Source organism: Cryobacterium breve (assembly GCF_027594785.1).
GTDB lineage: Bacteria > Actinomycetota > Actinomycetes > Actinomycetales > Microbacteriaceae > Cryobacterium > Cryobacterium breve_A.
This window is the reverse complement of the sequence record NZ_CP075584.1, coordinates 1,093,571-1,151,241: the sequence shown is the minus strand read 5'-3', so window position 1 is coordinate 1,151,241 and position 57,671 is coordinate 1,093,571. Positions and strand designations below refer to the sequence as shown.

General features: G+C 68.4%; 47 protein-coding genes, 1 tRNA gene and 11 pseudogenes (2 of these 59 running past the window's edge). 36 read left to right on the top strand and 23 right to left on the bottom strand.

Going from position 1 to position 57,671, the window contains the following annotated elements; all coding sequences use genetic code 11:
* Window positions 1-102: the final stretch of a hypothetical protein gene (locus KIV56_RS05670; RefSeq protein WP_281535473.1), read on the top strand. It extends 630 nt beyond the left edge of the window; only the last 102 of its 732 coding nucleotides appear in the window; its start codon lies off the left edge, out of view; it ends in the stop codon at window positions 100-102.
* Between the two features lie 4 nt (window positions 103-106).
* Here KIV56_RS05670 and KIV56_RS05665 read toward each other — a convergent pair whose 3' ends face one another.
* Both KIV56_RS05665 and KIV56_RS05660 read right to left on the bottom strand, forming a co-directional pair.
* A complete protein-coding gene (locus KIV56_RS05665; RefSeq protein ID WP_281535472.1) occupies window positions 107-1,849 on the bottom strand; it encodes an NAD-dependent epimerase/dehydratase family protein in 1,743 nt (580 codons plus the stop codon).
* Window positions 1,850-1,941: 92 nt separating this feature from the next.
* The gene (locus tag KIV56_RS05660; RefSeq protein WP_281535471.1) at window positions 1,942-2,883 is read right to left on the bottom strand and encodes a serine/threonine-protein kinase; all 942 of its coding nucleotides are present in this window, start codon (window positions 2,881-2,883) and stop codon (window positions 1,942-1,944) included.
* Between the two features lie 61 nt (window positions 2,884-2,944).
* Between KIV56_RS05660 and KIV56_RS05655 the strand changes: the two are divergent.
* From KIV56_RS05655 to KIV56_RS05600, 12 genes and pseudogenes are all read left to right on the top strand, one after another.
* A pseudogene (locus KIV56_RS05655) lies at window positions 2,945-4,355 on the top strand (M50 family metallopeptidase).
* 152 nt (window positions 4,356-4,507) lie between these two features.
* The gene (locus KIV56_RS05650; RefSeq protein ID WP_281535470.1) at window positions 4,508-4,759 is read left to right on the top strand and encodes a hypothetical protein; all 252 of its coding nucleotides are present in this window, start codon (window positions 4,508-4,510) and stop codon (window positions 4,757-4,759) included.
* Between the two features lie 53 nt (window positions 4,760-4,812).
* Window positions 4,813-5,781, top strand: coding sequence for a sensor histidine kinase (locus KIV56_RS05645; RefSeq protein WP_281535469.1), 969 nt, complete (start codon window positions 4,813-4,815; stop codon window positions 5,779-5,781).
* Window positions 5,778-6,437 carry a response regulator gene (locus KIV56_RS05640; RefSeq protein ID WP_281535468.1) on the top strand — a complete coding sequence of 220 codons (660 nt, stop codon included), beginning with the start codon at window positions 5,778-5,780 and terminating at the stop codon, window positions 6,435-6,437. The genes KIV56_RS05645 and KIV56_RS05640 overlap by 4 nt, the downstream gene beginning before the upstream one ends.
* A gap of 131 nt (window positions 6,438-6,568) precedes the next feature.
* Window positions 6,569-6,937 (top strand): SHOCT domain-containing protein, encoded by a 369-nt coding sequence (locus KIV56_RS05635; protein WP_281535467.1) that lies wholly within the window; start codon window positions 6,569-6,571, stop codon window positions 6,935-6,937.
* 167 nt (window positions 6,938-7,104) lie between these two features.
* Window positions 7,105-8,262: a flavodoxin-dependent (E)-4-hydroxy-3-methylbut-2-enyl-diphosphate synthase gene (ispG, locus tag KIV56_RS05630; protein WP_281535466.1), complete on the top strand. Its 1,158-nt coding sequence runs from the start codon at window positions 7,105-7,107 to the stop codon at window positions 8,260-8,262.
* Between the two features lie 130 nt (window positions 8,263-8,392).
* Window positions 8,393-10,156 carry a proline--tRNA ligase gene (locus KIV56_RS05625; protein ID WP_281535465.1) on the top strand — a complete coding sequence of 588 codons (1,764 nt, stop codon included), beginning with the start codon at window positions 8,393-8,395 and terminating at the stop codon, window positions 10,154-10,156.
* A 135-nt stretch (window positions 10,157-10,291) separates the two neighbouring features.
* A complete protein-coding gene (gene nusA / locus KIV56_RS05620) occupies window positions 10,292-11,302 on the top strand; it encodes a transcription termination factor NusA (protein WP_281535464.1) in 1,011 nt (336 codons plus the stop codon).
* A gap of 8 nt (window positions 11,303-11,310) precedes the next feature.
* Window positions 11,311-11,568: a YlxR family protein gene (locus KIV56_RS05615; protein WP_281535463.1), complete on the top strand. Its 258-nt coding sequence runs from the start codon at window positions 11,311-11,313 to the stop codon at window positions 11,566-11,568.
* 98 nt (window positions 11,569-11,666) lie between these two features.
* A complete protein-coding gene (gene infB / locus KIV56_RS05610; protein WP_432432606.1) occupies window positions 11,667-14,519 on the top strand; it encodes a translation initiation factor IF-2 in 2,853 nt (950 codons plus the stop codon).
* 144 nt (window positions 14,520-14,663) lie between these two features.
* A complete protein-coding gene (rbfA, locus tag KIV56_RS05605) occupies window positions 14,664-15,161 on the top strand; it encodes a 30S ribosome-binding factor RbfA (RefSeq protein ID WP_281535462.1) in 498 nt (165 codons plus the stop codon).
* Between the two features lie 184 nt (window positions 15,162-15,345).
* On the top strand, window positions 15,346-15,552 hold the full coding sequence (locus tag KIV56_RS05600) for a hypothetical protein (RefSeq protein WP_134532743.1): 207 nt from the start codon (window positions 15,346-15,348) through the stop codon (window positions 15,550-15,552).
* A 14-nt stretch (window positions 15,553-15,566) separates the two neighbouring features.
* Here the strand turns inward: KIV56_RS05600 and KIV56_RS05595 are convergent, their stop codons facing one another.
* Both KIV56_RS05595 and KIV56_RS05590 read right to left on the bottom strand, forming a co-directional pair.
* Window positions 15,567-16,304 (bottom strand): DUF72 domain-containing protein, encoded by a 738-nt coding sequence (locus KIV56_RS05595; RefSeq protein ID WP_281535461.1) that lies wholly within the window; start codon window positions 16,302-16,304, stop codon window positions 15,567-15,569.
* Window positions 16,305-16,312: 8 nt separating this feature from the next.
* Window positions 16,313-17,150 (bottom strand): annotated as a pseudogene (locus KIV56_RS05590) (A/G-specific adenine glycosylase).
* 172 nt (window positions 17,151-17,322) lie between these two features.
* On the opposite strand from KIV56_RS05590, the gene KIV56_RS05585 reads away from it, so the two are divergent.
* Window positions 17,323-17,988 (top strand): hypothetical protein, encoded by a 666-nt coding sequence (locus KIV56_RS05585; protein ID WP_281535460.1) that lies wholly within the window; start codon window positions 17,323-17,325, stop codon window positions 17,986-17,988.
* A gap of 16 nt (window positions 17,989-18,004) precedes the next feature.
* Here KIV56_RS05585 and KIV56_RS05580 read toward each other — a convergent pair whose 3' ends face one another.
* From KIV56_RS05580 to KIV56_RS05565, 4 genes and pseudogenes are all read right to left on the bottom strand, one after another.
* Window positions 18,005-19,012, bottom strand: a complete 1,008-nt coding sequence (locus KIV56_RS05580) for a ketopantoate reductase family protein (protein WP_281535459.1) — start codon at window positions 19,010-19,012, stop codon at window positions 18,005-18,007.
* A 99-nt stretch (window positions 19,013-19,111) separates the two neighbouring features.
* On the bottom strand, window positions 19,112-19,960 hold the full coding sequence (locus KIV56_RS05575) for an MFS transporter (RefSeq protein ID WP_281535458.1): 849 nt from the start codon (window positions 19,958-19,960) through the stop codon (window positions 19,112-19,114).
* A gap of 82 nt (window positions 19,961-20,042) precedes the next feature.
* A pseudogene (locus KIV56_RS05570) lies at window positions 20,043-20,201 on the bottom strand (MFS transporter); the annotation flags it as partial.
* Window positions 20,201-20,557, bottom strand: a complete 357-nt coding sequence (locus KIV56_RS05565) for a hypothetical protein (RefSeq protein ID WP_281535457.1) — start codon at window positions 20,555-20,557, stop codon at window positions 20,201-20,203. The gene KIV56_RS05565 and the pseudogene KIV56_RS05570, both read right to left, overlap by 1 nt.
* 94 nt (window positions 20,558-20,651) lie before the next feature.
* Here KIV56_RS05565 and KIV56_RS05560 point away from each other — a divergent pair, with 94 nt between their 5' ends.
* The 3 genes and pseudogenes from KIV56_RS05560 to KIV56_RS05550 all read left to right on the top strand — a co-directional run bounded on the left by KIV56_RS05560 (window position 20,652) and on the right by KIV56_RS05550 (window position 22,681).
* Window positions 20,652-21,299: a TetR/AcrR family transcriptional regulator gene (locus tag KIV56_RS05560; protein ID WP_281535456.1), complete on the top strand. Its 648-nt coding sequence runs from the start codon at window positions 20,652-20,654 to the stop codon at window positions 21,297-21,299.
* A gap of 62 nt (window positions 21,300-21,361) precedes the next feature.
* Window positions 21,362-22,316: pseudogene (gene truB, locus KIV56_RS05555) on the top strand (tRNA pseudouridine(55) synthase TruB).
* Entirely contained in the window at window positions 22,313-22,681 is a 369-nt protein-coding gene (locus tag KIV56_RS05550) for a hypothetical protein (protein WP_281535455.1), read from the top strand. Before truB ends, KIV56_RS05550 begins: the two are co-directional and overlap by 4 nt.
* A gap of 30 nt (window positions 22,682-22,711) precedes the next feature.
* Here the strand turns inward: KIV56_RS05550 and KIV56_RS19480 are convergent, their stop codons facing one another.
* A complete protein-coding gene (locus KIV56_RS19480; protein WP_348648475.1) occupies window positions 22,712-22,984 on the bottom strand; it encodes a hypothetical protein in 273 nt (90 codons plus the stop codon).
* 20 nt (window positions 22,985-23,004) lie between these two features.
* On the opposite strand from KIV56_RS19480, the gene KIV56_RS19475 reads away from it, so the two are divergent.
* The 9 genes and pseudogenes from KIV56_RS19475 to KIV56_RS05510 all read left to right on the top strand — a co-directional run bounded on the left by KIV56_RS19475 (window position 23,005) and on the right by KIV56_RS05510 (window position 30,718).
* Window positions 23,005-23,172, top strand: coding sequence for a hypothetical protein (locus KIV56_RS19475; RefSeq protein WP_348648474.1), 168 nt, complete (start codon window positions 23,005-23,007; stop codon window positions 23,170-23,172).
* On the top strand, window positions 23,169-24,146 hold the full coding sequence (locus tag KIV56_RS05540) for a bifunctional riboflavin kinase/FAD synthetase (protein ID WP_432432605.1): 978 nt from the start codon (window positions 23,169-23,171) through the stop codon (window positions 24,144-24,146). The genes KIV56_RS19475 and KIV56_RS05540 overlap by 4 nt, the downstream gene beginning before the upstream one ends.
* 61 nt (window positions 24,147-24,207) lie before the next feature.
* Window positions 24,208-24,579 (top strand): hypothetical protein, encoded by a 372-nt coding sequence (locus tag KIV56_RS05535; protein ID WP_281535454.1) that lies wholly within the window; start codon window positions 24,208-24,210, stop codon window positions 24,577-24,579.
* A 284-nt stretch (window positions 24,580-24,863) separates the two neighbouring features.
* The gene (locus KIV56_RS19470) at window positions 24,864-25,280 is read left to right on the top strand and encodes a hypothetical protein (RefSeq protein ID WP_348648473.1); all 417 of its coding nucleotides are present in this window, start codon (window positions 24,864-24,866) and stop codon (window positions 25,278-25,280) included.
* Window positions 25,277-26,086 carry an MFS transporter gene (locus KIV56_RS05530; protein ID WP_348648472.1) on the top strand — a complete coding sequence of 270 codons (810 nt, stop codon included), beginning with the start codon at window positions 25,277-25,279 and terminating at the stop codon, window positions 26,084-26,086. The genes KIV56_RS19470 and KIV56_RS05530 overlap by 4 nt, the downstream gene beginning before the upstream one ends.
* Before the next feature lie 197 nt (window positions 26,087-26,283).
* Entirely contained in the window at window positions 26,284-27,234 is a 951-nt protein-coding gene (locus KIV56_RS05525; RefSeq protein ID WP_281535453.1) for a sugar-binding transcriptional regulator, read from the top strand.
* A 63-nt stretch (window positions 27,235-27,297) separates the two neighbouring features.
* A complete protein-coding gene (gene deoC, locus KIV56_RS05520) occupies window positions 27,298-28,317 on the top strand; it encodes a deoxyribose-phosphate aldolase (protein WP_281535452.1) in 1,020 nt (339 codons plus the stop codon).
* Window positions 28,318-28,327: 10 nt separating this feature from the next.
* A pseudogene (locus tag KIV56_RS05515) lies at window positions 28,328-29,858 on the top strand (aldehyde dehydrogenase family protein).
* Window positions 29,855-30,718, top strand: coding sequence for an aldehyde dehydrogenase family protein (locus KIV56_RS05510; protein WP_281535451.1), 864 nt, complete (start codon window positions 29,855-29,857; stop codon window positions 30,716-30,718). Before KIV56_RS05515 ends, KIV56_RS05510 begins: the two are co-directional and overlap by 4 nt.
* Before the next feature lie 7 nt (window positions 30,719-30,725).
* On the opposite strand, the pseudogene KIV56_RS05505 reads toward KIV56_RS05510, so the two are convergent.
* Window positions 30,726-32,044 (bottom strand): annotated as a pseudogene (locus KIV56_RS05505) (zinc-dependent metalloprotease).
* Between the two features lie 186 nt (window positions 32,045-32,230).
* Between KIV56_RS05505 and KIV56_RS05500 the strand changes: the two are divergent.
* From KIV56_RS05500 to KIV56_RS05475, 6 genes and pseudogenes are all read left to right on the top strand, one after another.
* Entirely contained in the window at window positions 32,231-32,452 is a 222-nt protein-coding gene (locus tag KIV56_RS05500) for a hypothetical protein (protein ID WP_281535450.1), read from the top strand.
* Entirely contained in the window at window positions 32,367-33,365 is a 999-nt protein-coding gene (locus KIV56_RS05495) for a YlbL family protein (protein WP_281535449.1), read from the top strand. Before KIV56_RS05500 ends, KIV56_RS05495 begins: the two co-directional genes overlap by 86 nt.
* 125 nt (window positions 33,366-33,490) lie before the next feature.
* Window positions 33,491-36,393, top strand: a pseudogene (locus KIV56_RS05490) (UPF0182 family membrane protein).
* Between the two features lie 165 nt (window positions 36,394-36,558).
* Window positions 36,559-36,632, top strand: a tRNA-Met gene (locus KIV56_RS05485).
* A gap of 120 nt (window positions 36,633-36,752) precedes the next feature.
* Window positions 36,753-37,226, top strand: coding sequence for a GNAT family N-acetyltransferase (locus tag KIV56_RS05480; protein ID WP_281535448.1), 474 nt, complete (start codon window positions 36,753-36,755; stop codon window positions 37,224-37,226).
* A 197-nt stretch (window positions 37,227-37,423) separates the two neighbouring features.
* Window positions 37,424-38,734 (top strand): LCP family protein, encoded by a 1,311-nt coding sequence (locus KIV56_RS05475; protein ID WP_281535447.1) that lies wholly within the window; start codon window positions 37,424-37,426, stop codon window positions 38,732-38,734.
* A 58-nt stretch (window positions 38,735-38,792) separates the two neighbouring features.
* On the opposite strand, the gene KIV56_RS05470 is transcribed toward KIV56_RS05475, so the two are convergent.
* Window positions 38,793-39,416: a LysE family transporter gene (locus KIV56_RS05470; RefSeq protein WP_281535446.1), complete on the bottom strand. Its 624-nt coding sequence runs from the start codon at window positions 39,414-39,416 to the stop codon at window positions 38,793-38,795.
* Window positions 39,417-39,504: 88 nt separating this feature from the next.
* Between KIV56_RS05470 and KIV56_RS05465 the strand changes: the two are divergent.
* Window positions 39,505-41,014, top strand: a pseudogene (locus KIV56_RS05465) (CoA-acylating methylmalonate-semialdehyde dehydrogenase).
* Window positions 41,015-41,125: 111 nt separating this feature from the next.
* Window positions 41,126-41,540, top strand: a pseudogene (locus KIV56_RS05460) (tautomerase family protein).
* A 117-nt stretch (window positions 41,541-41,657) separates the two neighbouring features.
* Here the strand turns inward: KIV56_RS05460 and adhE are convergent.
* From adhE to KIV56_RS05405, 10 genes and pseudogenes are all read right to left on the bottom strand, one after another.
* Window positions 41,658-44,387: a bifunctional acetaldehyde-CoA/alcohol dehydrogenase gene (gene adhE, locus KIV56_RS05455; RefSeq protein WP_281535445.1), complete on the bottom strand. Its 2,730-nt coding sequence runs from the start codon at window positions 44,385-44,387 to the stop codon at window positions 41,658-41,660.
* Between the two features lie 216 nt (window positions 44,388-44,603).
* Complete coding sequence (locus tag KIV56_RS05450) at window positions 44,604-45,749, bottom strand: cysteine desulfurase family protein (protein WP_281535444.1); 1,146 nt, start codon at window positions 45,747-45,749, stop codon at window positions 44,604-44,606.
* Window positions 45,750-45,784: 35 nt separating this feature from the next.
* Entirely contained in the window at window positions 45,785-46,669 is an 885-nt protein-coding gene (gene nadC / locus KIV56_RS05445) for a carboxylating nicotinate-nucleotide diphosphorylase (RefSeq protein ID WP_281535443.1), read from the bottom strand.
* The gene (nadB, locus tag KIV56_RS05440; protein ID WP_281535442.1) at window positions 46,663-48,372 is read right to left on the bottom strand and encodes an L-aspartate oxidase; all 1,710 of its coding nucleotides are present in this window, start codon (window positions 48,370-48,372) and stop codon (window positions 46,663-46,665) included. The genes nadC and nadB overlap by 7 nt, the downstream gene beginning before the upstream one ends.
* Window positions 48,369-49,694 (bottom strand): quinolinate synthase NadA, encoded by a 1,326-nt coding sequence (nadA, locus tag KIV56_RS05435; RefSeq protein WP_281535441.1) that lies wholly within the window; start codon window positions 49,692-49,694, stop codon window positions 48,369-48,371. Before nadA ends, nadB begins: the two co-directional genes overlap by 4 nt.
* A 44-nt stretch (window positions 49,695-49,738) precedes the next feature.
* A complete protein-coding gene (locus KIV56_RS05430) occupies window positions 49,739-50,455 on the bottom strand; it encodes an NUDIX hydrolase (RefSeq protein WP_281535440.1) in 717 nt (238 codons plus the stop codon).
* An 88-nt stretch (window positions 50,456-50,543) separates the two neighbouring features.
* Window positions 50,544-52,409, bottom strand: coding sequence for a glycosyltransferase (locus KIV56_RS19465; RefSeq protein ID WP_348648471.1), 1,866 nt, complete (start codon window positions 52,407-52,409; stop codon window positions 50,544-50,546).
* A 5-nt stretch (window positions 52,410-52,414) separates the two neighbouring features.
* The gene (locus KIV56_RS05420; RefSeq protein WP_281535439.1) at window positions 52,415-52,807 is read right to left on the bottom strand and encodes a glycosyltransferase family 39 protein; all 393 of its coding nucleotides are present in this window, start codon (window positions 52,805-52,807) and stop codon (window positions 52,415-52,417) included.
* 105 nt (window positions 52,808-52,912) lie between these two features.
* Window positions 52,913-53,832: pseudogene (locus tag KIV56_RS19460) on the bottom strand (sensor histidine kinase).
* A 476-nt stretch (window positions 53,833-54,308) separates the two neighbouring features.
* Window positions 54,309-54,986, bottom strand: a complete 678-nt coding sequence (locus tag KIV56_RS05405; protein WP_134445835.1) for a response regulator transcription factor — start codon at window positions 54,984-54,986, stop codon at window positions 54,309-54,311.
* A 287-nt stretch (window positions 54,987-55,273) separates the two neighbouring features.
* Between KIV56_RS05405 and KIV56_RS05400 the strand changes: the two genes are divergently transcribed.
* On the top strand, window positions 55,274-55,960 hold the full coding sequence (locus KIV56_RS05400) for a carbon-nitrogen hydrolase family protein (protein ID WP_348648470.1): 687 nt from the start codon (window positions 55,274-55,276) through the stop codon (window positions 55,958-55,960).
* A gap of 21 nt (window positions 55,961-55,981) precedes the next feature.
* On the opposite strand, the gene KIV56_RS05395 is transcribed toward KIV56_RS05400, so the two are convergent.
* Window positions 55,982-56,368, bottom strand: coding sequence for an ATP-dependent DNA ligase (locus KIV56_RS05395; RefSeq protein ID WP_281535437.1), 387 nt, complete (start codon window positions 56,366-56,368; stop codon window positions 55,982-55,984).
* 116 nt (window positions 56,369-56,484) lie between these two features.
* Complete coding sequence (locus KIV56_RS05390; RefSeq protein ID WP_281535436.1) at window positions 56,485-57,210, bottom strand: TetR/AcrR family transcriptional regulator; 726 nt, start codon at window positions 57,208-57,210, stop codon at window positions 56,485-56,487.
* Between the two features lie 154 nt (window positions 57,211-57,364).
* On the opposite strand from KIV56_RS05390, the pseudogene KIV56_RS05385 reads away from it, so the two are divergent.
* Window positions 57,365-57,671 (top strand): annotated as a pseudogene (locus tag KIV56_RS05385) (SDR family NAD(P)-dependent oxidoreductase) (its annotated part continues 215 nt past the right edge of the window); the annotation flags it as partial.

The following is a 57,671-nucleotide window of genomic DNA, read 5'->3' as shown; positions in this document are numbered from 1 at the left end:
GCGAGCGGCGAGGCGATGACGTATTCGGTGCGGCTGCGGGTGGGGAACGCCCCTGCCGTCGTCACGACGTTGGTCGCCCCCGCTCAGAACTGGGGCGGCTGAGCGGTCAGGACCGGTAGCTGTCCGCCGTCACCGTGAGCGCGTCGAGCCACGGGGTTGCGACGACGCCGAGCTCGCGTTCGGTCTCTGCCGAGTCGATCATGAACGGCGAGGTGAACTGGTAGCTCGAGGCGTAGATCTCGCGCATCAGCGGGTTGACCAGGCCGATGCCGCGCAACACCCACTGCGGGTAGCCGGCGACGGAGCCCGTGCAGTCGTAGCGTTCGTTCAGCTCGGCCGCGATCTCGACGCGGCTCGCCGACGCGCTCGGCACATGCCAGATCCGGCCCCAGTCCCCGGCGTAGTCCGCGGCGGCGATCAGGGTCGAAACGATGTCGGGCAGGTAACTCCAGCTGTGCGGCAACGCGGGATCCCCGACCACGCGCGCCGTCTTCGACGCCAGGATCGACCCGAAGAATTCTTCGCCCAGGTGCGCGGTGCCGGTCGCTCCCGGCCCGAAGTAGTCGCTCGCGCGCACTTCGACCGCCCGGATCTGACCGGCCTCATGCGCCGCACGCAGCCGGCGCCAGCCCTCCTTCCGGATCAGGCCCTTGCGCTCGGTCGTCGTCTCCGGCGTGTGCTCGGTCATCGCGCCACGCGGTCGGCCGTACGGATAGAGGTTTCCCATCACGACCAGCGCGGCGTCGCTCGCCGCGGCGGCGGAGATCGCCGCTCCGATGATCGGCGGCCACTGTTCGGCCCAGTCGGTATATGGCGGGTTGGTGCAGAGGAAGATCGTCGACGCGCCGGCGGCGGCGGCCGAGAACGCGTCCGGGTCGCTCGCGTCGAGCACGAGCGGGGTCGCACCCGCCGCCGCAGACCCCGAACGGGTCGCGATCGTGACGGTGTCCCCGCGAGCAGCGAGCCGTTCGGCGACGGGACGGCCGATCAGGCCGGCCCCGACAACAAGGTGATGAGTCATATGTCCTTCCGGCCCGCGACGGGGGTCACCCGTCGCAGTTCTCCTTCTTCGGATTGCACTTGTCTTTCTTACCGTTGCCCTTGTTATTGCCGCTGTCAACGGACGGGCCCGGAGCGAGGGGGCGACCGGCGTCGCCGTTGGCGTGTTCGCCGCGGCCGCGAGCGCTGCGAGGTCTGCGGTCACCCCGTCGATCGCCGCCTGGATTTCGGTCGCACGGGTGCCCGTGACCTGGCCGGTCGCGGCCGCCGTGAGCAGGTCGGCCTGCACGGCGTCGAGCGCGGCCGAAGCGCCGGGGTAGTCGCCGGCCGCTGCGGCCTGCGTCACCGAGAGCACGCCGGACTGCAACTGGGTCGCCGTCGACGGCTGAACGGGGGAGCTCTCCGATGCGCACCCCGTGAGTGCGGAGACGACGAGCAGTGCGCCGCCGAGAAGCGCCGCGAGACGGCCGCGAGTGCTGCGGGCGCGAATGCTGATGCTGCGAGTGCTGGTGCTGGTGCGGATGCTCACGGTGCCACACTTTCCTGGAGCCTGTCTCAGGTGGTCGCCGAGCGAGCCCGCAACGTCGGGGTACGCGATGGGAGAATTCGTCGCTGAGCCGGCCGGGGCATCCGCCTGCGCGGCGGGGCGCAGCGTGAAGCCGAGCACGACGATCGTGATCAGGGCCACTGCCGCTGCGACGAGCACGGCGAGACCTGTCCTGCCGGTGAGTACCCGGGGCCGGATCCAGCCGTGCGGCGGGCGAGGGGATGCCTCGGTCGCCCCGGCCGCCTGCGGTGCTGTCGCAGCACCGAGCGCCACGGTCTCGGCAGTGGAGTCGGCAGGCAGCACGCGCGTCGGGACATCGGCAACCGCGAAGACGCTCGTGGCCGCGAGCGCCTGGGTCGGATCGAGCGCCTGGGTCGCGTCGCCGGCATCCGGCGTCAGGGGGCATCCGCCGCACCGGCAACGGCCTCTGCCGCCGCCTCGGACTGCGCCAGCAGCCGCAGGCGCACCGCGGCATCAGCCGGGCTGAGCCGCTCGCCCGGTTCGCGGTGGGTCATGCCGCCGAGCACTGCTGCCCAGTCCGGACCGAACGCCGGCGGGATCTCCGGGTCGCGCTGCAGCCGCGCCATCGCGGATTCGATCGCCGTTCCCGGGTATGCCCGCTCGCCGGTGAGGCATTCGAGCAGCACCAGTCCGAGGGAGTAGACGTCGCTCGGCGCGCCGATCGTCGTGCCGAGCGCCTGTTCGGGGCTGAGATAGCCCGCCGTGCCGAGGAAGGATCCGGTCGCCGTGAGGCGGGTCGCGTCGACGAGTCGGGCGATGCCGAAGTCGGCGAGCTTGGCGTGCGCCGCGCGCCCGGGGAACCCGGAGGGGGCGAGAAGCACGTTCGCGGGTTTGATGTCGCGGTGGATGATCCCGCGTTCGTGCACGTAGTGCAGTGCCTCTGCGAGGTCGGCGCCGATCGTTGCGACCTCTGACCGAGGCGGCAGTCCGGCGGCGATCCGGGTGCGCAAGTCGGTCCCGTCGACGAGTTCCATCACGATGAAGGTGCGGGCGGTCCCGTCGACGATGGCGGTGCCCGCGTCGAAGAGAGTGACGAGTGCGAAATGGTTGAGGCCCGCGAGCACGGCGACCTCGCTGGTCTGCCGTTCGGGACCGGCATCGTCCGCCGTGTCGAGCCGGAAGAGCTTGACCGCGACCGTCCGGCCGAGGGCGAGATCGGTCGCCTCGTAGACGACGGCCATACCGCCGGTGCCGATCAGCCGGTCGATCCGGAAACGGTCGGCGAGGCTGACGCCGATGAGGCCGTCGAGTGGGCGGGGGGAGCCGGAGGAAGGCGCAGTCAGGGGAACTCCTTTGGGGTGCGGTACCCCAAGCAAACCACACCGCGCATAGCGAACCGCCAGCGGCCTGTCAGCTTGGAGTGAGTAATCTACGACTGTGGAAACCGTGCTGCTGTACATCTTGGGCGTCGTCATCGTCGTCGTCGGACTCGCCGTGTCCATCGGCCTGCACGAAATCGGCCACCTGGTGCCGGCGAAGGCATTCGGTGTCAAGGTCACCCAGTACATGATCGGCTTCGGCCCCACACTCTGGTCGCGCCGCAAGGGCGAAACGGAATACGGTGTCAAGGCCATTCCTCTCGGCGGCTATATCTCGATGATCGGGATGTTCCCGCCCGCGAAGCCCGGAGAGAAGCCGCACCCGAACAGCACGGGCTTCTTCAACCAGCTCGTGCAGGAGGGCGCTCCCGCCCGGGAACCGATAGCCCAGGACCCGAGCGCGAAGAGGCCGGGGGCCATGACGAGCCTCGTCGAGGATGCCCGCCAGTCGAGCGCCGACACGATCGGCGCCGGCGAAGAACACCGCGCCTTCTACCGCCTGGCCGTGTGGAAACGCATCATCATCATGCTCGGCGGCCCGACCATGAACCTGCTGATCGCGGTCGTGCTCTTCGCCGTGCTCCTGATGGGCTTCGGCACCGCGCAGGCGAGCACAACGGTCGGCAGCGTGTCCGCGTGTGTGCTCCCGGCCACGAGCACCCAGACCGCCTGCGCGGCGACAGACGAGAAGTCCCCGGGCGCCGCGGCGGGCCTGCAGCCCGGCGATCGCCTCGTGAGCATCGACGGCACCGCGATCACGAGCCTGGGAGCAGTCCACCGAGATCATCCGCAGCTCACCCGGAACCCCGCTCTCCGTCGTCGTCGACCGCGCCGGAACCGACGTGAACCTCACGATCACCCCCAAGCTCACCGAACGGTACGTCCTTGATGCGGCCGGGAAGGCCACCACGGATGCCGACGGCAAGGCCGTCACCCAGGAGGTCGGCTTCGTCGGCATCGGCCCGGCAGGCGAACTGGTCCAGCAGCCGGTCACGGCCGTGCTTCCCGCCGTCGGCGACAACGTCGGCGCCGTCGTGCACATGATCCTGAATCTCCCGCAGCGCATGGTCGACATCGTCAACGCCGCATTCGGTCCCGGCGAGCGCGACCCGAACGGTCCGATCAGCGTCGTCGGTGTCGGCCGCGTCGCCGGCGAGATCGCGAGCATCAACACCATCCCCGTCGCGAGCAAGGCCGCGAGCCTGATCGGCCTGCTCGCCTCGCTCAACGTGGCCCTGTTCGTCTTCAACCTGATCCCGCTGATGCCGCTCGACGGCGGCCATGTCGCTGGCGCACTCTGGGAGGGCCTGCGCCGCCGGGTCGTGAAGCTCTTCAAGCGGAAGGATCCCGGACCCGTCGACATGGCCAGGCTGATGCCGCTCACCTTCGCGGTCGTCATCCTGCTCGGTGGCATGAGCCTCCTGCTCATCTACGCGGACATCGTCAAGCCGATCAACCTCTTCGGCTGATCCCGGTACCTTTCCGGTCGAGAGTGCCCGTTCCGCGGGTCACTCTCGACCGGAAAGGTCGCACTCGTGAGATCGTTCCGGGCCGGAGCACGAACGGGCACGTACTCCCGGGGGCGGACGCCGCGGGTCGTTCCGGCACGTAGCATCGGAATATGCCACCACACTGGGATACCGACGCGCCGTGGTTCGACCACGACCGTGCGCTTCCCGTTGCCGGCTACGGCAACCGGATGCCGCGCACGGGCCGCGTGCTCTTCCCCGCGATCTTCTCCTTCCTCGTCCAGGTTCCCGCCACCGTGGTGCTCGCCCGGTACGGCCGCGACTTCGGCCATGCCGGTCACGATCTCGGCGGTGAGCTCGGCGCCCCCGGCCCGGCTGGTTCCTCGCGGTCGCCCTCGCCCTGATCGGCCCGATCGTTCTCCTCGGCGCCCGACGCTTCCCCGGCCCTGTCGCTGCCGTGTGCGCTGCGGCGGCCGGCGCGCTCATCCTGCTCCGCCCGGACATCGGCCTGCCCTACGTCGCCCTGGGTTTCGCGATCGTGCTCGGGATCGCGCGTGGCGCGCGGGTCTGGGTCTACGCATCCGTCGCCGTGGCCTGGACGGCGACGATCGCGCTCGCCGGAACTCTCGGAGTGCCGCTTCAGCCTGCCCGCATCGCGATCACGACCGTCGCCCTCGCCGCGCTCTGCGCGATCGGTGAGGGGTGCGCACCCGGCGCGAACAGATCCGCGAGCCTGCGCCGCCGAGCGGATGCCCGCCGCCAGTCCGCTGAACAGCGCGAGCGGGTGCGCATCGCGCGCGAACTGCACGACGTGCTCGCGCATTCGCTGTCCCAGATCAACGTGCAGGCCGGAGTCGGACTGCACCTCATCGACAGCCAGCCGGCGAAGGCGGCAGAGGCCCTCGCAAACATCAAGCTCACGAGCAAGAACGCCCTCGATGAGGTGCGCACGGTGCTCGGCATCCTGCGCTCGGACACCGACGGGGTGACCGGAGAGCGAGCAGGGGGAGCCGCGCCGCTCACCCCGGAGCCTGACCTGTCCCGGCTCCCCGCCCTGATCGACTCCTACAGCGCCCAGGGGCTGCACGTCGAACTCGTTGCCGAGCTGCAGCCCGCGATGGCGGCCACGGGCGCCGCGACCCAGCTCGCGCTCTACCGGATCTGCCAGGAGGCCCTCACCAACGTGCTGCGGCACTCGCAGACGCTCTCCGCGACCGTGCGGCTCGAGCTCGACGATGGTGACGCCGTGCTCACCGTGACCGATGAGGGCTCGACCGAGCCGCTCGACCCGGCCATCGTGCCCGGCGGGGGCCTCCTCGGCATGCGCGAGCGCGCGGAACTCCTCGGCGGGAGCCTGCGTGTCGAACGGCCCTCGCCGGGCGGGTTCCTCGTCGAGGCGCGCCTGCCGCTGCGGAGGGGACGATGATCCGCGTCGTCATCGCCGACGACCAGCAGCTGATCCGGGCAGGCTTCCGCTCGCTGCTCGAGTCCGAACCGGACCTCGAGGTCGTCGCGGACGCCGCGACGGGCGCGGAAGCCGTGGAGCAGGTCACCCGCCTCCGGCCAGACGTCGTGCTGATGGACATCCGGATGCCCGGGGGCGACGGCCTCTGGGCGACCGAGCAGATCGCGGGCAACCCCGAACTCGCCGGAACGCACATCGTGATCGTGACGACCTTCGAGCTCGACGAGTACGTCGTCCAGGCCATCAGGGCGGGCGCGAGTGGCTTCCTGGTCAAGGACACCGAACCGACCGAACTGATCCGGGCCGTGCGCGTCGCGGCGGCCGGTGACGCGCTGCTCTCGCCCGGGGTCACCCGGCGCCTGCTCACCCGGCTCGAGACGGGGCTGCGGCGCCCGAGCGATCCGGCAGCGCTCGCCGTGCTCACCGACCGGGAGCGTGAGGTGCTCGCGCTCGTCGGCCGTGGGCTCACCAACACCGAGATCGGGGTGCGCCTGTTCCTGAGCCCGCTCACGGCGAAGACGCACGTGTCGCGGATCATGTCGAAGCTCGCCGCGCGCGACCGCGTGCAGCTCGTCATCGTCGCCTACGAGACGGGCCTGGTCAGCGACGGCTGGTGACCTGCACCCGGGGGAGTAGTGCAGGTGCCTCCTCCGGGCCGATGCCCCGGCGAGCGGGGTCGGAAAGAATCGGATCATCGGTTCTTCCCCACCGAGGCCCCGCAGGGGTCCTCACACAGATTGGATTCACCATGCTTTCGACAGCGGTTCTCACCGGGTTCGCCACCCACATGGGCTACGGCCCCGGCTGGGGCGGCGGGCCGGTCTGGTTGTTCTTGCTGATCCCGTTCTTCGGCTTCCTGCTCGTGGTCACCCTCTTCGCCATCCTCGGCCGGCGCTGGCGTCGCCACGGCGGACCCGGCTTCTCCGGCCACCCGGGCTGGCAGGCGTGGCAGGCGGCCCAGGCCGGGCAGGCCGACGGCACCCGCAGCGCCGAGAAGACCCTCGCCGAGCGCTTCGCCCAGGGCGACATCGACGAGGTCGAGTATCGGGCCCGCCTCGAGGTGCTCCGCGCCAACCGCGCAGACCCCACCCCCGGCGCCCCGCTCCCGCCCCAGTAGCCGACCGCGCTCTCGGTTCCCGGCTCCTCCGCCCGAGCGCGCCACGTGCGCCGCTGCGCTGCAGGCACGCCTGTCGCGTAGCGGCGCACGTGGCGCGCAACGGCCGACCCGATGCGGAAATCGCCTGGGCCGGGCATCCGCCCAGTTCTGGCACCTAAGATATTCGCGTGGCTGCAATCAATTTGGGAATGCCCAAAGTACCTGAAATCCTCGCTCCCCGGCGCAAGAGCCGGCAGATCAAGGTCGGCAAAGTCCTCGTCGGCGGTGACGCCCGAGTGAGCGTCCAGTCGATGACGACGACCCCGACCACCAACATCAACGGCACCCTGCAGCAGATCGCCGAACTCACGGCGAGCGGATGCGACATCGTGCGTGTCGCCGTTCCGAGCCGTGACGACGCAGAGGCCCTGCCGATCATCGCGAAGAAGAGCCAGATCCCCGTGATCGCGGACATCCACTTCCAGCCGAGCTACGTCTTCGCGGCGATCGACGCCGGGTGCGCCGGCGTGCGGGTCAACCCCGGCAACATCCGCAAGTTCGACGACCAGGTCGGCAAGATCGCCGCGGCGGCCAAGGCGGCCGGCGTATCGATCCGGATCGGCGTCAACGCCGGCTCGCTCGAGCCGAGCATCATGCAGAAGTACGGCAAAGCCACCCCGGAGGCGCTCGTCGAGAGCGCCGTCTGGGAGGCGAGCCTCTTCGAGGAGCACGACTTCCACGACTTCAAGATCTCGGTCAAGCACAACGACCCCGTGATCATGGTCAAGGCATACCGGCTCCTCGCCGAACGCGGCGACTGGCCGCTGCACCTCGGCGTCACCGAGGCCGGCCCCTCCTTCCAGGGCACCATCAAGAGCGCCACGGCCTTCGGCATCCTGCTCGGCGAGGGCATCGGCGACACCATCCGCGTCTCGCTCAGCGCACCGCCCGCCGAGGAGGTCAAGGTCGGCCTGCAGATCCTGCAGTCGCTCAACCTCCGCGAACGCAAGCTCGAGATCGTCTCCTGCCCGAGCTGCGGTCGCGCCCAGGTGGATGTCTACAAGCTCGCGAACGACGTCACCGACGGCCTCGAGGGCATGACCGTGCCGCTGCGCGTCGCCGTGATGGGTTGCGTCGTCAACGGGCCGGGCGAGGCGCGCGACGCCGACCTCGGCGTTGCATCCGGCAACGGCAAGGGCCAGATCTTCGTCCGCGGCGAGGTCATCAAGACCGTGCCGGAGTCCGAGATCGTCGCGACCCTGATCGAGGAGGCCAACCGCCTCGCCGCAGAGATGCCGCCGAGCGAAGACTCCCTCGGCGCCCCCGTCGTCACCGTCTCGCGGTAGCGCGCCCCGCCTGCTCGTTTGCGGAGAAGACACCCTCGTCGACGCGATGACGGTGTTTTCTCCGCAACTCAGCCACGGACATCCGATGGCCGGCGCGCGTTGAGAAGTGGCACTCGCCGTAAAGTAGGGGGTGCCTACACGTCTGTCGTCCTATTTCCTCCGTACCCTCCGCGAAGACCCCTCGGATGCCGAGGTCACCAGTCACCGCCTCCTGGTCCGGGCCGGCTACATCCGCCGCCAGGCCCCCGGCATCTTCGCCTGGCTGCCGATCGGCCTCCGGGTCAAGAACAAGATCGAGACCATCGTCCGCGAGGAGATGGCCGCTTCCGGCGCCTTCGAGGTGCACTTCCCCGCCCTGCTCCCGCGCGAACCCTATGAGGTCACCGGCCGCTGGGACGAGTACGGCGAGGGCCTCTTCCGCCTCCAGGACCGCAAGGGCAGCGATCTCCTGCTCGCGCCCACCCACGAGGAGGTCTTCACGCTGCTGGTGAAGGACCTCTACAACAGCTACAAGGACCTGCCCCTGTCGATCTACCAGATCCAGGACAAGTACCGCGACGAGGCCCGTCCCCGTGCCGGCCTCCTGCGCGGCCGCGAATTCACCATGAAGGACGCATACTCCTTCGACTACACCGACGCCGGCCTCGACCTGAGCTACCAGGCGCAGCGCGACGCCTACGAGCGCATCTTCACCCGGCTCGGTCTCGAGTACGTCATCGTCAAGGCGGATGCCGGCGCGATGGGCGGATCCCGGAGCGAAGAGTTCCTGCACCCCACCCCCATCGGTGAGGACACCTTCGTGCGTTCGGCCGGCGGGTACGCCGCCAACGTCGAGGCGTTCACAACCCTGGTTCCTCCCGTCATCGACTGGACGTCGTTCCCGGCCGCCGAGGTGCACGACACCCCGGACACCCCGACCATCCAGACCCTCGTCGACAGCGCGAACGCGAACCACCCGCGCGACGACGGCAGGGAGTGGACGGCTGCGGACACACTCAAGAACATCGTGCTCGCCCTGACCAACCTCGACGGCACCCGCGAGCTCGTCATCGTCGGCGTCCCCGGCGACCGCGACGTCGACCTCAAGCGCGCAGAGGTCGTCTTCGCCCCAGCAGAGGTCGAAGCGGCCAACGCCGGCGACCTCGCCAAGCACCCCGGACTCGTCACGGGCTACATCGGACCGTGGGCACCCGCCGGTGCCGTGCTCGGCTCGACCTCGGCCACGGGCATCCGCTACCTCGTCGACCCCCGCGTCGTCGACGGCACCGCGTGGATCACCGGAGCCAACGAGAACGGCCGCCACGTCTTCGGCCTCGTCGCCGGGCGCGACTTCGCCGCCGACGGCACAGCCGAGGTCGCGAACGTGCGCGCCGGCGACCCCCCCCCCGACGGCTCCGGCCCCGTCGAGCTCGCGCGCGGCGTCGAGATCGGCCACGTCTTCCAGCTCGGCCGCAAGTACGCGGAAGCCCTCGGACTCAAGGTGCTCGACGAGAACGGGAAGCTCGTCACGGTCACGATGGGATCGTACGGAATCGGGATCACCCGCATCCTCGCCCTCCTCGCCGAGCTCAACAACGATCCGAAGGGCCTGATCTGGCCGGAGACTGTCGCACCGTTCGACGTGCACGTGATCGCCGCAGGACGCGACGAGATCGTCTTCGAGACGGCGGCAGCCGTCGTCTCCACTCTCGAGGCGACCGGCCGCGAGGTGCTCTACGACGACCGACGCAAGGTCTCGCCCGGCGTCAAGTTCGGCGACGCCGAACTGATCGGGGTTCCCCAGATCGTGATCGTCGGACGCGGAGCCGTCGACGGCATCGTCGAGCTGTGGGACCGCCGAACAGGAGAGCGCACCCAGTGCGCCGTCGACAACATCGGGACGCACTTCGCCTGAGAACCGCCCAGAAAGGCCGTCTGAAACAGGCGCCCGTCCCCTTCGGGGTGACGGGCGCCTGTTCCGTCGGGTACCGTAGACACCAGCCCGCTGCGCAGTTTCGCGGCGGCAGAATCTGAATAGAGGAGGCCGGCCATGGACATCGACCTCAGCGTGTTGCGGCAGTTGGAGCGCGAGAAAGAGATTCCCTTCGAGGAACTCGTGCAGATCATCGAGCAGGCGATTTTGACGGCATACGTCAAACACACCCACCAGGGTGAGACAACGAAGCAGGCCGTCGAAGAAGAGCCGGAAGCGCGTGTCGTTCTCGACCGCAAGTCCGGCCACGTCGACATTTTTGTTCCAGAGCTCGACGAAGACGGCAACGTCATCGGCGAAGCGATCAACAACCCGACCGACTTCGGCCGGATCGCGGCCTTCGCCGCTAAGCAGGTCATCAACCAGCGTCTCCGCGACCTGGCCGATGACGCAGTGCTCGGAGAATTCAAGGGACGCGAAGGCGAGATCGTCGCCGGCGTCATCCAGCAGGGCCCGAACCCGCGGATGATCCACGTCGACCTCGGCACGATCGAAGCGATCCTTCCGCCGGAAGAACAGGTCCCCGGCGAGACCTACGTGCACGGTGCCCGGATCCGGGTCTACGTCACGGCCGTCGGCAAGGGCCTGAAGGGCCCGCAGATCACCGTGTCGCGCACCCACCCGTCCCTCGTCCGGCGCCTGTTCGCCCTCGAGGTCCCCGAGATCGCGAGCGGTGTCGTCGAGATCGTCTCCCTCGCCCGCGAGGCCGGCCACCGCACCAAGATGGCCGTGCGCGCGACCGAGCCCGGCGTCAACGCCAAGGGCGCCTGCATCGGCGAACTCGGCCAGCGTGTCCGCGCCGTGACCGCAGAGCTCAACAACGAGAAGATCGACATCGTCGACTACTCGCCGGACCTCGCGACGTTCGTCGCGAGCGCCCTGTCGCCGGCCAAGGTGACGAGCGCCTACGTGATCGACCAGTCGATCAAGGCCGTTCGCGCCCTCGTCCCCGACTACCAGCTCTCGCTCGCCATCGGCAAGGAGGGCCAGAACGCCCGCCTCGCCGCCAAGCTCACGGGTGCCAAAATCGACATCCAGCCGGACAGCATCCTGGAGGACACGGAATAGGGGGTACGATGGAACCCGTTAGAACGTGCATTGGATGCCGTTCGCGCGCTCCACGTGCCTCTTTGCTGAGGTGCGTAGCCCGAGATTCGGTCCTCGTGGTGGATGAAACCGCCACTCTGCCCGGTCGAGGTGCGTGGCTGCATCCCAGCATCGAATGCTTCCAAGACGCACTGCGGCGACGCGCTTTCGGGCGCGCCCTTCGCGTGACCAGTCCTCTGGACGCGAAACAACTAGAGAACAGGCTGAACTGGCTAATGGACAACTAATGAGCGGCTCGAAATGAGACCCGTCCGTTACTAACGGCCTGCCCCTTTCCGGGTGCAGGCCCGGAATTGGAGAATTGTGGCTGCGAAACCACGCGTACATGAGATCGCTAGCGAGGCTCAATGTCGACAGCAAGGTAGCCCTTGCGAAACTGAAAGAGATGGGCGAGTTCGTCAAGGGCCCGTCCAGCAGTGTTGAACCCCCGGTAGCACGTCGCCTGCGCGCGGCCCTGCTGGCCGACGCCGCTTCCGGCGCCGGAACCACTGCCCCGTCAACCACCCCGGGTGCCGGCGCAACGCCGGGCGCCCCCACAAGCGTCAAGCCCGGCGCGCGGCCGTCACCGGCCCGCCTCGCGGTCAAGCCGGGTGCACGTCCGAGTGCGGCCCCGGCCGCGCCCGTCGAAGCCCCCGCAGCGGATGCCGCACCGCATCCCGTCGCACCCCTCACCGTCGCAGAACGCCAGACGGTTGCCGTCGAAAAGGCCGCAGCAGCTGAGAAGTCCGCGAGCATCGAGAAGGCCGCCGAACAGGCTGCCGCAGCAGACCCGACCGCCCCGAAGACGGCGACCCCGGCTGCCAAGTCCGAGCGTGGACCGTCCTCAGGCGCCAAGCCCGGCGCGAGCGTTCCGCGCCCGCCGTCGGCACGTCCGGGCAACAACCCCTTCGCCAGCAACCAGGGCATGGGCAAGACCCCCACGCCGCGTCCGGGCAACAACCCGTTCGCGAGCGCGCAGGGCATGGGCCAGCGCCCGCCGTCCTCGACGGCCCCGAGCAACATCCCCCGTCCCGCCGCACCGCGCCCCGGCGCACCGCGTCCGGGCGGACCCGGCCAGGCTCCCCGCCCGACCGGTTTCGGCCAGCGTCCCGGCGCGTTCCAGCGTCCAGGCGGCGCCGGAGCAGGCGGAGCACGTCCCGCATTCCAGCGCCCCGGCGGCGCTCCGGCCGGTGCCCCCGGCTTCGGCCCGCCGCGTCCCGCCGGTGGCGGCGGCGCAGGTGGCCGCGGTCGCGGTCCCGGTGGCGGAACCGCTGGTGCGTTCGGTCGCGGAGGCGGCAAGAACAAGGCCCGCAAGTCGAAGCGTACGAAGCGCGCCGAGTTCGAGCTGCGCGAGGCCCCGTCGCTGGGTGGCGTCAGCGTCCCCCGCGGCGACGGCGGAACCGTGGTGCGTCTGCGCCGCGGCGCCTCGATCACCGACTTCGCAGACAAGATCGACGCGAGCCCCGGAAACCTCGTCACCGTGCTGTTCCACCTCGGTGAAATGGCGACGGCGACGGAGTCCCTCGACGAGGCGACCTTCGACGTGCTCGGCGAAGAACTCGGCTACAAGATCCAGATGGTCTCGCCCGACGACGAAGATCGCGAACTTCTGCTCGGCTTCGACATCGACATCGACCAGGAACTGGCCGAAGAAACCGATGACGAGCTCAAGGCCCGCCCGCCGGTCGTCACCGTCATGGGTCACGTCGACCACGGAAAGACCGCGCTCCTCGACGCGATCCGCAATGCGAAGGTAGCCGCTGGCGAAGCCGGCGGAATCACCCAGCACATCGGTGCGTACCAGGTCATCACCGAGCACGAGGGCATCGACCGTGCCATCACCTTCATCGACACACCGGGCCACGAGGCGTTCACTGCCATGCGTGCCCGTGGTGCCCAGGTGACGGACATCGCGATCCTCGTGGTCGCGGCGGACGACGGCATCATGCCCCAGACCATTGAGGCGCTCAACCACGCCCAGGCGGCCAACGTGCCGATCGTGGTCGCGGTCAACAAGATCGACAAGCCCGGCGCCAACCCGCAGAAGGTGCGCCAGCAGCTCACCGAATTCGGGCTCGTCGCCGAAGAGTACGGCGGAGACGTCATGTTCGTCGACGTGTCCGCGAAGCAGAAGATCGGCATCCAGGAGATCCTGGAAGCCGTCCTCCTCACCGCTGACGCCGGACTCGACATGCGCGCCAACCCCGACAAGGACGCCCGCGGTGTCGCCATCGAGGCTCGTCTCGACAAGGGCCGCGGCGCCGTCGCGACCGTGCTCATCCAGTCGGGAACGCTGCACGTCGGCGACTCGATCGTCGCCGGAACGGCCTACGGCCGCGTTCGTGCGATGGCCGACGAAAACGGCGTTGCCGTGCTCGCCGCGACGCCGTCGCGCGCCGTCCAGGTCCAGGGCCTCTCGAGCGTTCCCCGGGCCGGTGACACCTTCCTCGTCATCCAGGAAGACCGCACCGCCCGTCAGATCGCCGAGAAGCGCGAAGCCGCCGAGCGCAACGCACTGCTGGCCAAGGCCCGCAAGCGCATCAGCCTCGAAGACTTCACCCGTGCACTCGAAGAGGGCAAGGTCGAATCGCTCAACCTCATCATCAAGGGTGACGTTTCCGGTGCCGTCGAGGCCCTGGAAGAGTCGCTCCTCAAGATCGAGGTCGACGATTCCGTTCAGCTGCGCATCATCCACCGCGGTGTCGGTGCTGTCACGGAGAGCGACGTCAACCTCGCCACCGTCGACAACGCCATCATCATCGGCTTCAATGTGCGCCCGGACACCAAGGCCCGTGAGCGTGCCGCCCGTGAGGGTGTCGACGTGCGGTTCTACTCGGTCATCTACAACGCGCTCGAGGACATCGAGAACTCCCTCAAGGGAATGCTCAAGCCCGAGTTCGAAGAGGTGCAGAGTGGTGTCGCCGAGATCCGCGAGGTGTTCAGCTCGTCCAAGTTCGGAAACGTGGCCGGCGTCATCGTCCGCTCGGGTGTCATCACGAGGAACGCCAAGGCGCGGGTCATCCGCAACGGCGTCGTCGTCGGAGACAACCTCGGCATCGAGTCCCTGCGTCGTTTCAAGGACGACGTCACCGAGGTTCGTACGGACTTCGAGGCCGGTATCGGCCTCGGCAAGTTCAACGACATCCAGATCGGCGACGAGATCGAGACGATCGAACTGAAGGAAAAGCCGCGCGTCTAACCACGCCGCGTCTGATCGACGGGTCTCCGGCTCCTCTCCGTGAGGGGCCCGAGGCCCGTTGGTCGCTCAGCACCGCAGTATCCCGATTCACGGGTTTTCACACGTAACGACGTAAAGCAGTATCGAAGCAAGAGGAGTGAGACCATGGCAGATCCGGAACGCGCCAGAAAAATGGCCGACCGCATCAAGGTCATCGTGGCGAAGCGGCTTGAACGCGGCCTGCGGGACCCGAGGCTCGGCTTCGTGACCATCACGGACGTCAAGGTGACGGGTGACCTGCAACACGCATCCGTCTTCTACACCGTCTACGGTTCCCTCGAGGAGCGCACCGACAGCGCCGCCGCGCTCAAGGCGGCCACAGGCCTGCTGCGCAGCGAGGTCGGCAAGAACATCACCGCCCGGCTCACCCCCTCGCTCGAGTTCATCGCGGACGCGATCCCCGAGAACGCGGCCCTCATCGACGACCTCCTCCGCGAAGCGCGGGAACGCGACAGCCAGGTCGGCGCGCTCGCACAGGGCGCCCAATATGCCGGAGACGAAGACCCCTACGTCAAGCCGCGCGAGTTCGAGGACGACGACGAGGATGAGGACGACGACGAGGACGACGACGAGACTCCCGCCGTCGGTCACCACGCCGAATAGCGAACCCTGCCTCGCTGAGGTGTCGCATATCGATGTTCACGAGGCTCGTGAGCATAGATATGCGACACCTCAGCGCAGAACGCTGAGTCAGAAGGCTTCTGCCACCTAGCGAGGGGAGCGGGGGAGAACTACGCTTAAAAGCGCTTTCGTCCCCCGAAGGCCCATCTCACTGTGGAGGTACCCCATGGCCGGCATCGCAGCCAAGCTCGACAAAGCATACGAAACGCTCCCCGTGGAGGAGCTCGCGAAGGCGCCCGTCGCGGCGCTCCAGGGCGTGAGCGACAGCGACGCGGAGCACCTCAAGGCCGCATTCGGCATCGATACGATCGGTGACCTCGGCACCAACAAGTTCTTCCTGTGGGCGCAGTCGATCGCGACGCTCGCGAAGTAACTTCTCCGCAGCGGTCAGTGGCTCAGGCTCCCGAAACGGGAGGCGAGGCTGCTCGCGTTCCTGACCGCGTTGCCGCCGCCGTCGTTGTTGAAGTAGACGAACACTTCCCGTCCGGTGCCCTGCCAGTCGCGGATGCGTTCCGCCCACCAATCGAGGTCGGCCTCCGAATACGAGCCCCCGTACAGGTGCTCTCGGTCGGGGCCGTGCATGCGCACGTACACGAACGGCGCGGTCGCGCGCAGGACGCAGGGCAGGTGTGCGCCGCTCATCACGCAGTATGCGGCGCCGTGCCGCTCGAGGATCGCGAAGACCGCCTCGCACAGCCAGCTATCGTGCCGGAACTCGACGGTGACTCTGATCCAGTGCGGCAGGGCGGCGAGGAAGTAGTCCAGCCTGGCATCGTCGCGCTCCAAAGTCGGCGGCAGCTGCACGAGGAGGACGGCGCGCGTCTCGCCGAGTTCGTGCCAGCACGCCGCGATCCGTGCCGCCCACACCTCGGGGGCGTAGAGGCGTTTCGCGTGAGTGAGTCCGCGTGGTGCCTTCACCGAGAGCAGGAATCCTTCGGGGAGGCGTCGTTTCCAGCCGGCGAACGTCGATTCGCGTGGCCAGCGGTAGAAACTCGCGTTCAGTTCGACGGTGTCGAACCGGGAGGCGTAGACGCCGAGTCGCTGGGCGGCGGGAAGCCCGGCCGGGTAGAGCACCCCGTCCCAGTGCTGATAGCTCCAGCCGGAGGTGCCGATCCGGATGCTCACGGTCGCGCCTACTCGTGCGGGAGCGAGTATGAGCCTGCTGCGACGCGCACGGCGAGGCCGTCGTCCAGGAGACCGGACAGCGCCCGACCGAGCTGGGCGGCGTCCGGCCAGAGCGTCGCGATCTCTGCCTCCGTCACCGGGTGCCTCGTCGAGCGCAACTCCGCGAGAATCAGGCCGCGAACCTGCCGGTCGCTGCCGGCGAACTTCTTCTGCACGGCCTTCTTCGCGCCCTGGTATTCGGGATAGCCGGCGGCGCGCCAGGCGCACAGCGCGGCGAGCGGGCACTCGGCGCAGCGCGGACGTGCTGACGTGCAGACGAGCGCGCCCAGCTCCCATGGCGCCGGCGTTGAAGACGGCCGCGGCGCGGACATCCGCCGGAAGGAGTGCGCTCATGGCCGCGAGGTCGCGGGTGCGGCTCGGCGGCGCGGGTTCGGCCTGGCCCGCGACGCACCGGGCGATGACCCTGCGGGTGTTCGTGTCGACGACCGGATGCCGGTGGCCGTAGGCGAAGGCGGCGACCGCCCGAGCTGTGTAGTCACCGATCCCCGTCAGCGTGAGGAGCACATCGACGTCCTGCGGCACCACCCCGCCGTGGTTCTCGGTGATCTCGACGGCCGCGGCGTGCAGCCAGAGCGCGCGCCGCGGGTAGCCGAGCGTCGCCCACGCCCGTACGGCCTCGCCCGGTGGAACGGCGGCGAGGTCAGCCGGGGTCGGCCAGCGCGCGAGCCACGCCTCAAGGTGTGGGATCACCCGGTTCACCGGCGTCTGCTGCAGCATGAACTCGCTCACGAGCACGCCCCAGGCGCCGAACCCGTCGCGGCGCCACGGCAGGTCCCTGGCATGCATGCCGAACCAGGCATTGACGAGGCCGGCGATTTCGCCGGCGGGCGCGACCTCGGGTGCGGCTCCGGTTCCGAGGTCGGCTCCGGACTCGAGTTCCGGCCTGCTGGCCGGCCCTCCCTCGGATTCGATGGGCGCGATGACGGTTGCGTTCACCCCACTAACCTAGGCTCGAATCATGACGCTTGATTCAACACCACGCCTCGACTTCCTCCGCGACCTCACCACCGAGATCCTCGGCTTCTACAGCAGAGGTCGCACAATGGTCGCGATCGACGGAACGGACCCCGTGGCGCGTGCGGCATTCGCCGACGACCTCGCCGCGGCCTTCGCCGAGACCGGGCACGCAGTCTCCCGTGCCTCGCTCGCGGACTTCGAGCGCTCCGCCGAGGAGCAGGCGGCCTTCGGACCCGCCTCACCGGAGCGGCTGTTCCGCCACCGCGACGACTTCGACCTGCTTCGCAGGGCGCTCCTGGTCCCGTTCCGGCTCGCCGGCGGCACGACGGGGCCTGCGGACGACACCCTGATCTTCGACGGTGACTTCCTGCTCAGGAAAGAGCTCCGCGACGGCTGGTCGTTCAGCGTGCTGACCGAGTACGCAGCGGATGCCGCGACCACCGGCGCCTTCATCGACCTCGCCGCCGAGCTGAAGCCCTCCGGGGAACTCGGTGATGCCGCGGACACCACGACCGACCCTGCGCTGGGTGCTTCCCCGGTTCCCGACGACCAGGCGCTGGCCGACCGGCTCTACCGCGCGGAGGTCCGGCCCAGGTCCTGGGCGACCGCCGTCGTCGACCTCGCCAATCCGGCGGATCCGCGCCGCCTCTTCTTCGACAGCTGCTGAGCCGGAGCCGCGCGGCCTAGCGCAGTCGGAGCGGGGCGAAGCGCACGAGCACCTCGGCTCGTGTGAGCGGGTGTCCTGTGGCCTCGACCTCATGAACGAGGGCGGTGAGCAGGGTGTTGACGGGCGCGTCGACGCCCGCGGCAGCCGCCTCCCGCACGACGACCCCGTTGAGGTGGTCGATCTCGGTGAGCTGGCCACGGCGCAGGCTCTGCAGGGTGGAACCGAGATTGGGCACGTCGCCCATCCGCGCCCGCATCAGGCGGGGCAGCAGTTGACCGATCGAGAGTGGCAGCCCGGCGAACCCGCGCAACCGGCGGTCGCCGAGTCCCTGCAATGCCCCGAAGCGCACCCCGCGGGCGACGCCCACCCTCACGGTCTCCCGCATGCTCGCGGTCAGGACCCTGCGGAGTCCCGCGTCGTCGACGACCTCCTGAACGCTCAGCCCGGTCACGGCCGGGAGCGCGTTGAGCATGTTGACCACGAGCTTCGTCCACTGGGCGCCGACGAAGTTCGAGGTCGCGATGGTCGGGAACGCCGCGTCGAGCACACCCTGCCAGGCGAGCGTTCCCGCATCGATGTCGCCGCTATCGTGCCCGATGTAGGTGGGTGCCGGCGTCGTCACGGTCACGAGTCCCGGCGCAGCATAGTTCGTGGCGATGATCGACAGCGCCCCGAAACAGTCGGAGTTCGGCAGGATCCGTCGCGCCGTCGCGACACCGTCGAGCCCGTTCTGCACGACGATCACCGGCGAGCCGTCGAGGAACGCCGCGTTCGCGGTGATCGCCGCGGCGGCATCCTGGGCCTTGGTGCAGACAAGCGTGAGCTCTGGCGTCTCGGTGAGCAGCTCGACCGCCGCCGGCCGGGCGGTCTCGTCGCCGAAGCCGCCGGTCAGGTGAATGCCCTCCGAGCGGATGACCGCGAGCGCCTTCCCCCGCGCCGTCACCGTCACGGTATGCCCGGCCTTCTCCAGCAGCGCGGCGAACGTTCCGCCGAGGGCACCCGCACCGATCACAGCAATTCGCATCCCCCCAGCCTAGATCCCCCCCCGCGAGAGCGGACTTTTGGCCCTTTAAAACGCGTTCTTAAAGGGCCAAAAGTGTACTCTCGCGAGCTGCCGGTACCGTCAGACGGAGAGAGTGGCGGGCGCAGGGGTCGCAGGGGTCGCAGGGGCGGGAGTCGCGGCGGGCGCCCGGCGACCGTGCGGCAGGGCGAGCCCGATCACGGCGGCGAGGGCGAGCACGGATGCGCCGACGACGATCGCCGGGACCGCCGCATCCACATAGCCGGTCGGGGTCAGCTCTCCGCCGGCGCCGGTGAAGACGGCGGTGAGGACGGCGACGCCGAGCGCCACGCCGATCTCGCGCAGGGTCGAGTTGGTCCCCGTGGCCTTCGCGTGGTCGTTCGGGACCATGTTCGCAAGCACCGCCGTCGAGCTCGGCGCGAACACGAGTCCCATCCCGATCCCGGCGAGGAGGAATGCGGGAACGAGGTCGATGTATGCAACCGTCGCGCTCATTCTCACCGCGAGCCAACCCATCGCGATCGCGAGGAAGGAGAGGCCGAGCACGATCGGCAGCCGGGTGCCCGTTCGTGGGCTCAGCAAACCGGTCAGCGGGGCGATCACCATGGGCGCGAGCGTCCAGGGCATCGTCATCAGCCCGGCCTCGAGCGGGGTGTGCCCCTGCACGATCTGCAGGAACTGGATCAGGATGAAGATCGACCCGAAGATGCCGAAACTGAACGTGAGGCCGACGAGGTTGGCGACCGTGAAGCTGCGGTCCCGGAACAGGCGGAGCGGCAGCAGAGGGTCGGACGTCCTGGCCTCCCAGGCAATGAAGGCGGCCAGCAGGATCGCGCCGCCCGCAAGAGCCTCCGAGGACCTCGAGGCTGGTCCAGCCCGCGTCGTTGCCGCGAACGATGCCGTAGACGAGACCGAAGACGCCGACTCCGGCGAGGACGAGACCCACGACATCCGCCCGGACCCTGGCGCCGAAGCTGTTGGGCAGGGCGACGAGGGCGAGCGGGATCGAGACCACGCCGAGCGGGACGTTCAGCCAGAAGATGGCCTGCCAGTTCCAGCCTTCGACGACGGCGCCGCCGATGAGCGGTCCGAGTGCGACGCCGAGGCCGGAGATTCCGCCCCAGATGCCGATGGCGGCCGGGCGGCGCTTCTCGCTGACCGAGCCGACGAGGAGAGTGAGCGACAACGGCATCAGGGCGGCCGCCCCGACGCCCTGGACCGCCCGCGCGGCGATGAGCCTGCCAGGGCTCGGTCGAGAGGCCCGCGAGCGCGGAGGCGACCGTGAAGATCGCGATCCCGGCGAGGAAGACCGTACGGCGGCCGAAGCGGTCGCCGATCGCGACGGCCATCAGCATGAAGGTCGCGAAGCTCAGGGAGTAGGCATTGATCACCCACTGCAGGCTCCTCGATGGACGCGCCGAGGTCGCGATTGATCACCGGCAGGGCGCCGGTCACCACGAGGTTGTCGAGGGTGGCCATGAACATGGGGAGCGAGGACGCGACGATGGCGAGCCAGATCGGGACGCGACGCGTGAGGGGGAGGGACACGTGGTATCCAATCGAGGGGGAACGACGGACCGGAATGTTGTAATCGGATGATTACAAAATGACACGATAGTTATTCGCGGATACCATGTCAAGAGTGAGTGAAGAATCCGGTACGGCAGCCAAAGAAACGACCACCGAACGAATCCCCGCGGCCTTGCGCAGGGAACAGATCCTGGCCGCGGCGAGCCGTGTCTTCGGAGAGCGGGGCTACTCGGGTGCGACGACCGACCAGGTCGCTCAGGCCGCCGGTATCAGCCAGCCGTACGTCGTGCGAATGTTCGGCACCAAGGAGAATCTCTTCCTCGAGGTCGTCGCCCGCGCCCTCGACAAGCTCATGACGACCTTCCGCGAGATCCTTGCCGAGCCCCGGCCGGCCGGCGATGACGATGCCGATTCGCTCGTCTCCCGCCTCGGCGCCGGCTACGTCGACCTGATCGACGATCGAGGAATCCTGCTCTCGCTCATGCAGGCCTTCATCACAGGGCACGACCCGGTGATCGGCGCCAAGGCCAGGGAGGGGTTCCTGCAGATCTACCGGATGCTGCGCGACGAAGCCGGGTTCACTCCGGAGACCATCCGCGATTTCCTCGCGAACGGCATGCTCTTCAACACCCTGCTCGCGATCCGGCTCCCGGACATCTTCGAGGACGACGAGGCCGCCGAGGAACTGATGCGGTGCGCGTTCCGGGGCAAGCTCGACGTCGTGCTCGACGCGTCGGGAGCGAAGTGGACACACTCATGAGTGCAGACATCGAACGCGAGACCGAACCCAACGACGAGACCTCGTCCCGGAACAGCGCCCGAGTGCATTCCACCGCGAGCGGCCTGCTCCTCGTCGACAAGCCCCAGGGCTGGACCAGCCACGACGCCGTCGCCCGCACCCGACGCCTTGCGGGCACCCGCAAGGTCGGCCACGCCGGCACCCTCGACCCGATGGCCACCGGCCTGCTGATCCTCGGCATCAACAGCTCGACCCGGCTGCTCACCTTCATCGTCGGCCTCGACAAGGAGTACCTGGCCACGATCCGGCTCGGCGCGGCCACGACCACGGACGACGCGGAAGGCGAGGAACTCTCCCGCGCGCCGGAGGCATCCGTCGCACTCATCGAGCCGGCGTCCGTGGCGGCGGGAATCCGGCTTTTGACCGGTGCGATCAGCCAGCAGCCGAGCGCGGTGAGCGCGATCAAGGTCGACGGCAAGCGCGCCTATGCCCGCGTCCGCGACGGGGAGGACGTGCAGCTGCCTGCCCGGCCGGTCACCATCGCGGCCTTCTGAACTGCTCTCGAGCACCGCGGTCGACGGCTTCCTCGACCTCGAGGTTCGCGTCGAGTGCTCCTCTGGGACTTACATCCGTGCCCTCGCCCGCGACCTCGGCGCGGGGCTCGGCGTCGGGGGACACCTGACCGCGCTCCGCCGCACCCGCATCGGACCGTTCCGGATCGAGAATGCCCAGCCCCTCGCGGAGCTCGTCGTCGCCGCCGGTCTCATCAAGCCAGCGGATGCCGCAACGCACGTGCTCGGTCGCCTCGACCTTACCGAGCAACAGGCCATCGACCTCGGGCACGGCAAACGCATCGACGTCACGACCGAGATCGACGTCACCGGGGCCGCAGGCGCCGGGGCCGCAGGGACCGGCTCCCCGCTTGCCGCGATCGCGCCCGGCGGCCGGCTCGTCGGGCTCGTCGAACTCCGGGGCACGCAGGCCCGCACCGTGATCAACTTCCCGCCCGACGAGGCCGCGGCGGGGGATCCCTCGTGATCGAGTGGTTCACCTGGCTCCAGGTCGGCGTCGCCGTGCTCGCCGGCCTGCTCTGCCTGGCGCTCGGGTTGCTCGGCCGGGTGCCCAACGACCTCACGATGGGCGCGACGGCACTCGTCGAACTGCTCCTCGTCGGGCAGCTCGTCGTTTCGATCGCGGCGCCGTTCGCCGGGAACACCGCCAGCGGCAGCCTGCTCGAGTTCTACACCTACCTTGTGAGCGCACTGATCGTTCCGGTCGCCGCCGCGGGCTGGGCGCTTATCGAGCGCAGCCGCTGGAGCACGGTCATCCTGGGCGGCGCGTGCCTCGCGATCGCCGTCATGGTCTACCGGATGTTCCAGATCTGGACAGTGCAGGGCCTGTGAGAGTCACGGCCCAACTTGCTGCGATAATTATCAGGCCATGACCGGACCACAGAGCGCAGCCGAGAACGTCGTCGATGGACCGCAGAAGCGCAGGGTCACCGGCGTCGGCCGCCTGCTGATCGCCGTATACGGGCTGCTCGCGCTCGCCGCCACCGGCCGGTCGTTTGTGCAGATCGCCTCCAAATTCGACCAGGCGCCGCTCGCGTACTCGCTGTCCGCGCTGTCCGCGGTCGTGTACATCGTCGCGACGATCGCGCTCGTGCGCAGCAGTGGACGCTGGTACCGCGTCGCGTGGGCGACCATCTCCTTCGAGCCTGCTCGGCGTGCTCGTCGTCGGCGCCCTGAGCATCCTCGACCCCGCCCTCTTCCCGCACGACTCGGTCTGGTCGGTGTTCGGCAGCGGTTATCTCTTCATTCCGCTCGTGCTGCCGATCCTCGGGATGATCTGGCTCGCCCGACACCGCCCGGACGGGAAGAAGGCCCGCTCGTGAAGGTCATCTCCGGCATCGGCGCACTCCCGCTCGAAACCGGGTCCCACGGCTCGGCCGTCACGATCGGGAAGTTCGACGGCGTCCACGCCGGCCACCGGGCCGTGATCGACCGGCTGAAAGCCATCGCCGGAACACAGGGGCTCACTGCGGTCGTCGTGACCTTCGACCGGCATCCGCTCGCCCTGCTCGCCCCCGAGAAGTGCCCGCCGTTCCTGATCAGCGCGGAGCAGAAGCTCCGGCTGCTCGCCGAGACCGGTGTCGACGCCACCCTCGTGCTCGAGTTCACCAGGGACCTCGCAGACCTGCCGCCCGAGGTCTTCGTCGAGACCGTACTCGTGAACGGGCTGAACGCCCGGCACGTCCTCGTCGGCAGGGACTTCCGCTTCGGCGCCCACGGCGCAGGTGACGTCGCCCTGCTCACCGAGCTCGGCACGCGCTTCGGCTTCGCGGTCGACCTCATCGAGGACGTCAAGCCGGACCGGGTGCGCCGGGTCTCGTCGACCTGGATCCGGGAACTGCTCGCGAGCGGGAACGTGCGGGCGGCCGGCGAATTGCTCGGCCACACGCCGACCGTGCGCGGCGAGGTCGTGCACGGGGCCGCCCGCGGCCGCGAACTCGGGTTTCCGACGGCCAACCTCTCCGCCGAATCCGAAGGACTCATCCCGGCAGACGGTGTCTACGCCGGCTGGCTGACGGATGGCGCGTTCCGCTACCCTGCCGCCATCTCGGTCGGCAACAACCCGACCTTCCACGGGGTCGCACAGAAGCAGGTCGAGGCCTACGTGCTCGACCGGGAGCTCGACCTCTACGGTCACATCGTCGAGGTGTCCTTCGTCGACCGGATCCGCGGCATGGTCGCTTTCACCGGCATCGATCCGCTCATCGTGCAGATGCGGGACGACGTCGACCGGATCCGCGTTCTCCTCGCCGACCCGACCACCCACGGGACTTCGAGCGCGCTGCCGAGCGCTTAGGCCGCGGGGGGAGGGCGGCCCGGTCGGCGTGAAGCCCTCCCTGCCGAAGAGGAAGAGAACGATGTTCACGGCCGTGCTGTCGAGCACGGCTCCGCGGCCGACGCGCCAGCCGGCATCCGTCGCCACGAGCGTGCGGCGGCGCACGACCGCCTTGACCGGAGTGGGCGCCAGGAGCGCCTGGCGCACGGCGACCGCGCCGAGCGCGACCGACGAGACCTCCAGGGTCTTGCCGAGCGGATACGCCAGGTCGAGTCCGTGCACGACGACCTCCGTCAATTCGGTGATCCCGTGGCGCCCTCGGGCGGTCACCCGCCCGGCAGCGTACTCCGCGGCAGTGGCGCGGAGCGACGCGATGAGTTCGTCCGGTTCCGCCTCGGCGGCCCGGCGGCTGAGCGAGTCGACGGCGTGGCTCACACTCGGGTTCGGAAACTGAGCCCGCAGTGCCGTCCACCCGGTGCCGAGCAGGCTCCCGCGTCGGGGTGCCGACCCGCCAGACCAGATGCCCGGCCGCGTCGCGCACCCGCCAGCCGCCGCAGAGGCTCGGCGACTCCCATTCGTCCGGGCTCAACGTCTCGAGGATGCCGGCGATCCCGGTCAGGATCGCCGCGATCTCCGCACTCCAGTCGGCGGTCGTCCCGGTGTCATCGACCTGGGGCTTGCGGCTGAAGGGCAGGTACTGCGAGATATCGGGCATGCCTCCCAGCCTAGACTTGGCGGATGCCCACAACCCCGATCCGCGGACTGTGGGCCGGGCGAACCCTTGCGCTGCTCGGCATCCTGCTCGTTGCCGCGAACCTGCGCACGGCCGTCGCGGCGCTGTCTCCGATCGTCACGGCGATCAGCGCGGACGTCCCGCTAGGTGCCCTCGCCATCGGTGTGCTCGGCATGCTCCCACCTGTCTGCTTCGCAGTCTTCGGCATTTTCACCCCGGTCTTCACACGGCGCATCGGCCTCGAACGGGTCGTCGTCGTCGCCCTGGTGGCAATCCTCGCCGGCCACCTCCTCCGCGGCAGTGCCGGCTCGCTGGCGTGGCTCATCATCGGCAGCATCGTGACCTTCGCAGGCCTCGGGGCCGGCAACGTGCTGCTCCCCCGCTCGTCAAGAAGTACTTCCCCGACCGGGTCGGCCTCGTGACCTCCCTCTACGTCACCGTGCTGTCGCTGAGCACCCTCCTTCCGCCGCTCGTCGCGGTCCCGGTGGCGGATGCCGCAGGCTGGCGGGTCTCCCTCGGCATGTGGATGATTCCCGCACTCCTCGCCCTCGTGCCCTGGGCCACCATGCTCGTTCGGCACCGGATCTCGGAGACCGCCCCGCCGGCGGTCCCCGAGGCGGAGCCGGTGCTGCTCGCCCGCATCGGCCGCTCCTCGATCGCGTGGGCGATCGCCGTCGTCTTCGGGACGTCATCGCTCAACGCGTACGCGCTCTTCGCGTGGCTTCCGCTGATGCTCACCCAGACCGCCGGGGTCAGCCCCGGCCAGGCCGGGACCCTGCTCTCGCTCTACGCCGCCGTCGGATTGCCGTGCGCACTCGTCGTCCCGTGGCTCGCCGTGCGGCTGAAGAACCTCAGCCTCCTGATCTACGTGGGCATGTTCGCCTTCATCGCCGGTGACGTTGGCCTCCTCCTCGCACCGGGCACCCTGACGGTGCTCTGGGTGCTGCTCGCCGGCCTCGGCCCGCTCTACTTCCCGCTTGCGCTCGTGCTGATCAACCTCCGCACGCGCACCCACGAGGGTTCCGTCGCGCTCAGCGGGTTCGTACAGAGCGTCGGCTACACCCTCGGCGCCCTCGGGCCGCTCGTCGTAGGCGTGCTGCACCAGCTCACCGGAAGCTGGACCTGGCCGCTCTGGTTCCTGATCGCGACCGCCCTCGCCGTCGGCTTCGCCGCGCGCGTGATCGCTCGCCCGCACCTCCTCGAAGACGACCTCGACCGCTCCCGCTGACCACGTGGGCTGAGGTGTCGCATATCGACGTTCCCGGGCCACGGGAACCTCGATATGCGACACCTCAGGAGGAAGCCGGCCGGTCGTCGGGCGGCCAGGCGGCGATGCAGCTCTGCTCATGTGAGCAAGTTTTCCCACAAGAGTTGAAGGGTGTCCCAGGCCGTCCTACGCTGGACTCGGAGCCGATGGAGGACCGCGTGATCGATACTGACGAACTGCTGTCGATTCGCGCCGCCGAGCTCTACTACGAAGAGAACAAGACCCAGGACGAGATCGGCGCCGTGCTCCGGCTCACCCGGTGGAAGGTCGGCCGGCTCCTGGCGCAGGCCAAGGCGAGCGGCTTCATCCGGATCGAGATCGTGCACCCGCGGGCCCGTCGCCTCATCGTCGAGCGCCGGCTGCGGGAACACACCGGGCTGAGCGACGCCGTCGTCGTCTCCGCCGCCGGCGTCTCGACCGATGAGGAACTGCAGTCGCGGGCGGCCCAGGCCGCTGCCGACTACCTCACCGCGCTCCGTCCGGTGCCGGCGACGCTCGGCATCAGCTGGGGCCGCACCCTGCACGAGGTGGCCCAGGGCCTGAAGCCCGGCTGGGCGCGCGGCGTCAACGTCGTGCAGATCAACGGCGGCGTCAGCCTCAACCGGCGTACCGGAACGGCCGCGGCGACCGCGGTCACGATCGCGCAGAAGGGGATGGGCTCCGCGACCCTGTTGCCGAGTCCCGCGATCCTCGAGCGCGTGGAGACCAAGCTCGCGATCGAGTCCGACCGCGCCGTCGCGACGGTCCTGGACCTGGGCAGCGCGGCATCCGCCTACCTGTTCAGCGCCGGCCAGGCCGACGAGAACTCCGCGCTCGTCGACAGCGGCTACCTCACCGTCGCCCAGGTCGCCGAGCTCGTGCGCAAGGGCGCCGTCGGCGATATCGTCGGCCGCTACATCAACGCGGACGGGCACATCGTCGATCTCGAACTCGACGAGCGCACCATCGGCATCCGGCTCGAACAACTCCGCAGGGCCCCGACCGCGATCGCCGTCATCGCGGGCAGCACCAAACACGCCGTCGCCCGCGCCATCGTCTCCAGCGGCCTGTGCACCGTGCTCGTCACCGACGAGGACACCGCCCTGGCCGTCCTGGGCGAAGCCCCCTGACCAACACGCCCCTCCGACACCCGAAGCCCCCGTGACACCCACATCACCCTGCGAGGACATCTCATGACAAGCACCCCAGTGGTCACGACCCAGCCGTCGACGAGGTCCCGCGCCCTCGCCCTCATCGGCGGCGAGGCCACAGACGCGAACCTCCGCCGCTACCTGCACGGGATCCCCGGGGTCGACGGCGTCGGGCTCGAACAGCGCGCCGCGGCCATCTCCACGCGCTCGATCAAGACGAGTTCGAAGAAGCGGGCGATCGACACGGTCATCGGCCTGATGGACCTCACGACCCTCGAGGGAGCCGACACACCCGGCAAGGTCCGTTCCCTCGTCGGCAAGGCGCTCACACCTGACCCCGGCGACCCGGGCTGCCCCCGCGTCGCCGCGGTCTGCGTCTACGGCGACATGGTCCCGTACGCAGCCCAGGCGCTGGGGTCCGCACACGCCGCCGGACGCGACCAGGGCATCTTCGTCGCCTCCGTCGCCACGGCATTCCCGAGCGGCCGCGCCTCCCTCGCCGTGAAGCTCGCCGACGTGGCGGACGCGGTCGCGGCGGGCGCGGACGAGATCGACATGGTCATCGACCGCGGCGCCTTCCTCTCCGGTCGTTTCGGCCAGGTCTACGACGAGATCGTCGCCGTCAAGGAGGCCTGCCGCCGCGTCGACGGCAGCCTGGCCCACCTCAAGGTGATCCTCGAGACCGGCGAACTGAGCACCTACGACAACGTGCGCCGCGCCTCCTGGCTCGCCATCCTCGCCGGAGGCGACTTCATCAAGACCTCCACCGGCAAGGTGCAGCCGGCGGCGACCCTGCCCGTGACGATCTCGATGCTCGAGGTCGTGCGCGACTGGCACCGCCTCACCGGGGCGCGGGTCGGCGTGAAGCCGGCCGGCGGCATCCGCACCTCGAAGGACGCCATCAGATACCTCGTCGCGGTCGCCGAGACCGTCGGAGAGGAGTGGCTCACGCCGAACCTCTTCCGCTTCGGCGCCTCGAGCCTGCTCAATGACGTGCTGATGCAGCGGCAGAAGATGCGTGACGGACACTACTCCGGACCCGACTACGTGACGATCGACTGAAGGAACCCCCATGAGCTTTCTCGACTACGCTCCCGCGCCGGAGTCCCAGGCGCTGCTGCACCTCCGCCCCGAATACGGACTCTTCATCGACGGCGAATTCGTCGCCGGCCGTGGTGAGCCCTTCCAGACCATCAACCCCGCGACCGAGAAACAACTCGCCCTGATCGCGCACGCCAACGCGGCGGATGTCGACACCGCGGTCGCCGCGGCCCGTCGCGCCTACGAGCGCCGCTGGTCCACGCTGTCCGGCAGCGACCGCGGCAAGTACCTGTTCCGGATCGCCCGTCTCGTGCAGGAGCGCGCCCGCGAGCTCGCCGTCGCCGAGACCCTCGACAACGGCAAGCCGATCACCGAAAGCCGCGACGTCGACATCCCCCTCGTCGCCGCGTGGTTCTTCTACTACGCAGGATGGGCGGACAAGCTCGACCACGCCGGCCTCGGCGTCGACCCCGCCGCGCGCGGGGTCGCCGCCCAGGTCATCCCGTGGAACTTCCCGCTGCTCATGCTCGCCTGGAAGATCGCGCCCGCCCTCGCCGCGGGCAACACCGTCGTGCTCAAGCCGGCGGAGACCACCTCGCTCACCGCGCTGCTCTTCGCGGAGATCCTCCAGCAGGCCGAGCTGCCCGCCGGTGTGGTGAACATCATCACAGGCGGCCGCGAGACCGGGCAGGCACTCGTCGGCCACTCCGACGTCAACCTGGTCGCCTTCACCGGTTCGACCGGAGCCGGCCGCGCCATCGCCCGCGCCGTCGCCGGAACCGACAAGAAGAATCATCCTCGAACTCGGCGGCAAGGCGGCGAACATCGTTTTCGACGACGCCCCGATCGACCAGGCCATCGAGGGCATCGTCAACGGGATCTTCTTCAACCAGGGCCACGTCTGTTGCGCGGGCAGTCGCCTCCTCGTCCAGGAGAGCATCCACGACGAGGTCGTCGACCGCCTCAAGCAACGCCTGGCGACGTTGCGCCTCGGCGATCCGCTCGACAAGAACACCGACATCGGTGCGATCAACAGCGCAGACCAGCTCAAGCGCATCACCGAACTCTCCGCCATCGGCGAGGAGGAGGGCGCCGAACGCTGGAGCCCCGACTGCGACCTGCCGGAGAACGGGTTCTGGTTCCGGCCCACCATCTTCACCAACGTGTCCACGAGTCACCGCATCGCCCGCGACGAGGTCTTCGGTCCCGTGCTCTCCGTGCTCACGTTCCGAACCCCCGACGAGGCGATCGCGAAGGCGAACAACACGCCGTATGGTCTCTCCGCCGGGATCTGGAGCGACAAGGGCAGCAGGGTGCTCGCCGTCGCAGACCGGCTCCGTGCCGGGGTGATCTGGGCGAACACCTTCAACCGGTTCGACCCCGCAAGTCCCTTCGGCGGTTTCAAGGAGTCCGGTTACGGACGCGAAGGCGGCCGCCACGGCCTCGCCGCCTACCTGCGGCCGGCCGGCAGCGCCGCAGGGTCCGCCGCCCGCCACACCCTGGCCGCGGAATCCGGTCATGCCGCCAAGTCGCCCGTCGCACGAAAGAAGGCCGCCAAGTGACCCGCCTCGCCGTCCCCAAGACGTACAAGCTCTACATCGGCGGAAAGTTCCCCCGCAGCGAATCCGGGCGCGTCTACGCCGTGACGACGCCGAGCGGGGATTTCCTCGCGAACGCTGCGCAGGCCTCCCGCAAGGACGCCCGCGACGCCGTCGTCGCGGCCCGCTCCGCCTTCGGGGGCTGGGCGCGCGCCACGTCATACAACCGCGGCCAGGTGCTCTACCGCATCGCCGAGCTTCTCGAGGGCCGTCGCGCCCAGTTCGTCGAAGAAATCGTGCAGTCCGAGGGCCTGTCCGCGTCCGCGGCGGGCAGGCAGGTCGACGAGGCCATCGACCGATGGGTCTGGTACGCCGGCTGGGCGGACAAGTACGTTCAGGTCGCCGGCAATGCCAACCCGGTCTCCGGGCCGTACTTCAATATCTCCGTGCCCGAACCGACCGGGGTCGTCGCAATCATCGCCCCGCAGTCCGGCGGCTCGTTGCTCGGTTTCGTGAGCGCCGTCGCCCCCGCCCTCGTCGCGGGCAACACCGTTGTCGTCGTCGCCGACGAGACCAGACCGCTGTCGGCGATCACCCTCGGTGAGGTGCTCGCCACGAGTGACGTCCCCGGCGGAGTCGTCAACATCCTCACCGGGTCACCGGCCGAGATGGCCCCGTGGCTCGCGAGCCACGCCGACGTCAACGCGATCGACCTCGTCGGCGCAGGCGACCTCGACTGGGTTCACCTCGAGATCGACGCCGCCGAAACCCTCACCCGGGTGCTCCAGCCCGAATCCGGGGCGGATGCCGCGGCACCCTCCCTCTCCCGGATCCTCGCCTTCACCGAGACGAAGACGGTCTGGCACACCAAGGGCCTGCTCTAGCTCGGGGCTACCCCTCGTGGGGGCGGTCGGGGCCGTCCTCGCGCAGCAGGTCCTCGAGGGCCTGGTCGACCTCGTCGAGCTCGGGTTCTGTCCCGGCGGCCACACTGGCCGCCGAGCTGGTCAGCCGGGCGACGAGCGCCTTCGGGTCGTCGAGGTCCGCCGACGTGGGCAGAAGGTCGGGATGCGCCCACAGTGCGTCACGACCGTCGTCGCCGACGGCATCCGTAACGGCCTGCCACATCGCGGCCGCCTCGCGCAACCGGCGCGGGCGCAGCTCGAGCCCGACGAGGGTCGAGAACGCGGACTCGGCCGGACCACCTGACGCGCGACGACGCTTGACCGTCTCGTTGATGGCGTCGGCGCGGGGGAGCCGGCTCGTGGCCCGGCGCGGTCACGACGTCGACCCAGCCCTCGACGAGGGCGAGCATCGTCTCGAGCCTCGCGAGGGCGGCGAGCTGGGTCTCCGACTTCGGCGGAATCAGCGAGCCGTTCAGGATCGCCTGCCGCAGGCTCCTCGGGATTGGACGGGTCGAAGCCCTCCGCCAGTTCTTCGAGACGGCCGGAGTCGATGCTGATGTCGCGGGCGAAGTCGGTGATCGAACTGATCAGCCGAAGTCGCAGCCAGCGCGAGTGCCGGAACAGCCGGGCGTGGGCGAGTTCCCGTACGGCGAGGTAGATCTGCACCTGGTCGATCGGCACGTCGAGGTCCTCGCCGAACGCGGCGACGTTCTGGGGCACGAGGGCGGCCTGCTGGTCGGTCAGGAGCGGGATGCCCACGTCGCCGCCGGAGACGACCTCGCTCGCGAGCTGGCCGACGACCTGGCCGAGCTGCATGGCGAAGAGGGTGCCGCCGATGCTGCGCATCATCTTGCTCGCACCGGCCATCATGCCCTTGAGTTCTTCGGGGGCCTGGTCGGTGAGCACCTTGGTCAGGGAGTCGGAGATGCTGTTCGCCACCGGCTCCGCCAACTGGGTCCAGACCGGCATTGATTCGGTGACCCACTCCTTGCGGGTGAGGAGCCGAGGGACGACCGTGAGTTCGGCGATGTCGGTCACCTCGTCGAGCCAGAGCGCTGCAATATGGAACGCCTGGTCGAGGGCGGCGTGCTCGGCGGGGGTGACGGCGACCTGACCCTCGGCCGCCTTGTTCTGGCCCTGCGTGAGTGCTGCGTCCCAGCTGATGCCGCCGTCGCCGTTGCCGCGGAGGGCGCCCTGCAACTGCTGCATGAGAGCGTTGATGCTGGCCGGGTCCGCAGGCAGGCCGGCCGCCCCGGCGAGCTGGCTCGGATCGATGGAGGACTTGCCCGACAGGATGTCGCGCAACATGTCCCGGAATTCGTCTTCCGGGTTGGGACCCTCGTCGGGTCGGGAGTCGTCGGGCACTTCAGGCACCTCTCAGTCGCTTGCTTCTACGCTAGTCCGAGACGCCCGGCCCGAACTGGGAAATGACCTACGCTGAGAGGTCTGGTGTCCGCTTGCCGCGAACGCCCGGCACAACCTGGAAGGAGCCCGGTGGCCCTCTTCACCGACGACCCGACGCCACTCGACTCCGGCACCACCTGGGAGAAGCGCTCGCCGCGCTCCCGGCGGGCAGTCAAGGCCGGCTGGATCGTGCTCAGCATCGCCCTCGCCTGCGGCATCGTCCTCGGTGTCACCCCCGGCCCCGTACGTCATCGAGAAGCCAGGCCCCGTCTACAACACGATCGGCTCCACGATCTCACAGGACGGCGCTGACCGGCCCCTGATCACCATCGACGGCGCGGAGACCTTCCCGACCGACGGAACGCTCGACATGCTCACGGTGTCCCTCGTCGGCAACCCGGACAACCGCCCGAGCTGGCTCAAGGTCGCCGGCGCCTGGCTGGACTCCAGCCAGGCCGTCATCCCGATCGAAGCGGCGTTCCCCTCGAACACCACGACGCAGCAGCGCGATGAGGAGAACACCGCGCAGATGGTCAACTCCCAACAGGATGCGATCGCAGCGGCCCTGACCAACCTCGGCTACACCTACCCGACGATCGTCTCCGTGGTTTCGCTGCCCGACGGTTCGCCGGCAACGGGCGTCCTCAAGGCCGACGACCAGATCGCCACCGTCAACGGCGCCGCCATCACCGACATCGCCTCTCTCCGTGCCGCACTCACGGCCGACGGCGCCGGAGTCCCCGCCACCGTCGGCATCGTCCGCGGCGGCGTCGCGCAGGAACTCGCCGTCACCCCCGTCGATTCAGACGGTTCCGCGATCATCGGGATCAACGTCAAGACGGAGTACAAGTTCCCGTTCACGGTCACGATCCAGCTCGACCAGGTCGGCGGCCCGAGCGCCGGCATGATGTTCGCGCTCGGCATCATCGACAAGCTCACTCCCGGGCTCCTCCAGGGCGGCGAGAACGTCGCAGGCACCGGCACGATCGACCAGGCCGGCACGGTGGGCCCGATCGGCGGCATCCGCCAGAAACTCGCCGGTGCCCGCAGCGCCGGAGCGGACTGGTTCCTCGCCCCCGCGGACGATTGCGACGAGGTGACCGGCCACATCCCGGACGGTCTCACGGTCTTCTCGGTCACGACCCTCGACCAGGCGCTCACGGCGCTGAACGCAGTCAAGACCGGGGCCGATACGAGCGCACTCCCGCACTGTCCCGTGCAGTAGCGGGCCTACTCCAGCCGCCTTGCAGCGAACTCGGAGCCGGCTTGGGGCCAGCTGGCAGGCCTGCTCCCAGAACGCCTGTCTAGAATGAGGCCTGACCGCCGATTTACAGACCAAGAGGCCCATTCGTGACGTCACAATCCACCGGAAACGCTCCTCGCAGGAGTCGTGCCCCCCTCGCCATTACGGCCGCCATCATCGCGGGGCTGGTGATTCTGTTCTTTGTGTTCGCCGGCCTCTACGCCGACGTGCTCTGGTTCAACCAGCTCGGTTTCCTGAGCGTGCTGACCACCCAGTGGGCGGCAGGTGCCTCCCTCTTCTTCGTCGGCTTCCTCGCCATGGCGATCCCGGTCTTCGTCAGCATCCAGATCGCCTACCGGATGCGTCCCGTCTACGCGAAGCTCAATTCGCAGGCTCGACCGGTACCAGCAGGTCATCGAGCCGCTCCGCCGCCTCGCCATGTACGGCATCCCCGCGCTGCTCGGCCTGTTCGCCGGCGTCGCCGCCGCCACCCGCTGGCAGGTCGTGCTGATGTGGCTGAACCGCACCGACACCGGCACCACAGATCCGCAGTTCCACCTCGACGTGTCGTTCTACCTGTTCGACCTGCCCTTCTTCCAGGCGTTCCTGGGCTTCGCCTCCGCCGTCGTGCTCATCTCGGCGATCGTCGCGATCGCAACCACGTACCTGTACGGTTCGATCCGGGTCAGCGGCCGTGAGATTCTCGTTTCCAAGGCCGCGCGCGTCCAGATCGCCGTCACCGCGAGCCTCTACCTCGTCCTGCAGGCCCTCAGCATCTGGCTCGACCAGTATTCGACGCTCACCACCACGAACGACCTGATCACCGGTGCCGGCTACACCGACACCCACGCCACCATCCCCGGCCGGGCCATCCTCGCCGGCATCGCGGCCGTCGTCGCGATTCTCTTCCTCGTCACGGCCGTCATCGGTCGCTGGCGCCTCCCCGTCATCGGCACGGCGCTCCTCATCGTGACGAGCCTCCTGCTCGGCTCCCTCTACCCGTGGGTCGTGCAGCGCTTCCAGGTCGACCCGAGCGCGAAGTCCCTCGAGGCCGAATACATCCAACGGAACATCGACCTCACCCGGAGTGCGTACGACCTCTCCGGTGTCACGGAGGTCCCGTATAACGCGACCACGACCGCAGAGCCCGGGGCCCTCCGGGCGGATGCGACGACGACCGCCAACATCCGGATCCTCGACCCGGCCCTCGTGAGCGATGCCTTCTCGCAGGCTCGAGCAGTTCAAGCAGTACTACCAGTTCCCGAAGAACCTCGACGTCGACCGGTACACGATCGACGGCAAGTCGCAGGACACCGTGGTCTCCGTGCGTGACCTCAAGCTGTCCGGGCTCAACGCCGGCAACACCTGGGTCAACTCGACCATCGTCTACACCCACGGTTACGGCGTCGTCGCGGCATACGGCAACCAGCGGTCGGCCGACGGCCAGCCCGTGTTCCTCGAGTCGGGCATCCCCACCACCGGATCGCTCGGTACCTACGAGCCCCGGATCTACTTCGGCGAGAACTCGCCGCCGTACTCGATCGTCGGCGCTGCCGCCGGCTCGACGCCCGTGGAACTCGACTACCCGTCCGGCACAGACGGCGCCCAGCAGACGTACACGACGTTCACCGGTAACGGCGGACCGAAGCTCGACAACGCGTTCAACAAGCTCATCTATGCGCTCAAGTTCCAGTCCGAGCAGATCTTCCTCGCCAACGACGTCAACGACCAGTCGCAGATCCTCTACGACCGCGACCCCGTCACCCGCGTCCAGAAGGTCGCCCCATACCTGACACTCGACTCCTCCGCATACCCCTCCGTCGTCGACGGCCGGGTGAAGTGGATCGTCGACGGCTACACGACGAGCGCCGACTATCCATACTCGACGCCCGTCGGCCTCAGCGACGCCATCACGGACACCGAGACACCCGCCCAGCCGTTCGCGCTCGACAAGATCAACTACATGCGCAACTCGGTCAAGGCAACGGTCGACGCCTACGACGGCTCGGTCACCCTCTACGCCTGGGACACCACGGACCCGATCCTGAAGACCTGGCAGAAGATCTTCCCGACCACGGTCAAGCCGATGAGTGACATGAGCGGCCAGCTGATGAGTCACGTCCGGTACCCGGCCGACCTCTTCAAGGTGCAGCGCCACATTCTCAGCCAGTACCACGTGACCGACCCCGGCTCGTTCTACTCGCACGACGACGCATGGACCACGCCGAACGACCCGGTGTCGCCGACGACGAACACGACCCTCCAGCCGCCGTACTACCTGACCATGCAGGTACCCGGCTCGAAGAAGCCGGCGTTCACGCTGTACTCGACCTTCATCCCCGACGCGACGGGCACCACGAGCCGGAACGTGCTCACCGGGTACCTCGCCGTCGACTCGGATGCCGGCGACACCAACGGGGTCAGGTCGGCGGAGTACGGAAAACTCCGCCTGCTCACCCTGCCCAAGGCCAATACCGTGCCTGGCCCCGGCCAGGTGCAGGCGAAGTTCAACGCCGACCCGACGGTATCGACCCAGCTCAACCTGTTGAAGCAGGGCCAGTCGAAGGTACTGAACGGCAACCTGCTGACGCTGCCGGTCGGTGGCGGGCTGTTGTACGTGCAGCCGGTCTACGTGCAGTCGACGGGTGAGACCAGCTACCCGCTGCTGCAGAAGGTTCTCGTGGCCTTCGGAGACCAGATCGCCTTCGAGGACACCCTGAACAAGGCGCTCGACGTGCTCTTCGGCGGCAGTTCGGGTGCTCAGGCAGGGGACACCTCGGTGCCGACGACCGGAACGACGACGCCGACGACCGGGGGCACGACGACACCCTCGACGACGACGGGCAATCCGGCAACGGATGCCCAGCTCCAGGCGCTCCTGGCCGTCGCCAAGCAGGCCATCGCGGACAAGCAGGCGGCACTCACCGCCGGCGACTTCGCGGCATACGGCGTAGCGGACAAGAAGCTCTCCGACACGGTCGCGAGCATGCTGTCCCTCCTCGGCAAGTAGCAGGCTCCGGCACCAACGGCACGCACTGACGGCCGGCTCCCCTCCGGGAGCCGGCCGTCAGTGCGTGAAGCACAACGCACGCGAGCCGCGACTGAACCCGGGCAGCATGCACGCCGCCGCCTGGTTCGACTGGGCCTCAAGGCTGTGATAAGCTACTTCTTGTAGCGCGGGGTGGAGCAGTTCGGTAGCTCGCTGGGCTCATAACCCAGAGGTCGTAGGTTCAAATCCTGCCCCCGCAACAGATGCCCCCGGAACCATATGGTTCCGGGGGCTTTTTTCTTGCCCGGGCCCGGTAGCCTCGGTGGATGACCAGCCGCTTGATCCCGCCTCTGCCTCCTGCCGAGCCAGGGAGCGCCGGAATGTTCACAATCGACAGGGACGATCCCGCGCGACCTGACGTCCATCGGCTGCTCACTGAGCACCTGGCGGACATGTTCGCCTCCTCGCCGGCGGAAAGTGTCCACGCCCTCGACCTCGAAGCCCTGTCTGCCCCGGAGATCAGATTCTGGACCGCGCGGGAGGGCCGCACCCTTGTCGGCTGCGGAGCCATCAAGGAACTGACCACTGACCACGCCGAGCTCAAGTCCATGCGCACAACGCAGGAGGCGCGCGGCCGCGGAGTGGCCGCCAGACTCCTCTCGCACATCCTCGACGACGCAAGCCACCGGGGCATCGGACGCGTCAGCCTGGAGACGGGAACCCAGGACTATTTCGCTCCGGCCCGCCGGCTCTACCGGCGCAGCGGCTTCAGCGAATGCCCGCCCTTCGCCGGGTACGCCCTCGACCCCAACAGCATCTTCCTGACCATTCTGCTTGCGGCGACTGCGCGGTGACGCGCGCGGTGCCGACCTCTGGCCGGGCAAGGCCGGAAGGTCGGTGTAGGTCGAAAATGGGTATTTGACCGGCAAATCTGTGACTTCAATCACCGTACCGGTCAATGCCGGATACGCCGAGGAGTTTCGCTAGACTCACTCACGATGCACCGTGCATACAGTGGCGGTCATTCCAAGTGGGGAACGGCAGGCCCTGTATGGCAATCGACGGACAATTGCGGAGAAATGAACGCGGCGCCGGTGTGCCGGTCCGGCATGGACGGCTCGGCCGCCGCGGTCCTGTGCGCTCCATAGGACGGTTTCTTGCGTTCGCCGTCGTGGTGCTCACGGTCAGCACAGGCACGGTCGTCGCGGTAGCCGCCTGGGATGTTGCCAGCAGCGTGAAACCCGGAATCCACCTTGCCCACAACGCGGATACGCCAGGCACGACGGCTTCGGGTGCGGACGTGGCCGCGATCACCGGTGGGGTCAACCTTCTCCTGACCGGCACGGACACCCGCACGGGGCAGGGCGGGGCATACGCAACGAGTGCGGAACTGGAGGCAAGCTCCGGCGCCGGCAGCAACGACGTCACGATGCTGCTGCACATCGCCGAGAACCACCAGAGCGTGAGCGTGATCAGTTTCCCCAGAGACCTGATGATCCCTGTTCCGGAGTGCCCGAGAGCGGACGGGTCGACAGCGTCTGCGTCGAGTCGGGTGATGATGAACACGACCCTCGCGCGCGGCGGGCTCTCGTGCGTTGTCTCGACGATCGAAAAGCTCACCGGGCTCCGGATCCCCTTCGCCGCGCAGATCAGCTTCAATGGCGTCACGGCGATGTCCAACGCCGTCGGTGGCGTCACGGTCTGCATCGCGTCGCCGATCAACGATCTCAATACCAACCCGCCCCTGCACCTGGCTGCCGGCCAACGAACCATTGTCGGCGACGAGGCCCTCTCATTCCTGCGGAGCCGGCACGGTGTCGGCGACGGCAGCGACCTGGGCCGAATCAGCAACCAGCAGGTGTTCATGGCCGCCCTGGCCCGGAAGGTCGAGAGCGGCGGAGTGCTGGGAAACCCGGTCACACTGTTTTCCTTGGCGAAAGCAGCCACGAGCAATATGGTCCTGTCAGACACGCTCACGAATCCGACGACGCTGGTCCAGATCGCCCTCGCACTCAAGGACACGGGACTGGCGAACATGGTGTTCCTGCAGTACCCGACGGTTGCCGACCCTCGGGACGTCGACCGGGTTGTGCCGCAGTCGAGCGGGGCCGAGCTGGTGAATGCAGCGCTCGTTGCGGATCAGCCCATCGTCCTGAGCGGCCTGCCAGGCAGGGCGGCCGTCCTCGACGCGTCCGCTACGCCCGCACCTGTCCCGGCAGCATCGGGAAGCCCGTCGCCCTCGGCGTCAGTTCCTGCAACCCCTTTGGGAACCGCGCCGACGCCCATGCCGACAGGTGCGGTGTTGCCCGCGAGCGTGACAGGGCAAACCGCTGCGGAGCAGACCTGCAGCAAGGGCAACTAGAGGCTCCCTCGGTGGAGCGCCACGCTGTGAGCCCGGCAATCCGCCGGTGGTCGGCCGGTCAGTGGATGGCAGCGAGCAGAATGCCGACGCCGACGAAAAGAACACCGAAGATGCGGTTCAGCACCCGCTGACCCCGCGCATCCCTCGTGAAGCGCTGGAATGACCGGGCCGTCCCCGCGAAGAAGAGCCACATCACGAGCACGTCGATCACGATCACCGTGGCAGCAGCGATCAGGTACTGCGGCAGCACGGGACGATCGAGCCGGATGAACTGGGGGAGGAACGCGAGGAAGAAGACGATCGCCTTCGGATTCAACAGGTTGACCCAGAGGCCGCGACGGAACATCGACCAGCGTGGCTCGTCCCGGAGCGCCTGGGCGCTCTCGGCGTCCAGGCTCGGCCTGGCCAGGAACTGCCGGATGCCCAGATAAACGAGGTAGGCGGCGCCCGCGTACCGGATGATGTTGAAGGCGACGGGCGAATTGGCGACGAGCAGCCCCACCCCGAGGGCAACGATCGTGATGTGTACGACGAGCGCAGCCTGCTGGCCGAGGATGCCCCAGATCGAGCGGCGGAACCCGGAATTGAGGGCGTTGCTCATGGTGTTGATCGCCCCAGCACCGGGCGTGAAACTGATCAGAGCTCCCGCACCGACGAGGGCCAGCCAGAGGGAGAATTGCACCGCTCCAGCCTAGGGCCTGCCCGATCCCGTGGATTCCGGCGGGTTGTGTCAGAATCGACGCGTTCCCCGACGTCGTCGTCCGAGAGAGATGAGTGCCATGAGCGAAGTACCCGTTGTCCCGCACTGGATCGATGGCGCCGAGCGCGCCGGCGTGTCCGGCCGTACCTCTCCGGTCTTCGACCCGGCCCTCGGCACCGTCACGAAGAACGTCCCCCTCGCCGACGCCGGCGAGATCGAGGCCGCGGTCGCATCCGCCAAGGCCGCGTTCCCCGCCTGGCGCGACCTGTCGATCGCGAAGCGGCAGTCGATCATCTTCACCTTCCGCGAACTGCTCAACGCCCGCAAGGGTGAGCTGGCCGAGATTCTCACGAGCGAGCACGGCAAGGTGCTCTCCGACGCCCTCGGCGAGATCACCAGGGGACTCGAAGTCGTCGAGTTCGCCTGCGGTATCCCGCACCTGCTCAAGGGCGAGTATTCGGAGAACGTCGCCACCGGTGTCGACGTCTACTCCACCAGGCAGGCCCTCGGCGTCGTCGGAGTGATCAGCCCGTTCAACTTCCCGGCGATGGTGCCGATGTGGTTCTTCCCGATCGCCATCGCCGCAGGCAACACGGTGATCCTCAAGCCCAGTGAGAAGGACCCGAGCGCGGCGATCTGGCTCGCCAGGCTCCTGAAGGAGTCCGGTCTTCCCGACGGAGTCTTCACGGTCCTGCACGGCGACAAAGTGGCCGTCGACGGCCTGCTCACGCACCCCGACGTCAAGGCGATCTCCTTCGTCGGATCGACCCCGATCGCCCGGTACGTCTACGAGACCGGCACCCGGCACGGCAAGCGCGTGCAGGCCCTCGGTGGCGCGAAGAACCACATGCTCGTGCTCCCGGACGCCGACCTCGATCTCGTCGCCGACTCCGCGGTCAATGCCGGCTTCGGTAGTGCGGGGAGAGCGGTGCATGGCCATCAGCGTCGTCGTCGCCGTCGAACCGGTCGCCGACGAGCTGGTCGGGAAGATCGTCTCCCGGATGACGGCCCTGACCGTCGGCGACGGCCGTCGCTCCTGCGACATGGGCCCGCTCATCACCGAGGTGCACCGGGACAAGGTCGCGAGCTACATCGAGATCGCAGCGGGTGACGGCGCGACGATCGTCGTCGACGGTCGCGGCATCGAGGTCGACGGAGACCAGAACGGGTTCTGGCTCGGCCCGACCCTGATCGACCACCTCCCCGTCACCTCGAAGGCATACACCGAGGAGATCTTCGGCCCCGTACTCGGCATCGTCCGGGTCGACAGCTACGAGGAGGGCGTCGCCCTGATCAACGCGGGGGCTTTCGGCAACGGCACCGCGATCTTCACCAACGACGGCGGGGCCGCGCGCCGGTTCCAGAACGAGATCGAGGTGGGCATGATCGGCATCAACGTGCCGATCCCGGTCCCGGTCGCGTACTTCTCCTTCGGCGGCTGGAAGAACTCGCTCTTCGGCGACACCAAGGCCCACGGCGCAGAGGGCGTGCACTTCTTCACCCGTGGCAAGGCGATCACCAGCCGCTGGCTCGACCCGAGCCACGGCGGCATCAACCTGGGCTTCCCCCAGAACCGATAGCAGCCGGGTCCGCTCCGGGGAATGCGCTGGCAGAGAACCGTACCGGGTACGGGAATGCCGGACTGGGAGGATGGATGCGGGAACAATCCCGTATTTGTGCAAGGAGACAGCATGCCCCTGGTCCGCATCGACCTCAACCGAGGCCGCACCGCTACCGACGTCCGCCTGATTGCCGACGCCATCCACGAAGCGATCGTCGAAGCCTATGGAATTCCGCTCCGCGACCGCTTCCAGATCGTCACCCAGCACGAAACCGGCTCCATCATCGCCCAGGACGACGGCCTGGGCTTCGAACGCGGCGATGGGGTCGTGATGATCCAGATCTTCACTCAGCGCGGCCGCAGCGTCCAGGCGAAGCAGGAGCCTGTACGCCGGTATCAACGCACGCCTGGCCGCGGTCGGGGTTGCCGGCACCGATGTCTTCATCGGCTACGTGGAGAGCGGACCGGAGGACTGGTCGTTCGGTTTCGGCGTGGCGCAGTACATGACGGGGGAGATCGCCGTTCCGGCGAGCGGAGCCGAGTAAGACCCGGCTCGGTTCGCCAGTGGCGGGCGGTTCCCGGCGTCAGCATGAAGAAACAGGTTGGGCCCCGCACCGGAGTGCGGGGCCCAACCTGTTTCAGTACGGATTCAGCGGGTGAACCTACTTGCCTGCCTTGCGGGCCGGCTTCTTGGCGTCCGTGTTGGACTCGGCGGCAGCTGCTGCTGCCGAACGACCTGCGCGAACCTCTTCGAACGAGGTGCCGTAGTACGCGGCCTCCATGATGGTCTTCATGTCGGCGAGCATCGGCATCCGCGGGTTGGCCGGTGCGCACTGGTCGCCGTACGCACCCATGGCGAGCGAGTCGAGGCGACCGATGAAGTCTTCCTCCACAACACCCTGGGCCTGGAACGACGGCTTGATGTGCACGGCGTCGCGCAGCTTCTCAACGGCGGTCGCGTACGACTCGATGCCCTCTTCAGGAGTCGAGGCCGGCAGCCCCAGGTGCTTCGCGATCTGCTGGAAGCGCTCGGGAGCGATGTAGGTCTCGTACTTGGGCCAGCTGGTCAGCTTGGTCGGGATCTTGCCGTTGTAGCGGATCACGTGCGGCAGGTAGGTCGCGTTCACTCGTCCGTGGATGAGGTGCATCTGCGCGCCGGTGACGTGGGCCATCGCGTGACAAATTCCGAGGAACGCGTTACCGAACGCCATGCCGGCGATCGAGGATGCGTTGTGCATCTTCTCGCGGGCCTTGATGACCTTGTCGTCGGTGCTGTTCTGCGTGCCGTTGACCGAGGTCTCGATGTTCTCGAAGATCAGCTTGATCGCGTGCAGGCACATGCCGTCCGTGAAGTCGTTCGCGTAGACCGACACATAGGCCTCTGTCGCGTGCGTCAGAGCGTCGAAGCCGGAGTCGGCGACGAGGAAGGACGGCATTGCGGCGGTGAGCGCGGGGTCGATGATCGCGACGTTCGGAAGGAGTGCGTAGTCCGCGAGCGGGTACTTGACTCCGGAGACCTCATCGGTGATGACCGCGAACGGCGTCATTTCCGAACCGGTGCCCGAGGTGGTCGGGATGCAGACGAGCTGGGCGAGTTCGCCGAGGTCGGGGAACTTGAACGCACGCTTGCGCACGTCGAAGAACTTTTCCTTCATGTCGGCGAATTCGATTTCGGGGTGTTCGTACAGGAGCCACATGACCTTTGCGGCGTCCATGGGCGAACCGCCGCCGAGGGCGATGATCGTGTCGGGCTTGAAGGCGCGCATTTCCTCTGCGCCCTTCTTGACCGCGGCAACGGTGGGCTCGGGGAGCACGTTGTCGATGATCTGGAGGGAGACGCGGTTCTCGCGGCGGTTGAGCACGTCGAGGATCTTGTCGACGAAGCCGAGCTTCGTCATGGTCGCGTCTGTGACGATCGTGACGCGCTCGACGTGGCGCATGTCCGCCAGGTAGCGGATGGCGTTCGGCTCGAAGTACGTCTTGGCGGGGACCTTGAACCACTGCAAGTTGTTGTTCCTTCGACCGATCCGCTTGATGTTGATGAGGTTGATGGCCGACACGTTGTTCGAGACGGAGTTGTGTCCGTACGAGCCGCAGCCGAGCGTCAGCGAGGGGATGAAGGCGTTGTAGATGTCACCGATGCCACCGAGCGAGCTCGGCGCGTTGGTGATGATCCGGACGGCCTTGACGCGGATACCGAATTCCTCGATGATCGCGGGGTTCTCGCTGTGGATCGAGCCAGAGTGGCCGAGTCCGTCGAATTCCACCATCTGCTCGGAGAGCGTGATGCCCTCTTCTGCATCCTTGGCGTGCAGGACGGCGAGCACCGGGGCGAGCTTTTCGCGCGTCATCGGTTCCTGCGGTCCGACGCTGCCGACCTCGACCATGATGATCGAGGTGTCTTCGGGAACGGTGAAGCCGGCCTGCTGTGCGATCCACACCGGCGACTTGCCGACGACGGAGGCGTTCAGCTTGGCGCCGCCACAGTTCTCCGAGTGGGCCTGGACGCCGAAGATGAATTCTTCGAGGAGGGTCTTCTCCGCGGGCGTCACGATGTACGCGTGCAGCTTCTTGAATTCGACGAGGGCCTCTGCGTAGAGCGGCTCTTCGATGATGACGGCCTGCTCGGATGCGCAGATCATGCCGTAGTCGAAGGACTTCGAGAGCACGACGTCGTTGACGGCGCGCTTGAGCTTGGCGCTCTTCTCGATGAATGCCGGGACGTTGCCCGCGCCGACGCCGAGGGCCGGCTTGCCGCAGGAGTACGCGGCGCGGACCATGGCGTTGCCACCGGTCGCGAGGATGGTCGCAACACCGGGGTGGTTCATCAGGAGCGTGCTGGCCTCGAGGGAAGGAACTTCGATCCACTGCACGCAGTTCTTGGGGGCGCCGGCGGCGATCGCCGCGTCGCGCACAATGCGGGCGGCTGCGACGGAAGACTGCTGCGCTCCCGGGTGGAAGCCGAAGATGATCGGGTTGCGGGTCTTAATGGCGATAAGGGATTTGAAGATTGCAGTCGAGGTGGGGTTGGTCACCGGGGTGATACCTGCGATAACACCGACCGGCTCGGCGATTTCTGTGATTCCGGTAATTGCGTCGCGGCTGATAATGCCGACGGTCTTAAGATTCTGCATCGAGTTCGTGACGTGCTCGCACGCGAACAGGTTCTTCACGGCCTTGTCCTCGAATACACCACGACCGGTTTCGGCTACTGCGTGGACGGCGAGCTCGGCATGTTTGCTGAGGGCCGCGACGGAGGCCTTTTTGACGATGTGGTCGATCTGCTCTTGTGTGAAATCGGCGTATTCGGTGAGCGCCTGCTGTGCTCCCTGAACGAGTGAGTCGATTTGGCTAGCAAGTGACTCAGTGACTGGTTTGTCCGTAATGGTCATGGTGCCCCTCTTCGGCGGCCCAACTTGGGCTTTTCGCCTCTTTAGGCAAGCTTACGACCCCACGCCGAGGGACGCATCTTTATCGATGGGCAGGGCGTCGGCATTTCCACGTTTCAATTGAGCATTTTGGCTGATTGAAGGCCTGTTTTTCATCCGACGTGATCAGCTCTTCGATTTCTACGATTCGTAGAAATTCCGCAGATTCCACGGCCTGATTTAACGTCGGCCGAGCCCTCGAATCGTCGCGACCGCGAGACCGACGGCGCGGGCGGTTTCGGAGAGTTCAGCGCCGGTCGTCGACACGCTGAGCGTGAAGCGGACTGCGGTCTGGGCGACCTCTGCGGGGAACCCCATGGCGGTGAGGGAGGGCGAGGGCTCGTCGCTGCCCGCCGCACACGCCGAGCCGCTCGAGCAGACGATGCCCTCACCCTCCAGCTCGAGCAGGACGGCCTCGCCGCTCGTGCCTGGGAATACGAACGACGCCGTACCCGGCAAGCGCTGCAGCGGATGCCCGGTGAGACGTGCGCCGGGGGCTGCGGCGAGGACTTCGGCAATGAAAGCGTCGCGGAGGGCCGCGACGCGGGGAGCGTTCGCTGCGCGTTCGGTCTCGGCAAGCCGCATCGCCGTCGCGAGGCCGACGGCCCCTGCGACGTTCTCGGTGCCGCTTCGGGTGCCGCGCTCCTGGCCGCCGCCATGCTGGACGGGTTCGAGCCTGACGCGGCGGCGCACGAAGAGCGCCCCCGTTCCCTGGGGCGCGCCGAGCTTGTGCCCGGAGATGCTGAGCGCGTCCACCCCGAGCCGGGCGACGGAGAGCGGCAACCAGCCGGCTGCCTGGACGGCGTCGGTGTGGAACGGCACGCCCTGGGCGCCGGCGAGAGCGGACAGCTCGGTGATCGGCTGTACCGTGCCGACCTCGTTGTTGGCGTACTGCACTGAGACCAGGGTCGTTGTGGGCGTGAGGGCGCGGGCGAGCTCTTCGGGATCGACGCACCCCTGGGCATCCACCGGGAGCACCGTGACCTCGAAGCCGTGCAACCGGCGCAGGTAGTCGCAGGACTCGAGGACCGCTTCGTGTTCGATCGCGGACACGATCAGGTGCCGGCCTCGGGGCGAGGCGAGGGCGATGCCCTTGATCGCGAGGTTGTCCGACTCGGTGCCGCCGCTCGTGAACAGCACTTCGGCGGGGCGGCAGCCGAGGACGGCGGCGACGGTCGCGCGCGCATCGGCGAGGGCTGCCGCGGCGGCCTCGCCGACCCGGTGGTGGCTCGAGGGATTGCCGTAGCCGGTCGTGAGCACCGGCCAGATCGCCTCGAGGACTTCGCGGCGCACGGGCGTCGTCGCTGCGTTGTCGAGGTAGATCACTCCGGGCTCCTTCGGTGGCTGCTGGCGGTTACGGGTCAGTTCCGGACGGCGCCGTCGAGTTCCGTGCCGGCGACCACGACGACGTCGAGGCCGAGGTCGAGTGAGCGCACGCTGTGGGTGAGCGCACCGACGGAGATCACGTCGACGCCGGATGCCGCGATGGCCCTGACCGTGTCGAGGTTCACTCCGCCGCTCGCCTCCACGATGGCGCGGCCCGCGACCAGGCGCACGCCTTCGGCGAGCTGCTCGGGGCCGAAGTTGTCGAGCATGATCGTGTCGACACGGGCCGCGAGCACGGCTTCGATCTGGTCGATGCGGTCCACTTCGACCTCGAGGTGCGTTGTGTGCGAGATCCGGTCGCGCACGAGCAGGAGGGCCTCGGTCAGGCCGAGTCCGCCGGACTGCAGGATGGCGAGGTGGTTGTCCTTGGCCATCACTGCGTCGGACAGGCTGAAGCGATGGTTGTGGCCTCCGCCGTCGCGGACGGCGGCGCGCTCGAAGGCCCGCAGCCCCGGGGTGGTCTTGCGGGTGTCGACGATGCGGGCGTGGGTGCCCTCGGTTTCGGCGACGTATTGGGCCGTGAGCGTCGCGATGCCGCTCATCCGCTGTACGAAATTGAGTCCGATGCGTTCGGCCTGCAGAATCCCCCTTGCGGGGCCGGTGACCTCGGCGAGCACGTCGCCGGTGGCGAACGGAGCGCCGTCGCTGGTCAGCAGGGTGACCGTGATGGCGGGGTCGGTGAGGCGGAAGGCGGATCCGAAGACGGCGCCTCCGCTGAAGACGCCGGGTTCGCGGGCGACGAGCCTCGCGGTCGCCGTGGCGTCTGCGGGGATGAGCGCCTCGGAGGTCAAGTCGCCCCAGGGGGCGTCCTCGACGAGTGCCGCGCGCACCACGGTGTCGATGGCGGTGGTGCTCAGCATGCGATGGCCTCCTCGGCCTCTCGGGTGCGCCCAGGGGATTCGAGCACGAGGAACGGATCGTCGGAATCAACGGGACGCATCCAGGACTGGCTGTGGGCGAGTTCCAGGCGGCTCTCGGGGAAGTCGGCGCGGTAGTGCGCTCCCCGGGATTCCTCCCGGGCGAGTGCGGAGGCAACGGTGATCCTCGCGAGGTCGAGCAGGTTGCCGTCTTCGACGGTGCGCACCCGGTCGGCCGGGGTCGCGTCCCGACCGGTGGGCGCCGGGTGCTTCCAGCCGGCGAGGGCAGCGGATGCGGCGGCGAGCCCGTCACCGTCGCGCAGCACCCCGGCCGCGTCCCACATCAGGCGCTGGAGTTCGGCGCGGTCGACAGGCGCTCCGGGTCCGTCGACGGCCAGGGCGGGAGCCGTCGCGTCGGAGGCGTGGCTGTTCGCCGGCGTCTGCGGGAGGTTCAGGCCCTCGACGTGGGCCGGGCCGGTACCGAGGGCGCGCACGGCGCGGTCGGCGAAGACTGCGGCCTCCAGCAGGGAGTTCGAGGCGAGGCGATTGGCGCCGTGGGTTCCGGTCCTGGCGGTCTCGCCGACGGCGTAGAGGCCGGGCAGGGAGGTGCGGCCCCACAGGTCTGTGCTGACGCCGCCCATCCAGTAGTGGGCGGCCGGTGCGACGGGGATGGGCTCGACGGCCCAGTCGATCCCGGCGGAGAGGCACGCGGCCGTGATCGTCGGGAAGCGGGTTTCGAGCAGCTCCCTGCCGAGGCCGGTCGCGTCGAGGAGCACGGGTGTGCCGCCCTGGGCGGACATTTCGCGGGCGATGCTCCGGGCGACGATGTCGCGGGGGGCGAGTTCGGCGCCGGGGTGGATGGCGAGCATGAAGCGCTCGCCGCGAGCGTTGAGCAGCACGGCGCCCTCGCCGCGAACCGCCTCTGAGACGAGCGGGGTTCCGGGCACCGCGAGGGCGGTCGGGTGGAACTGGTAGAACTCGAGGTCGGCGATCGCCGCGCCCGCCCGCCAGGCCGCCGCGACGCCATCGCCGGTCGCGAGCGCGGGATTGGTGGTGTGCGGGAAGAGCGAGCCTGCCCCGCCGGTGGCGAGGATCACCGCGTCGGCGTCGACCTGGTGCACAAGCCCGTCCGGCCCGAGCAGGGAGGCTCCGGTCACTCGGTCTCCCGCGACGAGGAGGTCGACGAGCATGGTGTGCTCCCGGATCCGGACACGGGGGATCCCCGGGGTCTGATCCGAGCGGGCGGCCCGTTCGCGGACGGTCGAAACGAGTGCTGCTTCGATCGCGGCGCCGGTCGCGTCCCCGCCGGCGTGCAGCACCCGGGAGCGGGAGTGGGCGGCCTCGAGGCCGCGCGTGACACCGGAGTCGTCCCTGTCGAAGTCGACGCCGAAGCGGATCAGGTCGCGGACCCTGGCCGGTCCTTCGCTGCACAGTACCTCGACGGCTGCCGGGTCGCAGAGCCCTGCCCCTGCGCGGAGGGTGTCGAGGATGTGCAGGTCGACGGAGTCGTCGGGGAACATGGCTGCGGCTATGCCGCCCTGCGCGTAGCGGGTATTGCTGTCCGGGAGCCCCTGCTTGGTCACCAGGGTGACGGAGTGACCCGCGTCGGTCGCGCGCACCGCGGCGATGAGCCCGGCGAGGCCGCTGCCGATGACGAGGATCCGGAGCGACGGTGCGACGGGTGCGATCGGTGCCGCGGGCGTCACGCGCGTGCTCCGCTCGTCGGCGCACCGACGGGAGGACGCGCGGCGAGCATCCGCTCGAGGGCGACCCGGGCGTTCGTGGCGTCGGTCGCAGGGACCTCGATGCGGTTGAGCACGGCGGGCGGCTGCCCGTCCTCGCCGACGAGGGCTTCGAGCACCCAGGCGAGATAGCCGGAGTGGATGCGGTACATCGTCGAGCACGGGCAGACGACGGGGTCGAGGCAGAAGATGGTGTGCTCGGGGTGCTCGGCTGCGAGGCGCTGCACGAGGTTGATCTCGGTGCCGATCGCGAATGTCGACCCGGCGGGGGCGGCTTCGATGGCCTTCTTGATGTAGTCGGTCGAGCCGTATTCGTCTGCGGCGTCGACGACCGCCATCGGGCACTCCGGGTGCACGATGACCCGGACGCCGGGGTGCTCTGCGCGTGCGGCGGTGATCTGGTCGACCGTGAAGCGCTTGTGAACGCTGCAGAATCCGTGCCAGAGGATGACCTGGGCGGCGTCGAGTTCAGTCTCGGTGCTGCCGCCGAGGGGCTTGCGCGGGTTCCACATCGGCATCCGCTCGAGCGGGACCCCCATCGCCTTCGCGGTGTTCCGGCCGAGGTGCTGGTCGGGGAAGAAGAGCACCCGCTGGCCGCGTTCGAACGCCCAGGTCAGCACCGTCTCGGCGTTCGAGGAGGTGCAGACGATGCCGCCGTTGGCTCCGCAGAACGCTTTGAGGGCGGCCGAGGAGTTCATGTAGGTGACCGGGATCACCGGGACCCGGCCGGAGGCATCCGGCTCGGTGCCGTAGAGCTCTTCGAGCTGTTCCCAGCAGTCGGTGACCGAGTCGATGTCGGCCATGTCCGCCATCGAACAGCCGGCGGCGAGGTTGGGCAGGATGACCGCCTGGTCCGGCCCGGAGAGGAGGTCTGCGGTCTCGGCCATGAAGTGCACGCCGCAGAACACGATCGCCTCGGCGTCGGGGCGGCTCTTCGTCGCCTGCGCGAGCTGGAAGGAGTCACCGACGAAGTCGGCGTGTTCGAGGACCTCCGAGCGCTGGTAGAAGTGACCGAGAATCACGACCCGGTCGCCGAGGGTGGCCTTGGCGGAGCGGATGCGCGCATCGAGTTCGTCAGCGGTGGCGGTGCGGTAGCGCTCGGGCAGGGCGCCCTGGCGCGGGGACCCGGTCGGGAGGACATCGCCCATGGAAGAACCGGGACCGTAGCCGGGGGTACCGGAGTCGAATTCCCAGGGTCCGGAGGCCAGCTGCGGGCTGCAGGTGCTTCCGGGCGCGGTGCCCGTGCTGATCAGGCGAATGGTGCGGTCGACCGATGCGATGGTCATGCTGTAACTCCTCGATGTTCACACAAAGCGTTGTACACGGTGGTTCAGTTCGTGGCGGGGATGGCGGTGGTGGCGGGTTCCGGGCCGAAGGGATCCGGTTCGTCCTGCCGTCCGCAGTCGTTGTACCGGTAGAGCCGTGGCGGGCGGTGCCGGGTGCCTGCGACACGTTCGCCGGTATCGACGATCGAACCGGATGCCTCGATCGTGCGGCGGAAATTGGCGGGGTCGAGGGATTTCTGCAGAACGGCCTCGTGCACGTCGCGCAGTTGGGAGAGCGTGAAGGTCTCGCCGAGGAAGGCGTGGGCGATCCGGGAATATTCGACCTTGGTCCGCAGCCGCCACAGGGCGTACTCGACGATCCGGTTGTGGTCGAAGGCGAGCCGCGGCAGGCGGTCGGCGGGGAACCAGCGCACGTTCTCGCCGACGACGGCGAGGTCGGCCTCGCCGGACTCGACGAGCGCCCAGTAGACGACGGACACCACGCGGCCCCCGGTCGAGCGGCCAGGGTCCCCGAAGGTGTAGAGCTGCTCGAGGTACTTCGGCGCGAGGCCGGTCGTCTCGCGGAGGGTGCGGGCGGCGGCCGCGGCGAGTTCTTCGTCGCCGGGCAGGCCGCCACCGGGCAACGCCCACTGGTCGAGGTACGGCTCCCTGGTACGGCGGACCAGCGGCAGCCACAGCGTCTTGAAGTCGGATTCCGCGTCGGAGCGCAGCGCGAAGATCACGGTCGACACGGCGAGTGCGACGGCGGATTGAGCGCTCATGGGGGCATCCACTAGGTAAAGGTCAGTATGACTCTAACTGGGTGAACCCATCATATAGTCATTCTGACCCGAAGTCGCCCCCGCAGAGTCAGCTTTTGGCGGCGGCGACAACGGAACGTCGGGCGCCCTTGCCCGTCAGGCCCCAGAGGGTGACGCGGGCCATCGCTTCGACGACGATGCTTCCGCTCATCTTGGACGAGCCGAGCACGCGCTCGACGAAGGTGATCGGCACCTCGATGACGGTCAGGCCGGCCCGCACGCTCGTGAGCAGCATGTCGATCTGGAAGCAATAGCCCAGGCTCTCGACGCTCGCGAGGTCCATGCGTTCGAGGGCATGCGCCGTGTACACGCGGTAGCCGCCGGTGACATCGTGCTGACGGAGGCGAAGTACCAGGCGCGAGTATGTCGATCCGCCGCGGGACAGCGCGCGGCGGTGCCACGGCCAGTTCTGCACGGCCCCGCCGGGAACCCAGCGCGATCCCATCACGACGTCGGCGGTCTTCGCCGCCGCGAGCAGGTCGGGGAGCTGCTCCGGCTGGTGCGAACCGTCGGAGTCGAGCTGCACGAGTTCATCGTAGCCGCGGGAGAGGCCCCAGCCGAAGGCCTCGAGGTAGGCGGCTCCGAGGCCGTTCTTCTTCGTGCGGTGCAGGACGTGCACCTGGGAGTCGGCCGCGGCGATGGCGTCGGCGAGCTGGCCGGTGCCGTCGGGGGACGCGTCGTCGACGACGAGGATGTCCGCGGTCGGGACGCTCGCGCGCACCCGGGCAACGATCGGATTGATGTTCTCGCGTTCGTTGTAGGTCGGGATGATGACCAGTGTCTGTGCCATGAAAACTACCTTGTCAGTTCGGTGATTGTTGTGTGTATGACCGTGGCCGTTGAGGCGACGGAAAATCCGGAGGTCGCGCAGCGTACGCAGGTCGGTGCCTGCCTTTTCCTCGCTGCTGCCCGAATACTGCACCAGCCATACCGTATCGGTGCCCGCGAGGGAATCGAGGACGCTTGTGAGCGGCAGGGTGGTGTCCCAGAGCGATCCGGTATCCCCGTATGCCGTGTCGAGAGTCACATCGTGCAGCCCCGTGAAGGATTGCGGGTACAGGTGCAACGCGAGCCGCGGTTTCCGGGAGGGTCGCACGCTCTCGTCGAACACGATCGCGTCGCCGGGGTGCGCACCGGCCTCGACGATGGCCGCAGCCTGGCGCCAATCGCTCCCGGAGTTCTTCGCGTACGGGCCGCGCTGGTCGATGTAACTCGGCACGACGGCGGCGACGAGCAGCACGAGTGCCGTGATCCCGGCCCACCGGGGCCTGATCCAGGCCAGGGCGATCCCGAGCGCGATCGCGGCGGCCGGCGTGCAGATGGAGAGGTAGCGCAGCGAGTACATCGGCGTGACGACATGGGTGCCGATCAGCAGGGCCGCGCTCGGTATCAGCATCCAGGCGAGCATGACGCCGAACGCCGCCCTGGTGCCTTCGAGTATGGGCACCCGTCCGCGTCCGAACCACGCGAGCCCGACCGCGAGCAGGATCAGTGCCCAGGCGATGAGTGCAGCAGGGACGTTCCCGAACCACTGGTTGACCGCCGCGTCGAGCACGCTCGTCTGGGCGCGGCGACCGATGAACGAGAGCTGGTCCTTCTGGCTCACGCCCGCGAGCAGCACCGGAGCCGCGATGGCGAGGCCGACAACGGTGGCAGCCGCCCAGGCGATCAGCTGCCCGCGGCGCCGGGCCCGTTCCGGTGCGAGCAGGAATACGGCGATCCCGAGCACGGGGACGAGGAGCGCGATGTAGAGGAAGACGTAGATTCCGAGGGCGAAGAGCGCGGTGAAGCCGATCCACAGCCAGGTGCGTACCGGCCGGCTCGCTGTGCCGGCTCGGATGAGGTGCACGAGCAGCACGACGAGCCAGACGGCGATGGCCGCCGCGACCGCCGTCGACCGTGCCTCTGCGCCCATGTACGTCACCCGGGGAGTACCGCGAAGACGATGGCGGCGATCCAGGCGACCCGGGCGCCGGTCAGCATCCGGGCGAGGGTGAAGGTTCCCGCCGTTGCGACACCGATGGCAATCGCGCTCGGGAGCCGTGTCGAGAACTCGGATGCCCCGAAGAGGTCGATCCAGAAATGCAGCATCAGGTAGTACGCACCGTGAACGGCGTCGATCGTTCCGAGCATCCGGAACAGCGATGGCAAGGAACGCTCCGCGGACATCACGCTCGCGGCCTCGTCGCCCCAATAGGACGGGTTCCAGGATGCCGCGACGGAGATCACCAGGCCGAGAACCCCGAAATACAGCGGGGCCAGCTGCCGGTGGGTGGGCCGGGATCGCCACTGCGGGCGCAGGCTCTGGTTCATGCGTCACGGGCAGATAGGTCACTCCAATACGTTATGCCACCCGGTCGGGGGTTTCCCGACAGCGGCGCATCGGGCGCCTGCGAAGGCTCTCAGTTTGCGTTCCCGTCAGGCCCGGGGGCCCGGTCCGGTGCGGGTACTGCGGGGCAGGCGGATGTCGATGGCCAGGCCCGTCCCCGTGTTGCGCAGGCCGATGGAACCCTTCGCCCGCGTCACGATGGCGTGGACGATCGCAAGGCCGAGCCCAGAACCGATCGATCCGCTCGCCCGGGAATGTTCCGGGCGGGAGAACCGGGCGAAGGCGACCGGGATGAACGATTCCGGCATCCCGGTCCCGTGTCCACGACGCTCAGCATCGCGCCATCCGGGAGACTGCGGAGCGTGACGGTGACAGCGCCTCTGCCTCCCATTGCGTTGATGGCGTTCGAGATGAGGTTGTCGACGAGTTGCCCGACGTTGGTCACCGATATCGCGTAGCGGCCGGTCGGATCTTCGCCCTCGATCTCGTAGTCGACGTCGAGGTCCTCCCCGTTCCGCACCACCCTGGCGCGGTCGACAGAGGCCGAGATCTCGGCGATCAGGTTGTCCCAGCCGCACTCAGGCGGGGCCTGCTGACCCTCGAGCTTGGACAGTTCCAACAGATTGGTGGCCAGTCTGGAGAGGCGGTCGACGGTGTGGGATGCGTCGTCGATGTCCGCCTCGAGGGCTGGGGCGTCGCCGGAATTGAGATGGGCGAGCTCGAGTTGTGCCTTGAGCACGGCGAGGGGAGTGCGCAGCTCGTGACTCGCATCCGACACGACCTGCTTCTCCCTGTCGATGCTGCGGCGCAGCCGGGAAATGAAGTCGTTGAGCGTGACCGCGAGCCGGCTGACCTCGTCCCGGCCCGCCGGGACGAGCAATTGAGCGGAGGACCCGGTCGTGCTCAGGCTCTCGGCCTCCTTCCGCAGCCGGTTGACCGGGCGGAGGGCAGCTCCGGTCAGGAGCCAGGACGCGAGGCCGAAGCCGACGGTCAGCAGCACGGTGCCCATGATGAGCACCCGGGCCAGTTCGTCGAGCAGCAGGCCGAGCGCCTCCTCGTTCCGCGCCGTGATGACGACCCAGTTGCCCTTGTTGGTCACGGCCGTTGTCGCGGCGACGAGGTAGCGGGCGTTGCCGGCATCGATCGTCTGCGGCGTCTCGCCGATCTTCGCGAGCTCAGGGACGCGTTTTCGGAGCGCGATCGGGAGGGACGACTTGGAGATCTGGCCGTCCGGACCGACGATCGCGATGAGCTGGCCTTCGCTCGGGCCGTCGATCGGCTCGGTCGGATTGCGGATCAGGTCGGTCACGATCGGGGCGGCGTCGCTGTGCAGCAGCGTCGTCGTCGTCTCGATCAGGATCGCCTCGACCTCGCCGCGGAAGAACACCGCAGGCTCCGCTGAACAGGACGGCGGCGATCACGAGACTGCCGACGGTGATGCGGGCCCGGATCGACAGCCCGGGCAACCTCATGGACGCGCCCCGGTCACTCGACGAGTTCCACGGCATACCCGGACCCGCGTACGGTCACGATCCGCATCCCGGCGGCCGCGGAGTCGATCTTGCGCCTCAGATAGCTGATGTACTGGTCGACGATGTTCGGGTCGATGTGTTCCGTCCCGTTCCAGATCTCTTCGAGGATGGTCGTGCGGTCGACCGTGGTGCCGGCCCGGCTGCAGAGCAGGCGGAGCAGTGCGACCTCCTTGGGGCTCATCGAGACGGACCGGCCGGCCACGGTCACCTTGAGGTCCCGGGAATCGATCGCGAGGTTGCCGAGTTCGAGGCTCAGGGGCGTCGCCATCGACTGGCGCCTGAGCAGGGCCCTGACCCGGGCGGTGAGCTCGAGGAAGGCGAACGGCTTGGTGAGGTAGTCGTCCGCTCCGCTGTCGAGTCCGAAGACCCGGTCGTCGACGGTGTCCCTGGCGGTCAGGAGCAGGACCGGCATGGTGTTGCCGGAGTCGCGGATGCGCCGGCAGATCTCGAACCCCGTCATCTGCGGCAGCATCACGTCGATGGCCGCAAGGTCGAATTCGTTGTTGTTGATCGCGATCAGGGCGTCCATCCCGTTCCCGACCCTGACGATCTCGTAGCCTTCTGCCTCGAGTCCGCGCTCGATCAGTGCACCCATTTGTTCGTCGTCTTCCACGACCAGGATCTTCGTCATGCCCGCCCCTTTTGCTCGTGCGCCGGTACCTCTTCATGCTGGCACGTTCCCGGTGCGGAGCGTGACCAGTCTGCGTTTTCCGCTCCCAGCGGCGTTCGCCGTGGCTAGGCTGGCGCCATGGTCGAAACCCCGTCCGCCGCGCCCTCGCCCGCCCGGGTGGCGATTGTCGATCCGCCCGCCGCCGGTGTCGCCGTCGCCCAGTTCGTTCCCGGTCCGGACCGGGAGGCGAACCTCGCCGAGATCACCCGCCTGGCCGGCATCGCGGCCGCCCGCGGAGCGCAACCGTCGTGTTCCCCGAATACTCCGCGTTCTTCGAGCCTGTGCTCGGGCCCGCGTTCGTCGCGGCCGCCGAGCCGGTCGACGGTCCGTTCGTGACGGGACTGGCGGCGCTCGCCGAGGGCCTCGGCCTCGTCATCGTCGCGGGCATGCTCGAGACGGCCGCCGTGGCCGGGCGGTTCTGCAATACCCTCGTCGCGGTCGGGCCGACGGGCGAACTTCTCGCGCGCTACCGCAAGCTTCACCTCTACGACGCCTTCGGGGAGCGCGAATCCGACTGGGTGCTGCCCGGTTCGATCGAGGCACCGCAGACGTTCGTTGTCGGAGGGCTGACCGTCGGGCTGCAGACCTGCTACGACATCCGTTTCCCGGAGGTCACCCGGCGGCTCGTCGACGCGGGTGCCGAGCTCGTGCTCGTGCCCGCCGAGTGGGTGCGAGGCCCGCTCAAAGAGCAGCAGTGGCGCACCCTTCTCACCGCCCGGGCGATCGAGAACACGGTCTACGTCGCCGCCGCCGACCACGCCCCGCCGATCGGCGTCGGCACGAGCATGATCGTCGATCCGATGGGGGTCGAACTCGTCACGATCGGTGAGACCACGGATGTCGGCGTCGCCTGGCTCACCTCGGCCCGCCTCGAGCAGGTGCGTGCCGTCAACCCCGCCCTCCGGCTTCGGCGCTTCGGGGTCGTCGAGCTCTGACCGGCGAGAACAGGTGAAGGCTCAGCCTTCGCTTGCGATCGTCTCCTGAGAGGCCGCGGCGGCCCGGGAACGGAAGCCGGGTTCCGGGCGCTTCGCGTGGTCCTGATCCGACATGGCTCGTTCCTCGCCCGTGGCGACGAGCCCCTGGGAGCTGTTCGCCGATCGGGTGAGCTGGGCGAGCCAGAGCGGATTGATGGTCGGCGGCTGGCCGCCGGAGAACTTGAAGTAAAGCGGGATGGCCGGGTGCAGCCAGGCCGAACTGCGACCGTCTCCGGCCTCTGCGGCATTCCGCCAGGACAACAGGAAACTTTCGCCGCGACGCAACTTCTGCACGATCACGATTTGCAGGTGCGCAAGGATCCTGTCGTCGAATTCGACGGTGACCCGGTCATACGTCAACGAACCCATGGGGTGCCGCTTTCGGTCGGTGATTCCTCTCGCGAACGGCAGACCGCCCTTGTGGGGCATCCGCTTGGGTCGCACATTAAGTGTGGTCGTAATCCCCGGTCAATACAAGGGAAGCGTCAGGCCTCGGCGGGATGCGCCGGTACGCGCTCGACGATGCCGTGCAGCACGAGGTCGATCTCCGAGCGGAGGGCATCCGGCAGGTTTTCCATCGGTTCCCGGCCGAGTCCGCACCGGATCAGGGCGAGATTGAGGAGCGAGAAGATGCTGCGCGCCGCGAGTGCCGGATCGACTCCCGGTCGGAGTCGCTCCGGTCCTTCGGCGGCCGGTCTCCCGTATCCGCCGAGCACGGTCGCGATGGCGGCCTCGAGTCCGTCGGCGAGTTCGAGCGCCTCGATGCGGTACGCGCCGGTGGGCTCTCCGCACAGGATTTCGCGCTGGTAATAGGCGGTGTTCTCCGGGTGGCGCGCGGCGGATCTCAGCAGGGGGAGGAGCAGGTCCATGATCGCGTCCGTCGGGGTGACGGGTGCGTCCGCTGCCGCGGCATCCCGCCGGCTGGGGTTCAGGGCCCGGCGCCACTCCTCGTTGAAGACCATCAGGAGAAGTTCGGGCTTCGAGGTCGCGTACCTGAAGAGTGTCCCTGCCGCGACATCCGCGCGATCAGCGATGTCCTGCGTCGTGACGGACGCGTAACCGCGGTCGGCGAAGAGATCCTCGGCTGCCGCGAGGATGCGGCTCTGCTTGTCACGCTTGTTGCGCTCGCGGCGGCCGGGAGTGGCAGTGCCGACGGTGGCATCGGCGGCGGCATCGACGACCGGTGTGTGGCCTTCGTCTGGTACGCGCACGGGAGTCCTCACTCTGGGTCGGCTGCTTCCCGGGCAGGTGCCGACCCGGGGCTTTCTCAATCGTAGGTTCAATCAGCTGTTTCCAATATAACGGAGTACGCTCATTTTTGAGTAGAGTACAGATTCTCTGAACCCGAAGAGAGAGGTGGTCATCATGGGCCGCGTTCAAGGCAAAGTGGCACTGATCAGTGGCGGTGCCCGCGGAATGGGAGCGTCGCACGCGCGCCGGCTGATCGCAGAGGGCGCCCAGGTGGTCATCGGAGACCTCCTCGACACCGAAGGCGAGGCCATGGCGGCCGAACTCGGCCCGGCGGCACGCTACGTGCACCTCAACGTCACCGACGCCGATGACTGGTCGGCTGCCGTGCTGTTCGCCGTGGAGACGTTCGGAGGGCTGGACGTCCTCGTCAACAACGCCGGAATCGCGAGCGCAGCGCCGATCGAGAGCTTCCCGATCGACG

Excerpts from the sequence above, each read along its gene's own strand:
- KIV56_RS05650 (WP_281535470.1), top strand. The coding sequence starts at position 4,508 with ATGCCACCACACTGGGATACCGACGCGCCGTGGTTCGACCACGACCGT.
- KIV56_RS05640 (WP_281535468.1), top strand. The coding sequence starts at position 5,778 with ATGATCCGCGTCGTCATCGCCGACGACCAGCAGCTGATCCGGGCAGGC.
- KIV56_RS05635 (WP_281535467.1), top strand. The coding sequence starts at position 6,569 with ATGCTTTCGACAGCGGTTCTCACCGGGTTCGCCACCCACATGGGCTAC.
- nusA (WP_281535464.1), top strand. The coding sequence starts at position 10,292 with ATGGACATCGACCTCAGCGTGTTGCGGCAGTTGGAGCGCGAGAAAGAG.
- KIV56_RS05615 (WP_281535463.1), top strand. The coding sequence starts at position 11,311 with ATGGAACCCGTTAGAACGTGCATTGGATGCCGTTCGCGCGCTCCACGT.
- infB (WP_432432606.1), top strand. The coding sequence starts at position 11,667 with ATGAGATCGCTAGCGAGGCTCAATGTCGACAGCAAGGTAGCCCTTGCG.
- rbfA (WP_281535462.1), top strand. The coding sequence starts at position 14,664 with ATGGCAGATCCGGAACGCGCCAGAAAAATGGCCGACCGCATCAAGGTC.
- KIV56_RS05600 (WP_134532743.1), top strand. The coding sequence starts at position 15,346 with ATGGCCGGCATCGCAGCCAAGCTCGACAAAGCATACGAAACGCTCCCC.
- KIV56_RS05585 (WP_281535460.1), top strand. The coding sequence starts at position 17,323 with ATGACGCTTGATTCAACACCACGCCTCGACTTCCTCCGCGACCTCACC.
- KIV56_RS05580 (WP_281535459.1), bottom strand. The coding sequence starts at position 19,012 with ATGCGAATTGCTGTGATCGGTGCGGGTGCCCTCGGCGGAACGTTCGCC.
- KIV56_RS05575 (WP_281535458.1), bottom strand. The coding sequence starts at position 19,960 with ATGTCGTGGGTCTCGTCCTCGCCGGAGTCGGCGTCTTCGGTCTCGTCT.
- KIV56_RS19480 (WP_348648475.1), bottom strand. The coding sequence starts at position 22,984 with ATGGTCGCCCACGCGACGCGGTACCAGCGTCCACTGCTGCGCACGAGC.
- KIV56_RS05535 (WP_281535454.1), top strand. The coding sequence starts at position 24,208 with ATGTTCACGGCCGTGCTGTCGAGCACGGCTCCGCGGCCGACGCGCCAG.
- KIV56_RS19470 (WP_348648473.1), top strand. The coding sequence starts at position 24,864 with ATGCCCACAACCCCGATCCGCGGACTGTGGGCCGGGCGAACCCTTGCG.
- deoC (WP_281535452.1), top strand. The coding sequence starts at position 27,298 with ATGACAAGCACCCCAGTGGTCACGACCCAGCCGTCGACGAGGTCCCGC.
- KIV56_RS05480 (WP_281535448.1), top strand. The coding sequence starts at position 36,753 with ATGTTCACAATCGACAGGGACGATCCCGCGCGACCTGACGTCCATCGG.
- KIV56_RS05475 (WP_281535447.1), top strand. The coding sequence starts at position 37,424 with ATGGCAATCGACGGACAATTGCGGAGAAATGAACGCGGCGCCGGTGTG.
- adhE (WP_281535445.1), bottom strand. The coding sequence starts at position 44,387 with ATGACCATTACGGACAAACCAGTCACTGAGTCACTTGCTAGCCAAATC.
- nadC (WP_281535443.1), bottom strand. The coding sequence starts at position 46,669 with ATGCTGAGCACCACCGCCATCGACACCGTGGTGCGCGCGGCACTCGTC.
- nadA (WP_281535441.1), bottom strand. The coding sequence starts at position 49,694 with ATGACCATCGCATCGGTCGACCGCACCATTCGCCTGATCAGCACGGGC.
- KIV56_RS05430 (WP_281535440.1), bottom strand. The coding sequence starts at position 50,455 with ATGAGCGCTCAATCCGCCGTCGCACTCGCCGTGTCGACCGTGATCTTC.
- KIV56_RS19465 (WP_348648471.1), bottom strand. The coding sequence starts at position 52,409 with ATGGGCGCAGAGGCACGGTCGACGGCGGTCGCGGCGGCCATCGCCGTC.
- KIV56_RS05420 (WP_281535439.1), bottom strand. The coding sequence starts at position 52,807 with ATGAACCAGAGCCTGCGCCCGCAGTGGCGATCCCGGCCCACCCACCGG.
- KIV56_RS05405 (WP_134445835.1), bottom strand. The coding sequence starts at position 54,986 with ATGACGAAGATCCTGGTCGTGGAAGACGACGAACAAATGGGTGCACTG.
- KIV56_RS05395 (WP_281535437.1), bottom strand. The coding sequence starts at position 56,368 with ATGGGTTCGTTGACGTATGACCGGGTCACCGTCGAATTCGACGACAGG.